Source organism: Prochlorococcus marinus str. MIT 0918 (genome assembly GCF_027359415.1).
In the GTDB taxonomy this organism is placed as follows: Bacteria; Cyanobacteriota; Cyanobacteriia; order PCC-6307; family Cyanobiaceae; genus Prochlorococcus_E; species Prochlorococcus_E marinus_C.
This window is the reverse complement of record NZ_CP114780.1, coordinates 968063-1025733: the sequence shown is the minus strand read 5'-3', so window position 1 is coordinate 1025733 and position 57671 is coordinate 968063. Positions and strand designations below refer to the sequence as shown.

51 protein-coding genes and 1 tRNA gene are annotated in these 57671 nt (G+C 37.7%); 30 read left to right on the top strand and 22 right to left on the bottom strand.

Annotated features, from left to right (window positions below; genetic code table 11):
• Nucleotides 1–31: 31 nt before the first annotated feature.
• From fusA to O5636_RS05650, 5 genes are all read left to right on the top strand, one after another.
• Entirely contained in the window at nucleotides 32–2107 is a 2076-nt protein-coding gene (gene fusA, locus O5636_RS05670) for an elongation factor G (protein ID WP_269621851.1), read from the top strand.
• Nucleotides 2108–2153: 46 nt separating this feature from the next.
• Nucleotides 2154–3353 (top strand): elongation factor Tu, encoded by a 1200-nt coding sequence (gene tuf, locus O5636_RS05665; RefSeq protein ID WP_269621850.1) that lies wholly within the window; start codon nucleotides 2154–2156, stop codon nucleotides 3351–3353.
• Between the two features lie 142 nt (nucleotides 3354–3495).
• A complete protein-coding gene (gene rpsJ, locus O5636_RS05660) occupies nucleotides 3496–3816 on the top strand; it encodes a 30S ribosomal protein S10 (protein ID WP_036900594.1) in 321 nt (106 codons plus the stop codon).
• Nucleotides 3817–3881: 65 nt separating this feature from the next.
• Nucleotides 3882–4544: an LON peptidase substrate-binding domain-containing protein gene (locus O5636_RS05655; RefSeq protein ID WP_269621849.1), complete on the top strand. Its 663-nt coding sequence runs from the start codon at nucleotides 3882–3884 to the stop codon at nucleotides 4542–4544.
• Nucleotides 4544–5470, top strand: a complete 927-nt coding sequence (locus O5636_RS05650) for a methyltransferase domain-containing protein (protein ID WP_269621848.1) — start codon at nucleotides 4544–4546, stop codon at nucleotides 5468–5470. The genes O5636_RS05655 and O5636_RS05650 overlap by 1 nt, the downstream gene beginning before the upstream one ends.
• Here O5636_RS05650 and pheA read toward each other — a convergent pair.
• The gene (gene pheA / locus O5636_RS05645) at nucleotides 5454–6314 is read right to left on the bottom strand and encodes a prephenate dehydratase (RefSeq protein ID WP_269621847.1); all 861 of its coding nucleotides are present in this window, start codon (nucleotides 6312–6314) and stop codon (nucleotides 5454–5456) included. The two genes, O5636_RS05650 and pheA, sit on opposite strands and share 17 nt — an antisense overlap.
• A gap of 55 nt (nucleotides 6315–6369) precedes the next feature.
• On the opposite strand from pheA, the gene O5636_RS05640 reads away from it, so the two are divergent.
• Entirely contained in the window at nucleotides 6370–6885 is a 516-nt protein-coding gene (locus tag O5636_RS05640; protein ID WP_269623532.1) for a DUF1997 domain-containing protein, read from the top strand.
• Between the two features lie 18 nt (nucleotides 6886–6903).
• On the opposite strand, the gene O5636_RS05635 is transcribed toward O5636_RS05640, so the two are convergent.
• The 3 genes from O5636_RS05635 to O5636_RS05625 all read right to left on the bottom strand — a co-directional run bounded on the left by O5636_RS05635 (nucleotide 6904) and on the right by O5636_RS05625 (nucleotide 12202).
• On the bottom strand, nucleotides 6904–7482 hold the full coding sequence (locus O5636_RS05635; protein ID WP_269621846.1) for a ribonuclease HII: 579 nt from the start codon (nucleotides 7480–7482) through the stop codon (nucleotides 6904–6906).
• Nucleotide 7483: 1 nt separating this feature from the next.
• Entirely contained in the window at nucleotides 7484–9274 is a 1791-nt protein-coding gene (locus O5636_RS05630) for an Rne/Rng family ribonuclease (protein ID WP_269621844.1), read from the bottom strand.
• 249 nt (nucleotides 9275–9523) lie between these two features.
• Nucleotides 9524–12202 carry a TIGR03960 family B12-binding radical SAM protein gene (locus O5636_RS05625; protein ID WP_269621843.1) on the bottom strand — a complete coding sequence of 893 codons (2679 nt, stop codon included), beginning with the start codon at nucleotides 12200–12202 and terminating at the stop codon, nucleotides 9524–9526.
• Nucleotides 12203–12308: 106 nt separating this feature from the next.
• Here O5636_RS05625 and O5636_RS05620 point away from each other — a divergent pair, with 106 nt between their 5' ends.
• From O5636_RS05620 to O5636_RS05610, 3 genes are all read left to right on the top strand, one after another.
• Entirely contained in the window at nucleotides 12309–13535 is a 1227-nt protein-coding gene (locus O5636_RS05620; RefSeq protein ID WP_269623531.1) for an LL-diaminopimelate aminotransferase, read from the top strand.
• 52 nt (nucleotides 13536–13587) lie between these two features.
• On the top strand, nucleotides 13588–13899 hold the full coding sequence (gene clpS / locus O5636_RS05615; protein ID WP_269621842.1) for an ATP-dependent Clp protease adapter ClpS: 312 nt from the start codon (nucleotides 13588–13590) through the stop codon (nucleotides 13897–13899).
• Between the two features lie 68 nt (nucleotides 13900–13967).
• Nucleotides 13968–14810: a CPBP family intramembrane glutamic endopeptidase gene (locus O5636_RS05610; RefSeq protein ID WP_269621841.1), complete on the top strand. Its 843-nt coding sequence runs from the start codon at nucleotides 13968–13970 to the stop codon at nucleotides 14808–14810.
• On the opposite strand, the gene O5636_RS05605 is transcribed toward O5636_RS05610, so the two are convergent.
• Nucleotides 14732–16357 (bottom strand): photosystem II high light acclimation radical SAM protein, encoded by a 1626-nt coding sequence (locus tag O5636_RS05605; RefSeq protein ID WP_269621840.1) that lies wholly within the window; start codon nucleotides 16355–16357, stop codon nucleotides 14732–14734. The two genes, O5636_RS05610 and O5636_RS05605, sit on opposite strands and share 79 nt — an antisense overlap.
• A gap of 438 nt (nucleotides 16358–16795) precedes the next feature.
• Nucleotides 16796–16867: transfer RNA gene (locus O5636_RS05600), tRNA-Thr, on the bottom strand.
• Between the two features lie 52 nt (nucleotides 16868–16919).
• Between O5636_RS05600 and O5636_RS05595 the strand changes: the two genes are divergently transcribed.
• Entirely contained in the window at nucleotides 16920–17156 is a 237-nt protein-coding gene (locus tag O5636_RS05595) for a photosystem II assembly family protein (RefSeq protein ID WP_269621839.1), read from the top strand.
• A 102-nt stretch (nucleotides 17157–17258) separates the two neighbouring features.
• Here O5636_RS05595 and infB read toward each other — a convergent pair whose 3' ends face one another.
• The 4 genes from infB to O5636_RS05575 form a co-directional block, all read right to left on the bottom strand.
• Nucleotides 17259–20672, bottom strand: a complete 3414-nt coding sequence (gene infB, locus O5636_RS05590) for a translation initiation factor IF-2 (protein WP_269621838.1) — start codon at nucleotides 20670–20672, stop codon at nucleotides 17259–17261.
• Nucleotides 20673–20733: 61 nt separating this feature from the next.
• Nucleotides 20734–21012, bottom strand: a complete 279-nt coding sequence (locus O5636_RS05585; protein ID WP_269621837.1) for a YlxR family protein — start codon at nucleotides 21010–21012, stop codon at nucleotides 20734–20736.
• Nucleotides 21009–22442: a transcription termination factor NusA gene (gene nusA / locus O5636_RS05580; protein ID WP_269621836.1), complete on the bottom strand. Its 1434-nt coding sequence runs from the start codon at nucleotides 22440–22442 to the stop codon at nucleotides 21009–21011. The genes O5636_RS05585 and nusA overlap by 4 nt, the downstream gene beginning before the upstream one ends.
• Nucleotides 22443–22496: 54 nt before the next feature.
• Complete coding sequence (locus O5636_RS05575) at nucleotides 22497–22964, bottom strand: ribosome assembly cofactor RimP (protein WP_269621835.1); 468 nt, start codon at nucleotides 22962–22964, stop codon at nucleotides 22497–22499.
• Between the two features lie 219 nt (nucleotides 22965–23183).
• Here O5636_RS05575 and O5636_RS05570 point away from each other — a divergent pair, with 219 nt between their 5' ends.
• Together O5636_RS05570 and rpiA are read left to right on the top strand one after the other, a co-directional pair.
• Nucleotides 23184–24299: a trypsin-like peptidase domain-containing protein gene (locus O5636_RS05570; RefSeq protein ID WP_269621834.1), complete on the top strand. Its 1116-nt coding sequence runs from the start codon at nucleotides 23184–23186 to the stop codon at nucleotides 24297–24299.
• 32 nt (nucleotides 24300–24331) lie between these two features.
• The gene (gene rpiA / locus O5636_RS05565; RefSeq protein ID WP_269621833.1) at nucleotides 24332–25045 is read left to right on the top strand and encodes a ribose-5-phosphate isomerase RpiA; all 714 of its coding nucleotides are present in this window, start codon (nucleotides 24332–24334) and stop codon (nucleotides 25043–25045) included.
• On the opposite strand, the gene hisD is transcribed toward rpiA, so the two are convergent.
• Nucleotides 25023–26345, bottom strand: coding sequence for a histidinol dehydrogenase (hisD, locus tag O5636_RS05560; protein ID WP_269621832.1), 1323 nt, complete (start codon nucleotides 26343–26345; stop codon nucleotides 25023–25025). The two genes, rpiA and hisD, sit on opposite strands and share 23 nt — an antisense overlap.
• A gap of 134 nt (nucleotides 26346–26479) precedes the next feature.
• On the opposite strand from hisD, the gene rpsT reads away from it, so the two are divergent.
• The 14 genes from rpsT (at nucleotide 26480) to O5636_RS05490 (ending at nucleotide 43660) form a co-directional block, all read left to right on the top strand.
• Nucleotides 26480–26779, top strand: coding sequence for a 30S ribosomal protein S20 (gene rpsT, locus O5636_RS05555; protein ID WP_269621831.1), 300 nt, complete (start codon nucleotides 26480–26482; stop codon nucleotides 26777–26779).
• Between the two features lie 48 nt (nucleotides 26780–26827).
• Complete coding sequence (locus tag O5636_RS05550) at nucleotides 26828–27616, top strand: TatD family hydrolase (RefSeq protein WP_269621830.1); 789 nt, start codon at nucleotides 26828–26830, stop codon at nucleotides 27614–27616.
• Nucleotides 27617–27893: 277 nt separating this feature from the next.
• A complete protein-coding gene (gene rpoB, locus O5636_RS05545) occupies nucleotides 27894–31184 on the top strand; it encodes a DNA-directed RNA polymerase subunit beta (protein ID WP_269621829.1) in 3291 nt (1096 codons plus the stop codon).
• Nucleotides 31185–31235: 51 nt separating this feature from the next.
• On the top strand, nucleotides 31236–33140 hold the full coding sequence (locus tag O5636_RS05540; protein WP_269621828.1) for a DNA-directed RNA polymerase subunit gamma: 1905 nt from the start codon (nucleotides 31236–31238) through the stop codon (nucleotides 33138–33140).
• Between the two features lie 44 nt (nucleotides 33141–33184).
• Entirely contained in the window at nucleotides 33185–37291 is a 4107-nt protein-coding gene (locus tag O5636_RS05535) for a DNA-directed RNA polymerase subunit beta' (protein ID WP_269621827.1), read from the top strand.
• 40 nt (nucleotides 37292–37331) lie between these two features.
• On the top strand, nucleotides 37332–37484 hold the full coding sequence (locus O5636_RS05530) for a high light inducible protein (protein WP_269621826.1): 153 nt from the start codon (nucleotides 37332–37334) through the stop codon (nucleotides 37482–37484).
• A gap of 5 nt (nucleotides 37485–37489) precedes the next feature.
• Entirely contained in the window at nucleotides 37490–38542 is a 1053-nt protein-coding gene (rlmN, locus tag O5636_RS05525; RefSeq protein ID WP_420063756.1) for a 23S rRNA (adenine(2503)-C(2))-methyltransferase RlmN, read from the top strand.
• A 50-nt stretch (nucleotides 38543–38592) separates the two neighbouring features.
• Entirely contained in the window at nucleotides 38593–40356 is a 1764-nt protein-coding gene (locus tag O5636_RS05520) for a sodium:solute symporter family protein (protein ID WP_269621824.1), read from the top strand.
• Nucleotides 40357–40407: 51 nt separating this feature from the next.
• Complete coding sequence (locus O5636_RS05515) at nucleotides 40408–40533, top strand: hypothetical protein (RefSeq protein ID WP_269621823.1); 126 nt, start codon at nucleotides 40408–40410, stop codon at nucleotides 40531–40533.
• A gap of 33 nt (nucleotides 40534–40566) precedes the next feature.
• Nucleotides 40567–41376 carry a HEAT repeat domain-containing protein gene (locus tag O5636_RS05510; RefSeq protein WP_269621822.1) on the top strand — a complete coding sequence of 270 codons (810 nt, stop codon included), beginning with the start codon at nucleotides 40567–40569 and terminating at the stop codon, nucleotides 41374–41376.
• 88 nt (nucleotides 41377–41464) lie between these two features.
• Complete coding sequence (locus O5636_RS05505; protein WP_269621821.1) at nucleotides 41465–41674, top strand: DUF2997 domain-containing protein; 210 nt, start codon at nucleotides 41465–41467, stop codon at nucleotides 41672–41674.
• Nucleotides 41674–42066: a DUF1257 domain-containing protein gene (locus tag O5636_RS05500; RefSeq protein WP_269621820.1), complete on the top strand. Its 393-nt coding sequence runs from the start codon at nucleotides 41674–41676 to the stop codon at nucleotides 42064–42066. Before O5636_RS05505 ends, O5636_RS05500 begins: the two co-directional genes overlap by 1 nt.
• Before the next feature lie 12 nt (nucleotides 42067–42078).
• Nucleotides 42079–42438, top strand: a complete 360-nt coding sequence (locus O5636_RS05495; protein ID WP_269621819.1) for a ferredoxin — start codon at nucleotides 42079–42081, stop codon at nucleotides 42436–42438.
• Between the two features lie 7 nt (nucleotides 42439–42445).
• Nucleotides 42446–43660 carry an aldo/keto reductase gene (locus O5636_RS05490; protein ID WP_269621818.1) on the top strand — a complete coding sequence of 405 codons (1215 nt, stop codon included), beginning with the start codon at nucleotides 42446–42448 and terminating at the stop codon, nucleotides 43658–43660.
• Here the strand turns inward: O5636_RS05490 and rsmG are convergent.
• Nucleotides 43639–44400, bottom strand: a complete 762-nt coding sequence (rsmG, locus tag O5636_RS05485) for a 16S rRNA (guanine(527)-N(7))-methyltransferase RsmG (RefSeq protein ID WP_269621817.1) — start codon at nucleotides 44398–44400, stop codon at nucleotides 43639–43641. The two genes, O5636_RS05490 and rsmG, sit on opposite strands and share 22 nt — an antisense overlap.
• Before the next feature lie 69 nt (nucleotides 44401–44469).
• Here rsmG and O5636_RS05480 point away from each other — a divergent pair, with 69 nt between their 5' ends.
• A complete protein-coding gene (locus O5636_RS05480) occupies nucleotides 44470–44970 on the top strand; it encodes a J domain-containing protein (protein WP_269621816.1) in 501 nt (166 codons plus the stop codon).
• Nucleotides 44948–45214 (top strand): DUF3143 domain-containing protein, encoded by a 267-nt coding sequence (locus tag O5636_RS05475; protein ID WP_269621815.1) that lies wholly within the window; start codon nucleotides 44948–44950, stop codon nucleotides 45212–45214. Before O5636_RS05480 ends, O5636_RS05475 begins: the two co-directional genes overlap by 23 nt.
• A 4-nt stretch (nucleotides 45215–45218) precedes the next feature.
• On the opposite strand, the gene bioA is transcribed toward O5636_RS05475, so the two are convergent.
• The 5 genes from bioA to O5636_RS05450 all read right to left on the bottom strand — a co-directional run bounded on the left by bioA (nucleotide 45219) and on the right by O5636_RS05450 (nucleotide 49970).
• Entirely contained in the window at nucleotides 45219–46529 is a 1311-nt protein-coding gene (gene bioA, locus O5636_RS05470) for an adenosylmethionine--8-amino-7-oxononanoate transaminase (RefSeq protein WP_269621814.1), read from the bottom strand.
• A gap of 168 nt (nucleotides 46530–46697) precedes the next feature.
• Complete coding sequence (bioD, locus tag O5636_RS05465; RefSeq protein WP_269621813.1) at nucleotides 46698–47363, bottom strand: dethiobiotin synthase; 666 nt, start codon at nucleotides 47361–47363, stop codon at nucleotides 46698–46700.
• Nucleotides 47360–48115 carry a methyltransferase gene (locus tag O5636_RS05460; protein WP_269621812.1) on the bottom strand — a complete coding sequence of 252 codons (756 nt, stop codon included), beginning with the start codon at nucleotides 48113–48115 and terminating at the stop codon, nucleotides 47360–47362. Before O5636_RS05460 ends, bioD begins: the two co-directional genes overlap by 4 nt.
• On the bottom strand, nucleotides 48115–48828 hold the full coding sequence (locus O5636_RS05455; protein WP_269621811.1) for an alpha/beta hydrolase: 714 nt from the start codon (nucleotides 48826–48828) through the stop codon (nucleotides 48115–48117). Before O5636_RS05455 ends, O5636_RS05460 begins: the two co-directional genes overlap by 1 nt.
• Complete coding sequence (locus O5636_RS05450; RefSeq protein WP_269621810.1) at nucleotides 48825–49970, bottom strand: aminotransferase class I/II-fold pyridoxal phosphate-dependent enzyme; 1146 nt, start codon at nucleotides 49968–49970, stop codon at nucleotides 48825–48827. The genes O5636_RS05455 and O5636_RS05450 overlap by 4 nt, the downstream gene beginning before the upstream one ends.
• Nucleotides 49971–50131: 161 nt before the next feature.
• Here O5636_RS05450 and O5636_RS05445 point away from each other — a divergent pair, with 161 nt between their 5' ends.
• Nucleotides 50132–52882: a DEAD/DEAH box helicase gene (locus tag O5636_RS05445; protein WP_269621809.1), complete on the top strand. Its 2751-nt coding sequence runs from the start codon at nucleotides 50132–50134 to the stop codon at nucleotides 52880–52882.
• A 22-nt stretch (nucleotides 52883–52904) separates the two neighbouring features.
• Here the strand turns inward: O5636_RS05445 and O5636_RS05440 are convergent, their stop codons facing one another.
• From O5636_RS05440 to O5636_RS05430, 3 genes are all read right to left on the bottom strand, one after another.
• On the bottom strand, nucleotides 52905–54302 hold the full coding sequence (locus O5636_RS05440; RefSeq protein ID WP_269621808.1) for a class II fumarate hydratase: 1398 nt from the start codon (nucleotides 54300–54302) through the stop codon (nucleotides 52905–52907).
• Nucleotides 54303–54366: 64 nt separating this feature from the next.
• The gene (purB, locus tag O5636_RS05435) at nucleotides 54367–55662 is read right to left on the bottom strand and encodes an adenylosuccinate lyase (RefSeq protein WP_269621807.1); all 1296 of its coding nucleotides are present in this window, start codon (nucleotides 55660–55662) and stop codon (nucleotides 54367–54369) included.
• A 40-nt stretch (nucleotides 55663–55702) separates the two neighbouring features.
• Nucleotides 55703–55963, bottom strand: coding sequence for a hypothetical protein (locus O5636_RS05430; RefSeq protein WP_269621806.1), 261 nt, complete (start codon nucleotides 55961–55963; stop codon nucleotides 55703–55705).
• A gap of 97 nt (nucleotides 55964–56060) precedes the next feature.
• On the opposite strand from O5636_RS05430, the gene O5636_RS05425 reads away from it, so the two are divergent.
• Entirely contained in the window at nucleotides 56061–56873 is an 813-nt protein-coding gene (locus O5636_RS05425) for a TlyA family RNA methyltransferase (protein ID WP_269621805.1), read from the top strand.
• Here O5636_RS05425 and O5636_RS05420 read toward each other — a convergent pair.
• Nucleotides 56862–57200, bottom strand: a complete 339-nt coding sequence (locus O5636_RS05420; protein WP_269621804.1) for a P-II family nitrogen regulator — start codon at nucleotides 57198–57200, stop codon at nucleotides 56862–56864. The genes O5636_RS05425 and O5636_RS05420 overlap by 12 nt on opposite strands.
• A 41-nt stretch (nucleotides 57201–57241) precedes the next feature.
• Nucleotides 57242–57469 (bottom strand): hypothetical protein, encoded by a 228-nt coding sequence (locus tag O5636_RS05415; RefSeq protein WP_269621803.1) that lies wholly within the window; start codon nucleotides 57467–57469, stop codon nucleotides 57242–57244.
• Nucleotides 57470–57671: the final 202 nt, after the last annotated feature.

The window sequence follows — 57671 nt, the reverse complement described above, 5'->3', positions numbered from 1 at the left end:
GCTTTTACCATCAGCACCTGGAGAAATAGCTGTGGCTCGTGCCTTCCCCCTTGAACGAATAAGAAATATTGGTATTGCAGCGCATATAGACGCTGGAAAAACCACTACAACTGAGCGAATTCTCTTTTACTCAGGAGTTGTTCACAAGATTGGAGAAGTTCATGACGGTGCAGCTGTTACAGATTGGATGGCCCAAGAAAGAGAACGGGGTATAACAATTACTGCTGCAGCGATTTCCACTAGTTGGCAAGATCACAGGATTAACATCATTGATACTCCAGGTCACGTTGACTTCACTATTGAAGTTGAAAGATCAATGAGAGTTCTTGATGGAGTAATAGCTGTTTTTTGTGCGGTTGGTGGGGTTCAGCCTCAATCTGAAACTGTATGGAGGCAAGCAGATCGATATTCAGTTCCTAGAATGGTTTTTGTTAATAAAATGGATAGAACTGGGGCAGATTTTTTAAAAGTTTATGGACAAATTAAAGATCGTTTGAAAGCTAATGCTGCTCCCATTCAGCTTCCAATCGGATCAGAAGGAGACTTAAGTGGAATTATTGATCTAGTAAGTAATAAGGCCTATGTCTATAAAAATGATCTTGGCACTGATATCGAAGAGACAACAATACCTTCGGATATGGCAGATCAGGCAGAAGAATGGAGATCAAAGTTAATGGAGACTGTTGCGGAAACAGATGAAGCATTGATAGAAGCTTTTCTTGAAAATGGAGAATTATCTACAGAGCAGTTAAAAAAAGGTATTCGTGAAGGTGTATTGAAACACGGTCTTGTGCCAATGCTATGTGGCTCTGCTTTTAAAAATAAAGGAGTCCAATTGCTTTTGGATTCAGTAATTGATTATTTGCCTGCACCTATTGATGTTCCTCCTATACAAGGGCTTTTGCCTAATGGAAAGGAGGATGTAAGAGCTTCTGAGGATAATGCTCCATTTAGTGCACTTGCTTTTAAGGTCATGGCAGACCCTTATGGGAAATTAACTTTTGTTCGTTTGTATTCTGGAGTGCTAGAAAAAGGTAGTTATGTTCTAAATTCTACGAAAGATGCCAAAGAGCGTATTTCTAGATTAGTTGTATTGAAGGCAGATGATCGTGAGGAGGTTGATCAACTTCGTGCTGGAGATTTAGGCGCTGTTCTTGGATTAAAAAACACCACTACTGGAGACACTTTATGCGGCACAGATGATCCAATAGTTCTTGAGACTTTGTTTGTTCCTGAGCCAGTTATTTCTGTTGCTGTTGAGCCAAAAACAAAAGGCGATATGGAGAAATTGTCAAAAGCTTTAATTGCTTTGGCAGAGGAAGATCCCACATTTAGGGTTAGCACTGATCAAGAAACAAATCAGACTGTTATAGCTGGGATGGGAGAATTACATCTGGAAATTCTTGTAGATAGAATGCTTCGTGAGTTTAAGGTTGAGGCTAATATTGGTGCTCCACAGGTTTCTTATAGGGAGACAATAAGATCTAGCTCTAAAGGAGAAGGTAAATATGCACGTCAGACTGGAGGTAAAGGCCAGTATGGTCATGTTGTGATTGAGATGGAACCAGGAGAACCAGGTTCAGGGTTTGAATTTGTTAATAAAATTGTTGGAGGAGTTGTTCCCAAGGAATATATTGGCCCAGCATCTAATGGAATGAAAGAAACGTGTGAATCAGGGGTATTGGCAGGATATCCATTGATTGATGTAAAAGTCACAATGGTAGATGGTTCTTTCCATGATGTTGACTCTTCCGAAATGGCTTTTAAAATTGCTGGTTCAATGGCCTTCAAAGACGGAGTAAAAAAATGCAACCCTGTTTTGCTTGAGCCAATGATGAAAGTAGAAGTCGAAGCTCCAGAGGATTTTCTAGGGTCTATTATTGGGGATCTGTCCTCACGAAGAGGACAGGTTGAAGGACAATCCATTGATGATGGAGTTTCTAAAGTTCAGTCAAAGGTTCCTTTAGCTGAAATGTTCGGTTACGCCACTCAACTTCGATCTATGACTCAAGGACGAGGTATATTCTCAATGGAGTTCAGCCAATATGAGGAAGTCCCTCGTAATGTTGCTGAAGCAATTATCTCTAAGAATCAGGGCAATTCCTGATATCTTCTACACCAATCGTCTATTATTAACCTGATTCTTTAAACAAATGGCTAGAGAGAAGTTCGAAAGAAACAAGCCGCACGTCAACATTGGGACCATTGGTCACGTTGACCATGGGAAGACCACTTTGACTGCAGCTATCACTAATGTGTTAGCTAAAAAAGGTCAGGCGGAAGCACAAGATTATGGTGATATTGATGGTGCTCCAGAAGAGAGGGAGCGCGGTATCACGATTAATACTGCTCATGTTGAGTATGAGACAGAAGGCAGGCATTACGCTCATGTTGATTGTCCTGGTCATGCTGATTATGTAAAAAACATGATCACTGGGGCTGCTCAGATGGATGGGGCGATTTTGGTTTGTGCTGCCACAGATGGTCCAATGGCTCAAACAAAAGAGCATATCCTTTTAGCTAAGCAAGTTGGTGTACCAGCACTTGTTGTTGCTCTTAATAAATGCGACATGGTTGATGATCCTGAGATTATCGAGCTTGTTGAAATGGAAATCCGAGAGCTTTTAGATAGTTATGATTTCCCTGGTGATGAAATCCCAATTGTTCAGGTCTCTGGTTTAAAAGCTCTTGAGGGTGATGCTGAATGGGAAGGCAAAGTAGAAGAACTAATGAAAGCGGTTGATGCTTCTATACCTGAGCCTGAGCGTGATGTAGACAAAGCATTTTTGATGGCAGTTGAAGATGTTTTCTCTATTACAGGCCGAGGTACAGTAGCTACAGGGCGTATTGAAAGAGGAAAGGTAACTAAAGGGGAGGAGGTTGAAATTGTTGGTATTAAAGACACCAGAATGACTACTGTTACTGGTATTGAAATGTTCAGAAAATTTTTGGATGAAGGTTTAGCGGGAGATAATGTTGGTTTATTGCTTAGAGGAATAGAAAAAGAGGATATTGAGCGTGGAATGGTTCTTGTTAAAAAAGGATCGATTACGCCTCATACACAATTTGAAGGTGAAGTGTATGTCCTTAAGAAAGAGGAGGGAGGCAGACATACTCCTTTCTTTGCAGGCTATCGTCCTCAGTTTTATATCCGAACAACAGATGTAACAGGTCAAATTACAGCTTTTACTGCTGATGATGGTACCAGTGTAGAAATGGTTATGCCAGGAGATCGAATAAAAATGACTGGTGAATTGATTTGTCCTGTTGCGATTGAGCAGGGCATGAGATTTGCCATTAGAGAGGGTGGACGGACTATTGGAGCTGGAGTTGTTTCAAAGATTATTAAATAAATTTTGAATGATGGCTGGATTTCGATCTGGCCATCAGGTAAATTAGTTTATTAGGCTTTAATTTGATTTAGAGCTAAGTTTTTGAACCTAGAAAATCTATTTCATTCCCTCAATAAAGAGGAAACTATCAGGAGTACATCTCATGTCAACAGCTATAGCCCAGCAGAAGATAAGAATACGCTTGAAAGCTTTTGATAGGCGAATGCTAGATCTTTCTTGTGAAAAAATCATTGAGACAGCTGATAACACAGCAGCTACAGCTATAGGGCCAATTCCTCTTCCAACAAAAAGAAAAATTTATTGCGTATTAAGGTCTCCTCATGTTGATAAGGACTCAAGAGAACATTTCGAGACTCGTACACATAGACGCATAATTGATATTTATAATCCATCTGCTAAGACAATTGATGCATTAATGAAACTTGATTTGCCAAGTGGTGTTGATATCGAAGTTAAGCTTTGATGTTTAAAATCTCTCATTAGACAAAACATTTAAGTAATATCTATATATGTTCTTTGGAAGAGCCCGTGACAGATATATCAGTCAGGGAGTTGCCACTTTTCCCTCTTCCTGATGTCGTTTTGTTCCCTCAGGAGGTTCTTCCACTTCACATCTTTGAGTCTAGATATCGAATGATGCTCAAGAGTGTTTTGGAGACGGATAGTTTATTTGGAATAGTTCGCCTGAATCCAGCAACTAAAACGATCGCTGATGTAGGCTGCTCCGCTCAAATTATTAAACATCAGACTTCAGCAGATGGCCGTAGTAATATTGTTTCTCTTGGTCAACAGCGTTTTCGAATATTAGAGATTATTAGGGAAGCGCCTTTCTATACCGCAATGGTTAGCTGGATAGATGATGAAAACGTTGCAGATCAAGATGAGTTGCTAAGACTGTCAAGCTCTGTATTGCTTGCATTAAAAGATGTAGTTTCTTTGACAGGGAAGTTAACAGATTCAGAAAGGAGTTTACCTGAGGAACTTCCTGATCTCCCTAGAGAATTATCATTTTGGATTGCTTCACACTTGGGCGGTCCAGTAGCCGAGGAACAACAAAAATTATTGGAGATATTAGATACTCAATCACGTTTAGAACGTGAATATGAGATGCTAGATACTACTCGTAAGCAGCTAGCAGCTAGGACTGCCTTAAAGGAAACTCTTTCTAACGCTGATCAAAAGAATAATTAATGATTACTAATCTTTTTATAATTCTATTTATTGTTGGGTCGTTAATAATTTCATTAATATTGTTGAATGATAGGAAATATGTTTCATCTAGAAGTGTTTCCTCTGCATATGATTCATGGACTAATGATCGCTTATTAGAGAATTTGTGGGGTGAACACATACATCTTGGTTATTATCCAAATTATTCAAAAAAGGTTGATTTTAGACAAGCAAAAATTGACTTTGTACATCAATTAATTAATTGGAGTGGATTAGATAAGCTCCCTAGGGGTTCTCGAGTAATTGATGTAGGTTGTGGTATTGGTGGTAGTTCAAGAATATTAGCTAAAGATTATGGTTTTGATGTTTTAGGTATAACTATTAGCTCTAAGCAAGTTGAAAGAGCGAAGCAATTAACTTCAAAAGAACTTACTTGTGATTTTCAAGTTATGGATGCTATAGATTTAAAATTTAAAAATGGAAGTTTTGATGGAGTCTGGAGTGTAGAAGCAGGTCCTCATATTCTTCATAAGCAGTTATACGCTGATGAAATGCTTAGGATTTTAAGACCAGGTGGTGTTTTGGCTGTAGCAGATTGGAATAAAAAAGGAGATGATAAAAAGACTAATTTTATAGAGAAAATTGTTATGAAACAGCTCTTAAATCAGTGGTCTCATCCAGAGTTCTCAACGATTGAAAGTTTCAGGGCTAATTTATTAAATAGTTCATTTTCATCGAGTAAAGTATATACAGAAGATTGGACAGATTTTACTATTGATTCATGGCATGATTCAATTTACGAAGGGATGCGAAGGCCAGACGTTATGTTCAAACTAGGTCCTCAATCTTTTATAAAGGGACTTAGAGAAATTCCAACTATTCTTTTGATGAGATGGGCTTTTGGTAGCGGATTGATGCAGTTTGGTGTATTTAAAACCCGCGGGTAAGTTCATCTATATTCATTTCATTGTTTAGATAAGATCCAAAATAAACTATATGTTCACATAAAGGTTCTAATACTGTTTTAAGAATATCTTTTACATTGATAGTGTTTTTCTTTAATTCAATATCAATAAAGAAAATATATTCACCTAATTCTCTTTTTGAGGGTCTTGATTCTATCCGACTCATGTTAAGACCTAAATCCGCTATGCCGGTTAATGCTTTTAATAAAGAACCAGGAGTATTTGAATGTAATGAAAATGCAAAACTTGCTATGTCACCTTTTTGCATATGTTCTTCATTGTTGAGTAATACAAATCTAGTGCAATTGCCAGCCACATCATTAATGGGATAAGCAATGGATCTAAGCCCTTCAATTTCAATAGCATGCTTCGAAGCAATAGCAGCCCGAAAATTGCTACCTTGAACCATTCTTACAGCTTCTGAAGTGGAACTTGTTGGTAATTGAAGTGCATTAGGTACGTTTTTATTGAGCCATTGAGTACATTGAGCTAGTGCTTGTGGATGTGATAAAACTTCTGAAATCTCATTTATGCTGCCACTACTGATTAATGCATGACGAATAGGTATTACCAGTGCTCTTTTGATAAATAAATTTGGATAAGCCCATAAGGCATCTAACGTAGATGTAACTCCTCCTTCTACAGAGTTTTCTATGGGTACTACAGCAGCTTCGCAATGTTTAGTAGCAAGATGTTCAATCACTGACCTAAGCCCCATACGAGGTATAAACATAGGCTCTGACAGGTTTTCTAGCTTTGCCAAAGCACAAGCTGCTTGTTCGGCATAGGTCCCTTTTGGTCCGAGATAGGCCACTTGAGTTGGCATTAGTGAAAAAAAGAGTGCAAGTGTCGATAGGATCGTGTCGCGTCAGTTGCCAATTATGTCTCTGGCTTTTAATGCTCGACAGAAAATTGATTTGCCTGTCAAAGAAAATTTTCAGCGACTTCCTGATTATCTCTTACAACAAGAAAGAGTTGTTGGAGCAATGCTTGATTCTAAAAAGCTTGATTATTTAGGTGAAGGTAATTTTCGTTATAGAGTAACCAGTTTTAAGGTTTTTCAATTAGAGGTTAACCCAGTTGTATCCATTGCGGTTAAAAACAGTGAAGGGAATAAACTACAAATGCATGCTACTGATAGTGAGCTGGATGGATTGGGATTGGTAGATGACTTTGAATTAATGCTTGATGCGACTCTGATTGCAACTGAAACAGGTTTAAATGGTGAGGCTTTCCTTGGAGTGAGTGTAAGTCAACCCCCTTTGTTGAGACTGATACCTCCAAAAATTCTTGAATCCACAGGTCAATCAATTTTAAATGGTATTTTACTAGGCATTAAAGCTCGTGTAGGTAAGCAATTAATTAGTGATTTTGAAGATTGGTGTAAATATGAATAAAAGGAGACACTTCATAATCTATGAAATTATTTTTGATAAAAAAGTTTTTCTATGAAGCTTTGTTGGGCCGGATTTAATTAATGCATTTCGATGAAAGGCTGTGCCATAACCAACGTGTTTTTCTAAACCATAACCTGGGTAAATACTTGCTAATTGTTTGATAATTGCATCCCTGGCTTCTTTAGCCAAAACACTTGATGCAGCTATAGAGGCTTCCTTATCTTCTCCTTTGATTAATGTTTGCTGAGGACCTAACCAGCCTTGTAAGGGTAATTTCCCATCAATAAGAAGTAGATCTGGTTTCGGAGATAGAGAAGAGATCGCTCGCAACATAGCTTTTTCTGTGGCCGCACGAATGCCAATTAAATCTATTTCTCTTGCTGAGGCTTCACCAATAGCCCAGCTTTGAGATGCACGTTTAATTAATGGAACTAGAGCAGCTCTTTTTTTAGCGGATAATTTTTTGCTGTCTTTGAGACCTGCTGTAATCAAATCTGTTTCTGCGTTCTTTTCTAAAATGACTGCTCCTGCATAAACTGGCCCAAACAAGGCTCCTCTCCCTACTTCGTCTAAACCTGCGACTATTGGTTCATTCATTTTAACTAGAAGCAGATGAACGTCTTCTACGGCGCCTAGGGTCTTCTATCTCCTCAGGTGCTTGTTGATCTGATTCTGTTGAATCAATTTGATTAACTTCTAAATTATTTTCTTTTTTATTAGATATCTCTTGAATAGCTTCGACTTGATTATCAATCAATTCTGTTTCTATAGATAAATCTTGAATGCTTTCTTTAGCTTTCTTTCTCGTATTGGTTGTAATTACCTCTGTTACTTCTTCTTGTTTTAAAAGGTCATCATTCTCTTCATTTTTTCTAATTACATGTACTAATAGATTGTCATTGGTTGTTTCTTTGTCTAGCAGTAAAGTTGGACTTAATCCTAAATAGCTATATACATACTCTTCTTCAGCATCCATTTTGATAGAAACTTTTTCTATTTCTTGCGATGCATTTGCTTCTTCAATGTTTAATTCTTGGCTTAATACTTTTGTTTTAGACTCTCCTTTTTCTCCTGGAATATTATTGATTTGATTATTTGAGTTGATTTCATTTTCTTTCGATATATTATCGGCATTGGTATTATTCAAAACTGAAGAGTGCATTTCTTTTTTCTCAGGCATTTTGGCAATATGACCCAGCCCTGAACAGTGGCTACATTCTTTGCTGAATAATTCATAAATATTTTGTCCTTGTCTTTTTCGAGTTAGCTCGACTAAGCCTAGTTCAGTTAATTGAGCAATTTGAGGCCTTGAAGAGTCATCTTTTATTGCGGATGTAAAATATTCTAAAAGTTGTAATTGATCTCTTCGTGATTCCATATCAATAAAATCAATTACAATTACACCGCCAATATTTCTAAGCTTTAATTGTCTGGCTATCTCTACAGCTGCTTCACAGTTTGTCCATAGAACTGTTTCTCTAGAGTTAGATGATCGAGTAAAAGATCCTGAATTTACATCTATAACAGTCAATGCTTCTGTAGGTTCAATTATGATATAACCACCTGAGAGAAGATCTACTCTTGGCTTGAGAGCATTTAATATTGCCGTGTCAATTTTAAAGTGTTCAATTAAATTGTTAGGTTCGTTATGACATTCAACTATCACATTTGAGTAATCCTGCGCAAGAAATCTTTTAACTCTTTCTTGCCCTGCATTTGAATCAACAATAACTTTAGACAATTCAGAATTTATGTGATCTCGAAGAACTCTATGAATAAAATCTTCATCTCTATTTAAGAGTGTCGGGGGATTAGCGCGTTCGGATGCTTGTTGTATTAATTCCCATTTTTTTAGAAGATTTTCAAGATCTTCTATTATTAACTCTTCTGCTATTTGCTTAGCTTCAGAACGAATTGTTAATCCTGTGCCAGGAGGTTTAATTAAGACTCCTAAGGCTCTCAGTCGATTCCTTTCATTTTCTGTATTAATTAGTCGAGAAATATTTACGCCTTGTCCATTTGGTTGGAGCACTAAGTATCTACCTGGCAATGAAATATTTCCTGTTAGCCGAGGGCCTTTGTTCCCTGTTGGCTCCTTCATTACTTGAACTAAGACTTTTTGACGAGGCTCTAGTAATTCGGTAATGCTAGAAGCATTTTTCTGTAGCTTTAAAGGACCTAGATCTGTTACATGAATAAATCCATTTTTTTCACTTGCTCCAATGTTTACAAAGGCAGCATCTATCCCTGGAAGTACATTCTCGATTGTGCCTAAATAGACATCTCCAATTTGGTAACGACCTTGTGCAACGATTAATTTGTCTACTCGGTCATCGGTGAACAAGGCGGCTATTCGCTCTTGCTCTGCGATGATAATTTTTTGGGGCATATAGAAAAAAAGAGAGTTCTGTGCTCAGTGTTTAAAAATAATTTGCAGGAAATCTGCTTATGAGTTGGATAATCGTTAAGATCTAGGCTTTTGGAAGGATTAAAAAAAGAGAGCTAGCTCTTATTAAGAATTGATTGATGAAGTGCCGGATACAACTTCCCGGATTTTTTGAGTTGAAACTGATCGCTCTTCCAAAATAACCTCAGGGTGATTGAGCTCTACTTAGCCTTTGACCAACCCAAAGTTATTTTAGCACTTTTTTAAGATAAGTTCATTTCTTTGTATGTCTGTAATGCTCAAAGTAGCTTCTAAAGAATTTGTTAGCCAATACTTTACATGTATTGGCTTTATGCTCTGACCTAATGGCGAGATTGAGGATTCAAGTTCTATTGAAATAGATTTTTGATTAGATGTTTTTTTATCATTAATTATTGCATCTTTCAATTTTAAGCTGTTTAACTGAGGCTTAAAATCCCTTTCCCGTCGATGCCCTTTTTTATTAGTATCAATCCAAATTAGCTCTTGTGAATTGAGTATGTTTTGTATTGCTTGATTCCATTTATTTAAATTCATTTCTTCATTGGAATTAGTAGTAATTACAAAGCTCCATTTTGCTTTTGATAAATTTTGGGAAAGACTAGTTTTATTAATTAAAATTGTCTCTGCTTTTAGTAAATTTATCCCTTTAGGTAATAATCGCTGCAATTGATTTCTTATAATTTTAGGATCAACTTCTTCATAGAAATCAACATCCATCCATTCTCCGAATCCTTCTACACCAAGTGGTAATGCAAGTGCAATTTGCAATCTTGGAAGAGGATGAAACCCACCTGAATAACTAATCGGCAATTCACTTCTTCTGAATGTTCTTTCTAATAAACGTATTAGATCTAAATGACTTATTAAATGCATAGGATTTGTTTTTGCAAATTTAATTCTTATTCGGCATTTTCTATCTATATGTGGGGACTGAGTGTCTTCTCTGACTGGTATTTCTTGAGGTTGTATTACATTGTTGTGACCTAATTCAGGACCGCATACGCCACAATTACTACATTTATCAAAGGAACAATCTGGAACAGTATCAGCCGCAAGAGCATTTTGGAGGTCTTTTATTAGCCATTGCTTATTTATTCCTGTATCTATGTGGTCCCAAGGAAGTGGTTTTGAGCAGAAAGCGATTAATTCATCTTCAGTCAGTTTTCTAACCGATTCCCAAGTGCCTAGTTCTATATCTCTGAGTTTATTTTGAAGGCCTGCTTTAGAGATCGCAATAGACCATGCTTTATAAGCACGGTCTTGGGATTCGAACCAAGCATCCATCCCTGCCCCACTTTTCCAAGCTGTTTCAATAACAGGTGCCAGTCGCCTATCTCCTCGTCCAAGGAAATTTTCGATAGTTGAAATCCTGACATCTGTAAAATTAATTTTGATATGCTTAAGATTCAGATTTTGAAATTCTAGTTTTAGAAGTTCTTGACGTCTTTGTAATTCAAGACTAGAAACACTATGCCATTGAAATGGTGTATGTGGTTTAGGAGTGAAATTACTGATTGTTAGATTAAGATATAACCTTCCAAAGTCTTTGCACTCGTCCTGTAGCCAATGACAGGTTGCAGCAATGTCTTTTATATCTTCATCTGTTTCTCCTGGTAATCCGATCATAAAATATAGCTTTACTTTTTTGTATTTATGCTCCATTGCTTTGCGTATGCCATTAAGCAGGTCAGCATTTGTGAGGCCTTTATTAATAATATCTCTTAACCGTTGACTTCCTGCTTCAGGTGCAAAAGTAAGTCCTGCTTTGCGGCTACCACCAAGGATATGAGCAATATTGTCATCAAATCTATCTATCCGTTGACTAGGCAATTGTAAAGTGATGTTTTTGTCTCCAAGCTTATTTCTAAGTTCAACACCAACTTGTGGGAGGGATAAATAATCACTACAGCTAAGTGATAGCAAAGAGAAATCGCTATAACCAGTTTTTTTCATCCCTGTTTCAACTGCGGTGACAATTTCTTCTGGAGCAACATCTCTTGCTGGACGCGTAAGCATACCAGGCTGGCAAAAACGGCATCCGCGAGTACAACCCCTTCTAATTTCAATTGTTAGTCGATCATGGACTGTTTCAACGTATGGGACAAGCCCCATCGAATATTGGGGCATTGGATTGGCAACTCGTCTAATAATTTGCTTTGGGGATGACTTGTCTAATGGCTCAATCGAAGAGTAATCAGGATTTGCTTGGTATAGAGAAGGGACATATACACCTGGTATTTCAGAGAGGTAAAGAAGTGCTTCAGTTCTCTTCAGTGCTAATCTTTTGGATTCTTGTATGATCAATCCTATTTCTGGGAGTAGTTCTTCTCCGTCTCCCAGAGCAAGAAAATCAAAAAAGTAGGCATAGGGTTCGGGATTACTTGTTGCTGTTGGCCCCCCTGCAAAAATCAATGGAGAGGAATGTGGATCGTTTAATTTAAGGTTTTCTCGATTTTTTGCGTAAATATCAATTTCGGCTAAATCAAGCATCTCTAAAATATTTGTTGCACCTAATTCGTAACTGAGACTAAATCCAATCAGGTCGAAGTTCTTTAAAGGTTGTCTAGATTCCACACCAAATAAACCTACTGACTGTTCTCGTAGACGTTTTGCTAGATCAGGTCCTGGGAGATATGCCCTGTCACAAAGTTGATTTGGAATTTTATTGAGAATTGAATATAAAATTATATGTCCAAGATTACTTGCACCTACTTCATATAATTCTGGATAACTCAGTACCCAATGGACTTCATTTTTATGCCAGTCTTGGTTTTGAGTACCAAGCTCTTTGCCCATGTATTGAGCTGGCTGATGAATCTCATCATTGATTAATTGCTCAAAGTCAATTGGATTAAATAATTTTTTAGTTTCTGCGGCTGACTTGCTCACAGTTAATACAAGAGAAACAAATGCGTTCTTTTACATCGTATGCAATTTCTGTGCACATAGGTACCTTTTTCAAGGCAGTATGGAAAAGGATTGTATTGATTCTCTCGTGGTTAAAGTCAACAGTAATTACCTGAAGCTTAAGGCTGGTTATCTCTTTCCTGAAATTTCTAGGAGAGTGAACGTTTTTTGTGAGGCTAACTCTAAAGCAGATTTGATAAGACTTGGTATTGGTGATGTGACTGAACCTTTGCCTGAGGCTTGTTGCAGGGCAATGAAATTAGCTATTGAAGATATGGAAAGCCATAAAGGCTTTCATGGCTATGGTCCAGAGCAAGGCTATTTATGGCTTAGAGAAACCATTGCTAAAAATGATTTTCAATCTAGAGGTTGTGATGTTTCTCCTGAAGAAATTTTCATTTCAGATGGTTCAAAATGTGATAGCAGCAATATTTTGGATATCCTAGGTCAAGGTAACCACATAGCAGTTACCGATCCTGTATATCCAGTTTATGTAGATAGTAATGTGATGGCTGGTCGAACTGGATCTGCTGACTCTTTAGGTCAATATGAAGGATTGTCTTATATACCATTGAACGCAGAAAATAATTTTGAAGCAGAAATACCTAAGAAGGCTGTAGATTTAATTTATTTATGCTTTCCTAATAATCCCACTGGTTCTGTTGCTAGTAAGGATCAATTGTCTAAATGGGTTGATTATGCAAATGAGCATGATGCGTTAATTCTTTTTGATGCTGCTTATGAAGCTTTTATTCAAGATTCATTTATCCCTCATTCGATATTTGAGATTGATGGTGCTCGAAATTGTGCGATTGAATTTCGGTCGTTTTCTAAGAATGCAGGTTTTACGGGAACACGCTGTGCCTTTACTGTGATACCTAAGACTCTCAAAGGGAAAACTGCTAATGGAGACATTGTTGATTTATGGTCTTTATGGAATAGGCGTCAAAGCACTAAATTCAATGGAGTGAGTTATATCGTTCAACGAGGTGCCGAAGCTGTCTATTCAAGTGAGGGAAGAGCTCAAATAAAGGAGCTTGTTAGTTTTTATATGAAAAATGCTGAAATTATTCGAGATAATTTATCTGGTTCTGGGTACACAGTCTATGGAGGGAAACATGCTCCGTATGTTTGGATCAAAACCCCAACGAACATAGATTCTTGGCAATTTTTTGACTTTTTACTTAATAAAGCAAATATTGTTGGGACGCCTGGGAGTGGGTTTGGTGCTGCTGGAGAGGGCTATTTTCGTCTTTCTGCTTTTAATAGTAGAAAGAATGTAGAAGAAGCGATGAGAAGAATCTCAAGTCTTTGACTTTGTAAAAATACAAATAGACCCTAAAGTTGTCATAATTACCACTTTTTTAATGGTGGAGAAGGTAAATGTTAGCCCTAGTGGGGCACCAGTTATTGAGAAGCAGGCTGAAAGAGTGAGGCAGACATCTCCTCGATATAAGGTTTTGCTTCACAATGATCCTGTTAATTCAATGGATTATGTGGTCAACACTTTGCGTCAGGTTGTCCCACAATTAAGTGAGCAAGATGCCACTGCAGTAATGCTTGAAACGCACAATACTGGAATAGGTTTGGTTATTACTTGTGATCTTGAGCCTGCAGAATTTTATTCTGAATCTCTTAAGGCGAAGGGTTTAACAAGCACTATTGAACCAGAAACCTGATTAATAATATACCTACTGCTATTTGGAATAATTGGTTGCTTCAGAGGTACAGCTGGATACCAACAATCTTGTTTTTCCCTATTTTATATTTAGCTGGATGGCTAATAGCTAAATTTTTAGCCGTATTTTTTTATGACCTCGATTTAGAAGATATTTCTCTATTAGGTACAATTTTCAGTTTTATTTTTTTTCTTTTATCTTTGCCAAGTTGGGTCAGATTAAGATGGAAACAAAAAGAGAGTTGTTATGTTTTAGGCTTAAGTTTTTTAGATAGACAATCTTTTTTTAGAGCTTTTTTTAGAGGGTTTGGTTGGGCTTTGGGTTTAATCGGTATTGTTTTGATACCACTTTTGTTTAGCCCTTGGGGGAGCTGGGTAGGGCAATTAAATTCAGCTGATTTAGTAAATGCTGTTTTCTTAGGCCTTGGTGTTGGTTTTGCAGAAGAACTGATTTTCCGTGGTTGGCTATGGAGTGAATTAAATCTTTTCTTTAATCCTCAAACAGCTGTTTTGGTTCAGGCTGGAATTTTTAGCTTTGCTCATTTTCTTGCTCTTCTGAAATCAGGATTGGCTTTTTTAGAGTTATTTGCTCTTTTGTTTGGATTATTTTTGTTAGGCTTAGTTCTTGCTTTGAGAAGGCGCTTGGATAGAGGGGTTTTGAGTGGCTGTATTGGTTTGCATGGTGGCTTGGTATCAATATGGTTTTTAATTAATAATAGTTTGGTAGATCTTGCTCCAAATACACCTAGCTGGTTGATAGGGCCTGGGGATTATTCCCCTAACCCGATTGGTGGAATTTTTGGAATTGTTGGGTTATCTTGTGTTCTAATTTGTTATCGCACTGCTTTTGCCATTGCTGGACGACCCTCTAGCGGAGAACGTAATGCTTCATCCAAAGATGCAATTCCATAGTCTCTTTCTAAAAGATCCATAACTGTTCTGCCAAAGTTGTTAGGAGCGATATCAAAAGCTTCTAGGCAAATTCTTCCAAAGGTTTTACCCATTGGCTCAGGATTCCATAAAAGTTTTCGAGCTGTCCATGGCATCATACTCATAGGATTGTATCCAGGTTTGATTAGACCTTTGTCAAAACCATATTGTTCTAAATGCGTATGCGGTTGTAGTCCTATGAAAAATATTGCAGGTTCAACTTTGTTGGATCCAAAAATTTTTTCTAGTTCTCGATGATATGCAATTGTTTGACGAATAGTATCTACTCTTTCATCGATCACATTAAATGAGTAATTTACTGATACGTGATCTTTAAACCCTGCATTGGCAAGTAATCGACAATTGTCCAAAACTGTCCTTAAGTTATATCCCATCCGCATTTTTCTCACTAACTCTTGAGAACCGGAAGTTATCCCAATTTCGAAATAACTCATTCCAGTTAGGACCATTAATTCTGCTAATTCTGCATCTAGATTATCTGCTCGAATATAAGCAGCCCATTTCAAATCACTCATTTTCTCTTTATGTATTGCTTTTAGTAGTGATTTAGCATCTTCGATATATTTTCGAGCAGGAATAAACTGTGCGTCTGTAAACCAAAAATTGCGAATTCCTAAATTATATAGCTGTTTAATCTCATTAATAACTTCTTCAATTGGATTAACTCTAACTTGTTTACCTTCTACAACTGTATATACACAATAACAACAGTTGTGAGGACAGCCTCGTTTAGTTTGAACGCCTATGTAAAAATCACCTCCTTCCAGATACCAATTTAGTTGAGGCCATATAGATGCTATATATGAATAATTGCAAGCTGTTTTAGGAGCACTATTAGGTTGTTCATGAATTAATCCAGGTCTAGGTGATTCACCAATTACAAAACACCTTTCGTTATCAATTGCTTCTTCTTTAAGAATTTTCTCTAATAAAGGTTCACCTTCTCCAATAGATATAATTGTTCCTTTTGGAAGTGTTTTCCCTAATTGTTCATAAAAAACACTTACTGCACCTCCACCTATTAAGGCACGGGCATCTTTATTATGAATTTTTGCTTGTTTGAGTCCTTTCTTGATTAAACCTTCATTTCTCCATAGCTCTCCATAGTGACTCTTCATTAAATTGAACCCGCCAAGAGCTCCTCTTAATCTTTTGAGCGGATTACGTGCATAAAAAGCTTCAAATGAATATTGAAGAGGGTTGCCTCCTCTCCCATCAACAGGTGCATAGATTTGGATATCCCTCCAGGAAAAGACTAGTAATGTTGGCTTAAAATTTTTGATGTTGGATATTAAAACTCTTTCCACATCAATCACAGGAAGAGCAGCTAGATCAAGAATCTTTTGAGATAAAGACGGAAAACATTTGTGTAAGTGATCCGCAAGATATATAGGGCCTATAGGAAATATTGGATTACAGGGAAGTCTAATTATTAAGACTTTTGCAGTGTCTAAAAGAGGAGACTTTTGCCTGGAGTTGTTTTTTTTATTGGATTGCGTTTGGCTCATTCTAAGATCTTACAATTTCCCCCATGATTATGTTTGTCTTGATTACAAGCTTTACTATTTCTAAAAAACGACCTTGCTTTCTAGAGATTCTTGAATAGTTTATATATAAGAATGACATTTTTGTCAATATTTTCTGACTGCTGGGCTTGTTTCTTCTTTTTCATCAAATTTGAATAACTCTTTTTATTTTATCTAGTCCCTTAAGAGAATTTATATAAGTTTTAGAAGTTAAAACACTATAATTTACGATACTTATCAGTAGAAATATATCTTTTGAGTATCAAAGAAAAAAGTTAATTACCTCTTATTTTAATGGTTTTATTTGTACAATCTTGTGCTTATATTTATTGATTTTTCAGTAGTAAACCTTATGTCACTTTATAAAGCGTATAATTATATATTCAACTTCAATGTTTTATTATTAATAAATCCATTCAATGCCGGTGAATGGATTTGAACCATCGACCTACTGTTTACGAAACAGTTGCTCTGCCCCTGAGCTACACCGGCATAAAACTTATTTTAGCTTCTGATTCTTTTTATTCTTACTTCCAGCGAAACCTTGAACTTAGATCCTAATTTAAAGAAAAAACTCTTACAAGAGTCAAGAAACCCTTTTAGAGGTATACGTCGGCTCACTTGGATTTTATTAATGACTTCAGCTGGCTTAGGTCTTTTGATTATGACGGTGAGAGTTGTTTCTGGTGATCATGTTTTAAGAAATGATTTTGGCATTCAGATTATTGCGTTTTTAGTTTTTGCTACTCTGACTGTTTTTGATCGTTCTAAAGTCGATTAAATAATCTAAGGATTAGACTTTCTTCTGTGAGATGACGGCTTTTTTGTTGTATTACATTGGAATTGACTATTAATTAACTCTTAGACGTATTGTGAAATTTCTTTAGGTTGTTAATGATCGACGTTTGGTTACGAGCTTATAACCTTCGATAATGTCTCCTTCTTTCCAGTTGGCAAATCTATCACACCCAATTCCACATTCATAACCACTAGAAACATCTTTAACTGTATCTTTATTGCGCCTTAGAGAATCAAGATCTCCTTCGAATACTGTTTGTTGTGCTCTTTTGACACGAACACGACAATTTCTTTGTAATTTTCCGTTAGTAATATAACAACCTGCAACAGCGCTTTTGCCGATACTAAAGATAGCGCGGACTTCGGCTTCACCAATTTTCTCTTCTACCAAATCTGGTTCTAACAAGCCTTCCATAGCTAATTGAATATCTTCAAGTAGTTTGTAAATCACCTCATATTCTCTTACATCTACACTATTGGCATCCGCAGCTCTTTTTGCTCCAGAAGCCATGGAGGTATTAAATCCAACAATTACAGCACCTGAAGCTGCAGCTAGATCTACATCAGTTTCGGTGATTTCTCCAGGAGCTGATAACAGTACTCTTACAAGGACTTCATCTTTAGGTAATTGTTCAAGAGTCCCTAGAATTGCTTCGACACTTCCTTGTACATCAGCTTTCAGTATAAGATTGAGCTCTTTAAGATCACCTTCATTTGCCTGGCCTGAAATTGAGGATAGAGATACTCTCCTTGAAGCCATTTGCTGAGCAAGTCTTGTAGCTCTAGCACTAGATGCTCTATCCCCTACAACAGCTCTTGCAGATTTCTCGTCTGGATAGACTTCAAATTCATCTCCTGCTGTAGGAACTTCATTAAAACCAAGTGCTTCCACTGGACAAGAAGGACCAGCTGATTTCAGTCTCTTGCCATTTTCGTCAACCATGGCGCGTACTTTCCCTAGTACTGGACCAGCTGCTACTACATCTCCAGATTGAAGAGTACCATTTTGAACTAGCAAGGTGGCAACAGGGCCTTTGGCTTTATCTAAATGTGCTTCTATAACTGTTCCTTTTGCTAAACGATCTGGATTTGCTTGTAAGTCTTCAACTTCAGTAACTAGAAGAATCATTTCTAAAAGCTTATCGATATTCTCACCTTTTATTGCACTAACAGGAACCATAACAACATCACCACCCCATTCTTCAGCTACAAGCTCTTGTTCAGATAATTCCTGCTTAACCCGATCTGGTGAAGCGCCTTCTTTATCTGTTTTGTTGATTGCAACTACTATTGGAACTTTAGCTGCACGTGCATGGCTAATTGCTTCTAAGGTTTGAGGCCTGACGCCATCATCCGCAGCAACTACGAGAACAGCTACATCAGTAACTTTCGTTCCTCTCGCTCGCATTGCTGTAAAGGCTTCATGTCCTGGAGTATCGAGGAAAGTGAGTGTTCTTAGACGTTTATCATGCTCTACATCAACTTGGTATGCACCAATATGTTGCGTAATACCTCCTGCTTCACCAGCAGCAACTCTAGCTTTGCGAATAGCATCTAGCAAACTTGTTTTACCATGATCAACATGACCCATTACTGTTACGACAGGAGGCCTTTTTATTAAGTGCTTGATATCTGTATCTTCTATCATTTCGACAGTTTTCTTAGCAGCTTCTTCGATATCGTCTTGTAGAACCGGTACTCCAAACTCTTCTGCAACAGTTTCTATGGTTTGAAGGTCAAGTGATTGAGTTACTGTTGCAGTTATTCCTTTAAAGAAGAGAGATTTGATGATTTCGGAACTCTCTACACTAAGTTTATCAGCCAATTCTTGAACAGTAATATTGTCTTCAGGAACAACAATCATCTCAGGCCTGATTTGCTTTGCTTCACGAGCAGCCCGTAGTTCCATTGCTCTTCGACGTTGTCTTTGCCGAGTTGATTCTTTTTTGCGCTTGCGCAGAGCAGCTGAAGGTTTGGTTGTAGTCTTTTTATTCGCTTTCGGTTTAGCAGGACGAGCAAGGCTGGCTGAAAGTAATACAGCTTGTTGTTCTCCAGCAAAACCACTGGTCTCTGCAGTTAGAGCATCATCATTTTCACCAATAATATGAACCTTTTGGCGTTGTTTTTGAGGTGATTTATTTCGCAGGGCTTCAAGTTTGGCAGCATCATCCCAGTCCGATTTGCGCCTCCGTGATGAGCCTGGCACACCAGCCCGTGCTGGAGGCCTCTTAGGGCTGGCCGATGGAGTAGGCCTGTTAGAGGGTGGTTTCGCAGTGGGAGTGCTATCGTCTCGTTTCGGCCCTTTAGGCCCTACAGGTTGCTTTGTTGGAGGAGCGTTCCTTCCACCTGTTGGCTTTTGCAATTGCATAAGTTCGCCAGGAGCAACAGGTTTACGCATTCCTGGAGGCATTCCCGGTCCAGTACGCATAGGAGGACGACCAGCTGCATCAGAACGTCTACCTCCCCCTGGACGGGACATGTAATTATTTCTATTTGATTGTCCTGGACGGAAGTTGCCATCTCTTTGATTTTTATTATTGCTAGGCTTGTTTGTTCTTCTTATAGGTGCCCCTACTAGTTCAACACGGTTCGGTCTAGTTGGCCCCTGGGCATTGTTTTTTCTGTTAGAAGGACGATTTGAGTCCTTGTTTTGATTGTTATTGTTGGCGTATTGCGTATCTGGACGTTGCCTTTGTGAGGGGTTTTTATGTTGTCCATAGTTGGACTTTGGTTTAGGTGATATAGATTTTTGCTGGTTTTGAGATTGTAAATTTGGACGCGGCGGAGAGGCTAGTGGTCTTTGAGCTGTAGGTTTGGGAGGTGATAATTTTTTCTCTGAGATATTTGGTGATGGTTTTGGAGGCTTATTAATTAATTCTGGTTTCTTGTCAATTGGTTGAGGTTGTGGCTTGCCAATGATATTCGGCTTGTTTTTAGTTGGCTTATTTTGGAGATTTGTATTGCTCAGAGGCTGTCTAGTTGTTGCTACTGGTGCTTTCCTTGGAGGAGAGGGGTTTTGAGGTTGTTTGGGAGCTTTTATAGATGGTTTATTTGATCTAGAATCTTCGAAAGATGATTTTGGAGCTGTATTACTAGCAGGTTTCAAATGAGATGCTGTCTCTTTGTTAGTACTAGAGTTACCTAAAGAAGAAGGACGTGTTGGAGACTTTGCAATACTCTTTTGAGATTGAGATGCATTGCTTTTGTCTTTTGGCTTTGCCTCTTGGGGGGATTCTCTTTTTTGAGTAGAGGAAGTTATTCCTTTCTTAACAGACAGAATTTCCTTATTTGACGTTTGTTTTGAAGGAGCTAGTGATGAAGGTGAACCTTTTTTATTTTTTAGTAAATTCTTGATTTTTTGTGCATCTATATCACTTATTGAACTGCTATGGCTTTTTGCGGAAATTGAAAGTTTTTTTGCAGCATCAAGCACATCCTTATTTTCAAGGTTTAAATCCTTGGAAAGTTCGTAAATTCTGATTTTGCCGCTGCTTGTCATTAAATTTTTAGTGGTTGCGGTCAATTTGTTTTAAAGATCCTAATGATGTTGGATCTTTGTTTTATCTTGCCTTAGTAATTGAATCATTGCAGTGATTCAATCTATCTTGAAGGACTTCTATAACGCTAACGTCTACCTGACATCTCAGGGCTTTTTGTAAACGTTTTCGATGCCATGCTTCTTTTAGGCAGTTCTCTTGAGGGCATAGGTAGGCAGATCTACCCATCCCTTTATCTAGAACAACACCATCCTGATAGTCTCTGACTACTCTCCAAAGCTCTTTTCGGTCTATAAGCTTCCGGCAAGTAACACAGCGACGCAGGATCTGTTTATGTTTCACCGTGTTCTATCCTCGTGAGTTTCAATCTTAGACTCATCTGCATCTGAAATGGTTTCTTTCTTTTGATCTTCAATGTCATTTTGATTTGAGTCTGTTAAATCATTATTTTCAGATTCAGAAACTTCGTCTTCGTATTCGTCTTCAGGAAGAGGGTATAGTTCTCTTAAACGAGCATCCTCCTCAGCTCTTGCAGCTTGTTCAGCTGCCAACCGATCTTCTGCTTCTTTTTGTAGAGATTCTTCCTCTTCTCTTTGTGCTATTAATTCTGCAACCACAGCGTCTTCAGCAGCTTGGTCGTATTCTTGAGAGTTTTTGATGTCAATTTTCCAACCTGTTAACCGTGCAGCTAATCTTACATTTTGCCCTTCTCTACCAATTGCAAGGCTTAATTGATCTGGTGGTACAAGAACATGAGCATGTTGCCCTTCAGGGTCTACAAGCCTGACTAGTTCAACTCTTGCAGGGCTAAGAGAATTGCATATGTATTGAATTGGGTCAGCAGACCAACGAATGACATCTATTTTTTCACCTCTAAGCTCATTAACTACTTGCTGGATCCTTGAGCCTCTTGCTCCTATACATGCTCCTACAGGGTCCACTTCTCTCTCAATACTATCTACGGCAACTTTTGTTCGTGGTCCTACAGACCTAGTAGGAGGGTTAGCTTCTCTTGCAACTGCAACAATTCTGACAGAACCTTCTTGAATCTCAGGAACCTCATTTTCAAATAAATATACTACTAAACCTGCATTTGCTCTGCTTACAAATAATTGAGGGCCTCGTCTTGGAACTTCACTAACTTCCTTCAGAAATACTTTAAAAGTTGCATTAGCTCGATAATTATCATTTGGAAGTTGGTCTCTTCTTGGTAGCTCTGCTTCTACTTCTGGTCTACCTAGACCAGAACTTACAGCCATAATGACTGATTGACGTTCAAAACGTATGACTCGAGCAGTTAAAACAGGGTCTTCGAGATCAGCAAATTCTTCTTGAATCATTCTTCTTTGCTGATCACGTAATTTTTGAGCAAGCACCTGCTTAGTTGTAGATGCAGCCATTCTTCCAAACTCTTCTTTCTCTGGGGTTACATCAAGAACTACTGTGTCTCCGATCTGTGCATCTTCGGCTACTTGCATGACTTCGGAAAGAGCTATTTGATGGTCTTCACTCTCAACTTCTTCAACAATGATTTTACTTGCTAGGACTCTGTAACCTTCTTCATCAAGATCTAATCCAATATCAAAATTGCTGAAATACTCTTCTTCAAAAGGATTTTCATTAATACCTAAATATAGTGTCCTCCGATATCTCTCATACCCTTTAAGCAAAGCTTCTCTAAGAGCAGTTTCGATGACTTGGGGAGGGAGCTTTTTCTCCTCACTTATGTCTTCGATTAGATTATTGAGTCCAGGGAGGAGAACTAATGCCATCGATGATGGAAGGTTTGATTTTGAATGTTTGAGTTAGAATTTAAGTAGTTAAAACTATCCTGTAGGACTAGCTAGACGTACTTGGATAACATTCTCTCTAGGTATCTTACTCACCTTACCTTTGTTATTGATAAGTAGGTGATCTTTTGACCTTGTGTGGAGCAATCCACTTTGAATGACTTCAATATTTTCTTTGTTCTTTGTAGAAACTTCAATAGGAAAACCTTTGAATGTTTCGAATTCTTTGTCAGTCTTCAAAATGTCACTAAGACCAGGACTGCTAATTTCCAAAATATAAGATGCTTTAAAAAGATTGGAGTTTTCAATGGCGGTTTCCATTGGAAAACTAAATCCTGAACAATCATCTAAAGAAACATCTGTGCCATCTTTTTGACGAATTTGCACTTGAATTGTCATAGGATTGGTATTAGCAAGTACATGTAACCCAACTATCTGATAACCCTCTTTAGAAGCTGTTTGACCAGCTAAATGCTCTAAATCTCTGACGAGTTGGTTAGACAAGAGGCAGGGATGATTGGGTTGTGAGCCCAACAGTTTGCGATTTAACCTGCCTCCTCAAAGGGAGGTAACCGTCAGGTAAGCAAATTCTACTGGATTACCTTTTAATTTTCTATCTTTTGAAAAGTTTTTTCTGGCTTGTATTTTTTCAAGGTGCTTCCCTAACCATTTATTTTATTGCCAGCAGTAGAATTCAAGGGCATTGGTTTAAATCAGATTTGTATGAGACTTTCAGGATATTTTGCTTTTTTTACTGCATTCATTTTTTTCATTGCCTGGGTTAACCCTAGCTATGGTGAATTAACAGGTGATAAAGAATACTCTCATAGTTTTGTAGCTGACGCTGTTCAGCATGTAGCACCTTCTGTTGTTCGTATAGATACCGAAAGAACTATTGAACATGAAGCTTATGACCCGACTCTGATAGATCCTCTTTTAAGAGATTTACTAGGGGAGCCATCTCTTGGTCCTGAGAGAGAAAGGGGACAGGGATCAGGGATTCTTATTGATAAAAATGGTCTTATTTTGACTAATGCTCATGTTGTGGAGAGAGTTGATGATGTAAGTGTCACTCTTGCAAATGGCGATAAGACTAATGGATCAGTAATTGGAAAGGATTTAGTAACAGATTTAGCACTTGTTCGCGTAGAAGATTCACAAGCCTTAGAGGCGGCTCCTCTTGGCGATTCTGAAAAATTGAAAGTAGGAGATTGGGCAATAGCTTTAGGTACTCCTTATGGCTTAGAACGTACGGTTACACTTGGCATTGTTAGTAGTCTGCATAGAAATATCAACAGCCTTGGCTTTTCTGATAAAAGATTGGATTTGATTCAAACTGATGCTGCTATCAACCCTGGTAATTCAGGAGGACCTTTAGTTAATTATCTTGGTGAAGTAATTGGTATTAATACTTTAGTTAGATCAGGACCGGGAGCAGGCTTGGGTTTTGCAATTCCAATTAACCTTGCTAAAAGGGTTTCCAATCAACTATTAGAAACTGGTGTAGTTATCCATCCTTACTTAGGAGTTCAACTTGTCCCATTAAATGCACAAATTGCAAAAGAACATAATCTTGATCCAAATTCTTTAGTTCAATTGCCTGAAAGATCTGGGGCTTTAGTCCAGTCAATTCTTATAGATAGTCCTGCAGAAAAAGCAGGTTTAAGAAGAGGCGATTTAATTATTGGAGTTGATGATAAAGATGTTGCTGATCCTCAAGCTTTATTAGAGAAAGTTGAAGATTCTCAAATTGATATTCCTTTGCATTTAAAGCTTTTGAGAAATGATCGCGAGATAAAACTTTCTATAAAGCCTGAAGCATTACCAGGAATAAACTAGAACTATTATTATTACCAAGTTAAGATTTTTTGATGACAGATTTACAAACACAAATGAAAAAGGCTGTTGCAGAAGCAGCTGTGACACAAATTAAAGATGGAATGGTGCTTGGACTTGGTTCAGGATCTACTGCGGCGCTAATGATTGAGGCTTTGGGTTTAAAGCTTAAAGAGGGGGTGTTAAAAGATATTGTTGGAGTAACGACTTCTTTTCAAGGTGAGGTTCTTGCTTCACAGTTGGGCATCCCTTTAGTTGCATTTTCGGCGGTTTCAAAAATTGATTTAGCTATTGATGGTGCTGATGAAGTTGATCCATCTTTTCAGCTAATTAAAGGGGGTGGAGCTTGTCATGTTCAAGAAAAGCTTGTTGCATCAATTGCTGAGGAGTTTGTTGTTGTTGTGGATTCAACTAAACTTGTTAAGAAATTGAATTTAGATTTCAAGCTCCCTGTTGAAGTTTTACCATCTACTTGGCAATTAGTTCAAAATAGACTTAAAGAATTAGATGGAATAGCGGCTCTTCGAATGGCTGAAAAAAAAGCTGGTCCTATTGTTACTGATCAAGGTAATTTAGTTCTTGATGTTAGGTTTCAAGATGGAATTAATAATCCTGAGTTAATAGAAAAAGAAATTAATAATATTCCTGGAGTGTTAGAAAATGGTTTGTTTATAAATCTTGCAGATCAAGTTTTAGTTGGTGAAATTATTGAAGGATCTACCTCGGTTAATCATTTAAAGAAGAATTAGAGTTCCTAATTTTTATAGACTCTGAATGACTATGTAGACCTTCGCTATTAGCTAGTTCAATAATTGCCTTGCCAGTTTCTTTTAAGGCTTCCTCAGAGAAATCTATAATAGATGAGCATTTCATAAAAGTTTCAACGCTTAACGCACTGCTAAATCTTGCTGTTCCTGAAGTCGGCAAAGTGTGGTTAGGTCCTGCTAGATAATCACCAGCAGCTTCAGGACTCCATTTGCCTATAAAAATTGCCCCAGCATTTTTAATTTTTGAGGTAAATTTAAAAGGATTTTCTATTAATAATTCTAGATGCTCTGGTGCAAAATAATTACTTAACTCTGCACAAGTTCTTATGTCTTTGCATAGAACAATTAAACCCCATTTATTAAGAGATTCACGACAAATCTCTTCACGCGGATGATTCTTTAGTTGATTATTTATTTCTTTAGTGATGTTTTTTGCGAGTTGTATTTCGGTAGTTAATAAAATTGCTGAGGCTAAAGGATCATGCTCAGCCTGCGCAAGTAAATCAGCAGCAACCTGCTTTAGGTTTGCAGTATGGTCGGCAATAATTAATACTTCACTTGGTCCTGCAAGAGAGTCAATGCCCACTTGACCATATACAGATTTTTTTGCCAACGTTACATATAGATTTCCAGGACCACTAATGACATCCACTTTTGGGACGGATTCAGTTCCATATGCAAGTGCAGCGATTGCTTGTGCTCCTCCTATACGGAAAATTTTTGTAATGCCAGCAATATATGCTGCAGCTAGAACTGTTGAATTGATTTTCCCATGAGTACCGGCTGGAGTGGTCATTATTATTTCTTCTACTCCTGCTACAGCTGCAGGAATTGCATTCATTAGTACGGTGCTTGGGTAAGCAGCTCTTCCTCCCGGGACATAAATCCCTGCTTTTTGAACAGCCCCCCAGCGTCTTCCAAGTTTTTCTCCATATGTACCTTCTATTAGAAAATCCTTTGGGATTTGAAGCTTATGAAATTGTTCGATTCTTTGCTTAGCTAGTTTTAATGCCTCTTGTAGTTCTTTTGGAGTTTTTTCCCAAGCTTCAATGAGTTGATTTGGTAATACTTCTAATGGTTCCGGGATAAAACCATCAAATTGTTTGGTGTATTTAAATAATGCATTGTCTCCAGATGCTTGAACTTCCTTGATAATCTCTTTGACAATAGAAAAAGCCTTCTCTTGACTATCTAATGAAGTCCTAGCAGAAATCAGATCGAGCCTTTTAAGAACTTCCTCTGAATCCTTTATGCAATCAATTATTTTCCCACTTTCTGCCAAGTTTCTCTTAAGAACTCTTGTTCTAAATTAGATCCTTACCTATTTAACTGTCTGATATGTTGCAGAACATCTTTTCGTTTGGTTAGGTTGTTGAGGTAGAATTTATCTACAATGACTATTTATTCTCAGGGTCAGTGGCCAATAACAATTCAGCTAAGAAACGCATACAGATTGCTGAGCGCAATCGGATCCAAAATAGATCTTATAAATCATCTCTAAGAACTCTAATGAAAAGATGCTTTACAGCATGTGGAGAATATACAGATAAACCTAGCGATGAAGCTAGAGAGAATGTTCGTCAAACAATGAATGATGCTTTTAGCAAAATTGATAAGGCGGTAAAAAAAGGAGTCCTTCATAGAAATAATGGAGCAAATCAAAAATCTCGACTTTCTTCTGCTGTGAAAAAAGTTGTTGAATCTATTTCCAAATAAATGAAATCTGTAGGTTGAAATCTCTAGTTACACAGGAAATATTGAACTATGTATAAACACGATTTGATAGATAGCCATTGTCATGTTGTTTTCCCAAATTTTAAAGATGATTTAGATGAGGTTGCTTCAAGATGGAGAGAAGTAGGAGTTAAAGCTCTACTGCATGCTTGTGTCAAACCGTCTGAAATACCTGATATTAAATCTCTTGCAGATAGATTTCCAGAGATTAGATATTCAGTAGGGTTGCATCCTCTTGATACAAAATCCTGGATTGAAAATGACACCATTGAGACTTTAAGAAATTCAGCGCTAGATGATAAACGAGTCGTAGCTATAGGCGAATTAGGATTAGATCTTTTTCGAGATTCCAATTTAGAAGAGCAATTGGCTATTCTTATTCCCCAATTGGATTTGGCATATGAATTGGATTTGCCTGTAATTATTCATTGCCGAGATGCTGCCTCACCTATGTTTGACTTATTGAATGAACGTAGAGAATCTGGCCGTGCGGCTAAAGGTGTAATGCATTGTTGGGGAGGTACCTTAGCGGAAATGGAAGGTTTTTTAGATTTAGGCTTTTATATAAGTTTTAGCGGTACTGTTACTTTTTCAAGTGCTAAATCAATTCATGCTTGTGCTGTGAAAGTACCAGAGAACCGTTTTCTTATTGAAACAGATTCTCCTTTTTTAGCACCTGTTCCAAAAAGAGGGAAGAGGAATGAGCCCTCTTATGTTCAGTCAGTGGCCCATAAAATTGCAGAACTAAGAGAGCAAAACTTTGCCTCAGTAGCCTTTAGTAGTACTGCTAATGCAAGAAGATTGTTTGATTTACCATAAATTACAGAATATTGTGGATAAAAAAATCATATAAGTGTACTATTAAATATTGTCTTGGGCTTGGCGTAGTTCAAATGCGTCATTATCTGGAGAATCTAATTTCTCTAAAAGAGTTTTTGCTGACGCCTTACTTTTTGGTGCGAGTTCATTGAGCTTCTAGTGTTTGTTCCTTTCAAAATAAGAGAGGAGCAATTTCTTTATTTGATCATTGACTCTTTGCATTAGTAACGATCACTCCCAAGATAAGATCCTTCCTTTACAAGCAGTAGGTTCTCGAATGAGTAGAAGCGCCATTCAGGTAGCTAAGACCGCTACATATTTACCCGATTTGGTAGAGGTACAACGGGCAAGCTTCAAATGGTTTTTAGAAAAAGGCTTAATTGAGGAACTTGAGAATTTTTCTCCAATTACTGACTACACTGGAAAGCTAGAACTTCATTTTATAGGTGATGATTATAGGTTAAAGCGCCCTAGGCATGATGTTGAAGAGGCGAAAAGGAGAGATGCTACATTTGCCTCTCAGATGTATGTGACATGTAGATTAGTTAATAAGGAAACTGGAGAAATAAAAGAACAAGAAGTTTTTATAGGCGAGCTTCCTTTGATGACCGAAAGAGGGACATTTATTATTAATGGCGCTGAAAGAGTAATTGTTAATCAAATTGTTAGAAGTCCTGGGGTTTATTTTAAAGATGAGCAAGATAAAAACGGTAGGAGAACTTATAATGCGAGTGTTATTCCTAATCGAGGTGCATGGTTAAAATTTGAAACAGATAAAAATGATCTTCTGCATGTACGAGTAGATAAAACTAGAAAAATAAATGCACATGTTCTCATGAGAGCCATGGGGCTTTCAGATAATGACGTAATAGATAAATTAAGACATCCTGAATATTATCAAAAGTCTATTCAGGCGGCAGATGATGAAGGGATTAGTTCAGAAGATCAAGCATTATTAGAACTATATAAGAAATTAAGACCTGGGGAACCTCCTTCTGTGAGTGGAGGTCAGCAACTTTTACAAAGTAGATTTTTTGATCCTAAAAGATATGATTTAGGTAGGGTAGGAAGATATAAAATAAACAAAAAGCTACGCTTAACTATTCCAGATTCGTTAAGAACATTAACCCATGAAGATGTTCTTTCTACAATTGATTATTTAATCAACTTAGAACTGGATGTTGGTGGAGCTACCTTAGATGATATTGATCATTTAGGTAATCGTAGAGTTAGATCAGTTGGGGAATTACTTCAGAATCAAGTTCGAGTTGGACTTAATCGATTAGAAAGAATAATTAAAGAAAGGATGACTGTTGGTGAAACTGATTCCCTAACTCCAGCTCAATTAGTCAACCCTAAGCCTCTTGTTGCTGCCATTAAGGAATTTTTTGGTTCAAGTCAATTGAGTCAGTTTATGGACCAAACTAATCCATTGGCTGAGTTAACTCATAAAAGACGTATATCTGCCTTAGGCCCTGGAGGTTTAACTAGAGAGAGAGCAGGCTTTGCTGTTCGTGATATTCATCCTTCTCATTATGGTCGTTTATGTCCTATAGAAACTCCTGAAGGACCTAATGCAGGTTTGATCAATTCTCTAGCTACTCATGCAAGAGTTAATTCATATGGTTTTATTGAGACTCCTTTTTGGAAAGTTGAAGAAGGCAAAGTAATTAAAGAAGGAGATCCGATTTATCTTTCTGCAGATTTAGAAGATGAATGCAGAGTTGCACCTGGTGATGTTGCCACAGATAAAGATGGCATGATAATTGCTGATTTAATCCCGGTAAGATATCGACAAGATTTTGAGAAGGTTCCTCCTGAACAAGTTGATTATGTTCAACTGTCTCCTGTCCAAGTTATTTCAGTTGCTACATCTTTAATACCATTTGTTGAACATGACGATGCCAATAGAGCACTCATGGGTTCAAACATGCAACGTCAGGCAGTTCCACTTTTACGGCCAGAGCGACCCCTGGTAGGAACTGGTTTAGAAACCCAAGTTGCTAGGGATTCTGGAATGGTTCCTATCTCTCAGGTAAATGGAACGGTAACTTTTGTAGATGCTAATTCCATTGTTGTTACTGATGAAGAAGGGGGGGAGCATTTGCATGATTTACAGAAGTATCAAAGATCTAATCAAGACACCTGTTTAAATCAAAGGCCAATAGTAAATAACGGTGACAAGGTTATTATTGGCCAAGTATTGGCAGATGGCTCTGCTTGCGAAGGTGGGGAAATTGCATTAGGACAAAATGTTTTAATCGCATATATGCCTTGGGAAGGTTATAACTATGAAGATGCGATTTTAGTTAGTGAGAGATTAGTTAAAGATGATCTGTATACTTCAGTACATATAGAAAAATATGAGATAGAAGCTCGTCAGACAAAATTAGGACCTGAAGAAATTACACGTGAAATTCCAAATATTGCTGAAGAGAGTTTAGGGAATCTCGATGAAATGGGAATTATTCGAGTAGGAGCTTTTGTAGAGAGTGGAGATATTCTTGTCGGGAAAGTTACTCCTAAAGGTGAATCTGATCAACCCCCTGAAGAAAAACTATTGAGAGCTATTTTTGGTGAAAAGGCTAGAGATGTAAGAGATAATTCTCTTAGAGTACCTAGTACAGAAAGAGGACGTGTTGTTGACGTAAGAATATATACCAGAGAACAAGGAGATGAACTCCCCCCTGGTGCAAATATGGTTGTTAGAGTCTATGTAGCCCAACGAAGAAAGATTCAGGTTGGCGATAAGATGGCTGGCAGGCATGGCAATAAAGGAATAATTAGTAGGATTTTGCCAAGAGAAGACATGCCTTATTTGCCTGATGGTACCCCAGTAGACATAGTTCTAAATCCACTTGGTGTACCTAGCAGGATGAACGTAGGTCAAGTGTTTGAATTGTTAATGGGTTGGGCCGCAGCTCATTTGGATTGCAGAGTTAAAGTAGTCCCCTTTGATGAAATGTATGGAGCAGAAAAATCTTACGAAACAGTGCAGCTATATCTAAAAGAAGCTGCTAAATTGCCTGGGAAAGAATGGGTATTTAACCCTGATTATCCAGGTAAGCTTTTATTGCGTGACGGCCGGACTGGAGAAGCATTTGACCAACCAGTGGCAGTTGGGTATTCCCATTTCCTTAAATTAGTCCACCTTGTTGATGACAAAATTCATGCAAGATCTACTGGACCTTACTCTCTTGTCACCCAACAACCTTTAGGAGGTAAAGCTCAACAAGGTGGCCAGCGTTTAGGAGAGATGGAGGTATGGGCCTTAGAGGCATACGGGGCAGCATATACATTGCAAGAACTTCTCACAGTTAAGTCAGATGATATGCAAGGTAGAAATGAAGCACTAAATGCGATAGTGAAAGGTAAACCAATTCCTAGGCCAGGGACTCCTGAATCCTTTAAGGTGTTAATGCGAGAGTTGCAATCATTAGGATTGGATATTGGTGTATATACAGATGAAGGAAAAGAAGTTGATTTAATGCAAGATGTTAATCCTAGAAGGAGTACTCCAAGTAGACCAACATATGAATCATTAGGTTCTGATTATCAAGAGGATTAACCTTTTTTATCAACTGTTTTTAGCATTTTTAATTAACACTATTTTCTTGTCATGACTAACAGCAATTTAAGAACTGAGAATCATTTTGATTACGTCAAAATCACCTTGGCTTCTCCTGAAAGAGTAATGTCATGGGGACAACGTACACTCCCTAATGGTCAAGTAGTTGGTGAAGTTACTAAGCCAGAAACTATTAATTACAGAACTTTAAAGCCAGAAATGGATGGCCTTTTCTGTGAAAAGATCTTTGGACCTTCAAAAGATTGGGAGTGCCACTGTGGAAAATATAAGAGAGTTCGTCATAGGGGAATTGTTTGTGAGCGTTGTGGCGTCGAAGTTACAGAGAGCAGAGTGCGTCGACATCGCATGGGATTTATTAATTTAGCTGCACCAGTTTCTCATGTTTGGTATTTAAAGGGGATTCCTAGTTATGTAGCAATATTGCTTGATATGCCATTGAGAGATGTAGAGCAAATAGTTTATTTCAACTGTTATGTAGTCTTAGATGTTGGAGATCATAAAGACCTTAAATATAAACAACTTCTTACAGAAGACGAGTGGCTTGAAATTGAAGATGAAATTTATGCAGAAGATTCCACGATTGAAAATGAACCTGTTGTTGGAATAGGTGCAGAAGCTTTAAAACAACTTTTAGAAGATTTAGATTTAAAAGAAATTGCTGAAGAACTAAGAGTGGAAATTAGTTCTAGCAAAGGACAGAAGCGTGCAAAACTTATTAAAAGACTACGAGTAATTGATAACTTTATTGCAACTAATGCTAGGCCTGAATGGATGGTTTTAGATGCAATACCTGTAATTCCGCCTGATCTTCGACCTATGGTCCAGTTAGATGGCGGAAGATTTGCTACTTCTGATTTAAATGACCTATATAGAAGGGTTATAAATAGAAATAACCGTTTAGCACGACTTCAAGAAATATTAGCTCCTGAAATTATAGTTCGTAATGAAAAAAGAATGCTTCAGGAAGCAGTTGATGCCCTCATAGATAATGGGAGACGAGGTAGAACTGTAGTTGGGGCAAACAACCGGGCTTTAAAATCATTAAGTGACATTATCGAAGGGAAGCAAGGAAGATTTCGTCAGAATTTGCTAGGTAAACGTGTTGATTATTCTGGACGGTCCGTAATAGTAGTCGGTCCAAAATTAAAAATGCATCAATGTGGTTTACCTAAGGAAATGGCAATAGAACTTTTTCAGCCTTTTGTAATTCATAGATTAATTCGTCAAAACATAGTAAATAATATTAAAGCTGCTAAAAAGTTGATTCAGAGAGCTGATGATGAAGTTATGCAAGTTTTACAAGAGGTCATAGAAGGCCATCCAATTTTGTTAAATAGAGCTCCTACTTTGCACCGTCTTGGCATTCAAGCTTTTGAACCAAAACTTGTTACTGGTCGAGCAATTCAATTACATCCTTTAGTTTGTCCAGCATTTAATGCGGATTTTGATGGGGATCAAATGGCTGTTCATGTTCCTTTAGCTATTGAAGCTCAAACAGAAGCTCGAATGTTAATGCTTGCGAGTAACAATATTCTTTCTCCAGCAACAGGCGAGCCAATTGTTACACCATCTCAAGATATGGTTTTGGGTTCTTATTACTTAACAGCTCTTCAGCCAGGGGCTGCCAAACCTGATTTTGGCGACCAATCAAAAACTTTTGCTGGCCTTGAAGATGTTATTAAAGCTTTTGAAGATAAAAGAATCAATTTACATGATTGGTTATGGGTTCGATTTAATGGTCAAGTTGAGAATAATGATGAGCTTGATGCTCCTTTAGATATAAAGACGCTTGAAGATGGTACTAAAATTGAACAATGGAATTTCCGCAGAGATCGCTTGGATGAAGATGGCGCGTTAATTAGTCGCTATATCCTTACAACTGTCGGCCGTGTGGTTATGAATCACACTATTATTGATGCTGTCACTTCAGCCTGAACCTTTATTTCATTACTTTCCCCCATTCTGATTAGGCTTTATCAATGACTTCCACTTCTCCAAAATCTCGCAAATCATCAGGCAAAGGTAGAAAAGGCTCTAGAAAGAAAGCCGCCAAAAAATTAAACTTAATTGAGCCTCTGTCAAAGACACCTCCATCGTTTAGAAATTGTGTAGTAGATAAAAAAAGTCTTAAAGAATTAGTTGCTTGGGCATATAAGAATCATGGTACTGCAGCTACTTCAGTGATGGCTGATAATTTAAAAGATTTGGGGTTTAAATATGCTACTCAAGCAGCAGTTTCGATTTCTGTAGATGACTTAAAAGTTCCAGAAGCCAAACAAGATTTATTGGGACAAGCTGAAGAACAAATTACGGCTACTGAAGAATGTTACCGACTTGGGGAAATTACAGAAGTTGAGCGTCATACGAAAGTCATAGATACATGGACGGAAACCAATGAGCGCTTAGTGGATGCAGTTAAAAAGAATTTTAATCAGAATGATCCACTCAACTCTGTATGGATGATGGCTAATTCTGGGGCGCGAGGGAATATGTCTCAGGTTCGTCAATTAGTAGGAATGAGAGGTTTAATGGCTAACCCTCAAGGTGAGATTATTGACCTGCCTATTCGAACCAATTTCCGAGAAGGACTTACAGTTACTGAATATGTAATTTCATCTTATGGTGCACGTAAAGGTTTGGTTGATACTGCCTTGAGAACTGCAGACTCTGGCTATTTAACCCGTCGCTTAGTTGATGTAGCTCAGGATGTAATCGTTAGAGAAGAAGATTGTGGCACTACTAGGTCAATATCAGTTAAAGCTGAAGATGGTCGTTTTGGGAATCGACTTGTTGGACGTTTGGTGGCTCAAGATATTCTTGATTCTGAGGAAAATATAATCGCTAAGAAAGATACAGCAATTGACCCAGAGTTAACTAAGAAAATTGAATTGGCGAAAATTCATGACGTAAGAGTTAGATCACCTCTAACCTGTGAGGCGACTCGCTCAGTATGTCGTAAGTGTTATGGATGGGCCCTAGCTCATAATCATTTGGTTGACTTAGGAGAAGCAGTTGGGATTATTGCTGCTCAATCAATTGGCGAACCAGGTACGCAGCTGACAATGAGAACTTTCCATACGGGTGGAGTTTCTACTGCAGAAACAGGAGTTGTTCGTTCTAATATTAAAGGGAAAGTAGAGTATGGAGCTAAAGCACGTGTACGTGGTTATAGAACTCCGCATGGTGTAGAAGCTCGTCAGTCAGAAGTCGATTTTGTTTTAACTATTAAACCTGAAGGTTCTGGGAAAGCCCAGAAAATAGAGATTTCTACTGGTTCTTTGATTTTTGTAGATGATGGGCAGGAAATTGCCTCTGATGTAACTGTTGCTCAAATAGCTGCAGGCGCAGTTAAAAAGAGTGTTGAAAAAGCTACTAAGGATGTTATTTGTGATTTGGCTGGTCAAGTACGTTATGAAACAGCTATTCAGCCTAAAGAAGTTACAGATAGGCAAGGTAATATCACTCTTAAAGCACAGCGGTTAGGGAGACTTTGGGTTTTTGCTGGAGATGTTTATAATCTTCCACCTAATGCACAACCAGTTGTCACAACTAATTCACAAGTAAAAGAAGGTCAAGTTTTAGCTGAAGCAAGTCAAGCTAGTGAGTTCGGTGGTGAGGTTCGTCTTCGTGATTCCATCGGTGACTCTAGAGAGGTTCAAATAGTTACTACCTCAATGACTTTGAAAGATTTTAAATTGCTTGAAGAGTCAACTCATTCTGGAGAAATTTGGAATTTGGAAGCCAAAGATGGCACTCAATATAGGCTAAATTCGATTCCGGGAAGTAAGATTGGTAATGGTGAGATAATTGCTGAACTATCTGACGATAGATTTAGGACAAAAACAGGTGGGTTAGTTAAATATGCCCCTGGACTTGCTATTAAGAAGGCAAGATCAGCTAAAAATGGTTTTGAAGTCAGTAATGGTGGAACTTTGCTATGGGTTCCTCAAGAAACTCATGAAATTAATAAAGATATCTCTTTGTTAATGATTAAAGATAGGCAGTGGATAGAAGCTGGTACTGAAGTAGTTAAGGATATCTTTAGTCAAACAGCCGGTATAGTTACAGTTACACAAAAGAACGACATCCTTAGAGAAATTATTGTTAGAAGCGGAGAATTTCATCTTTGTAAGGACTCTAAAGCTTTAGAAAGATTTGATTTTGAAGGACAGATGGTAAACCCAGGTGAAACCATTGCAAAAGGATTAAAGGCCGAATCTATGGTGTATGTTCAGACTGTAGACACTCCGGAAGGGAAGGGGCTTTTATTCAGACCTGTTGAAGAATATACAATTCCTGACGAGGCACAATTGCCTGAATTAAATCATGTTAAGCAATTAAAAGGACCTTCTCTAGGCTTAAAAGCTACACAAAGACTCGGGTTTAAAGATGGTGAGTTAATTAAATCTGTAGAAGGAGTTGAATTACTTAAAACACAGTTGATTCTTGAGACATTTGAAACAACACCTCAAATGACTGTAGATGTAGAAGCAGTCTTAGATAAAGCATCTAAGACAATTCAAAGACTTCGATTAATAATATTAGAAAGTATTCTTGTTCGACGAGATACAATGTCTGATTCTAGTCATGGATCTACTCATACAGAACTCCAAATCCAAAATGAGCAGATTGTAACAGCTGGAGAAATTGTTTCTACAACTCAGATACTTTGTAAAGAAAAAGGAATTGTTCAATTACCTGATCTGGTAGACGATGAGCCTATAAGAAGATTAATTGTTGAAAGGGCAGAAGATACACTGACGGTTGCTTGTGATGGCACGCCACTTGTAAAAACCGGAGAAAGAGTTATAGATGGTGATATGTTATCTAAAGAAAACCCTGCCACCTGTTGTGGAGAAGTTGAAGCGGTTAATGCTAATAAAATTACTTTGCGATTAGGCAGGCCTTATATGGTTTCCCCAGATTCTGTATTGCATGTCAGAGATGGAGATTTAGTACAAAGAGGAGATGGATTGGCTTTATTGGTATTTGAAAGGCAGAAGACGGGTGATATTGTCCAAGGACTTCCAAGAATTGAAGAATTATTAGAGGCAAGAAGACCAAGAGATTCAGCTACCTTATGCAAGAAGAGAGGAGTCGTAGAGATAGTTCAAGGAGATGACGATGATTCAGTTGTCGTAAAAGTAATTGAGAGTGAAGATTCTTGTGAAGAATATCCAGTTCTTGTTGGTAAAAATGTCATGGTTAGTGATGCACAACAAGTTAGTGCAGGAGAATTATTAACAGATGGACCAGTAAACCCTCATGAGTTATTGGAATGTTTCTTTGGAGATTCACGGGATCACAAGCCCTTAATGGAGGCTGCTCAGGAATCAATCGCAAAACTCCAGCATCGTTTAGTGACCGAGGTACAGAATGTTTATAAATCGCAGGGTGTTTCTATTGATGATAAGCATATTGAAGTTATTGTGAGACAAATGACTAGTAAAGTTCGTATTGAAGATGCTGGTGATACCACTCTTCTGCCTGGTGAATTGATTGAGATTAGACAGGTTGAGGATACTAATCAGGCTATTTCAATTACAGGTGGTGCTCCAGCAGAGTTCACTCCTGTTTTACTGGGAATTACAAAGGCATCTTTGAATACAGATAGCTTTATTTCGGCAGCTTCATTCCAAGAAACAACTAGAGTTCTTACTGAAGCAGCAATAGAAGGCAAGTCTGACTGGTTAAGAGGTTTAAAGGAGAATGTCATCATTGGACGATTGATTCCTGCTGGCACAGGATTTAGTGGCTTTGTAGAGGAATTACGTGCTGAAGCAGGTCCACACCCAGACATTTTGGCTGAAGATCCTGCAGGATATCGACGTATTCAAAATCTCAGACCTGACTATACCGTTGAGATGCCGGCCTCTCCAGCAGCAGCAAATTTAACTGCTGTTTTAGACGATCCAAGTGATGAAGATCTTGAAGCTACTAGAAGTCGGCATGGTATTGATGCTTCAACAAGTAATTTCGCAGCTTTTGCGCGACCAACTGGAGATGATCAAACCAAAGAAGATCAGATGCCTGACCCTGCGGCATTAGAAGGTCTTCAAGAAGAAGGGTTGCTCGCTGATGAGTAATCTTATAGTCTTAATTGCCCTTGCCCACTGAGGAAATTCTATGCTTGAACCAAAGATTAGTCCAAAAAGGAATTTACCTAGGTATGGATTTCATAATCATATAGAGAATTTAAATGGCCGATGGGCAATGCTTGGTTTCATTGCATTGCTAATTTTGGAATTTAAATTAGGACATGGTGTCCTTGTTAGATAATTTTTTTGATATTGGAAAGTAAAAAGCTTTCGTTGCTTGGCTTAAACCTTAGCCAATTAGAGCAATTGGCTATAAACAATGGGCAATCTTCTTTTAGAGGGCGTCAGATTTATCAGTGGTTATATAAGAGAGGTGTTAGAAATCTTGAAGATATCACTGTTTTACCTAAGAGTTGGAAAAACTCCTTAATTGAAAAAGGATTCAGAATCGGATCTCTTAAAGAAATTCAGCGTTTGTTAGCTGATGATCAAACTGTGAAATTATTACTACAAACAGAAGATGATCAAATCATTGAGACAGTTGGAATCCCTACAAAAAATCGTTTAACTATTTGCGTCTCCAGTCAAATTGGTTGCCCCATGAGTTGTCGATTTTGTGCCACAGGGAAAGGTGGCTTTGAACGTTCTTTATATATTAATGAAATTGTTGATCAGTTTTTTGCAATAAAACAAATCTTTGATAGAGCTCCTTCTCATGTTGTTTTCATGGGTATGGGGGAACCTCTTTTAAATATTGATGCTGTCCTTAATTCTATTCGTTGTTTGAATCAGGATATAGGGATTGGACAACGTCGAATTACAGTTAGTACTGTTGGAGTTGCTAATACTTTACCTCGGCTTGCAGAGTTGGCTCGGCATTATTTAGGCACTGTTCAATTCACATTAGCATTAAGCTTACATGCTCCAAATCAAGAATTGCGTCAAGCATTGATACCATCAGCAAATAACTACCCTATAGCGGCATTATTAGAAGATTGTAGACACTATTTAGAAATAACAGGGAGACGAGTTAGTTTTGAATACATACTTTTAGGACATTTGAATGATCATATTGAACATGCAGAAGAGTTGGCAGTGTTATTAAGTGGGTTACAGAGCCATGTTAATTTAATTGCCTATAATCCAATTCATGGGGAAAAATTTGAGAGACCTAGTTCCAATAGGATAAGAAAATTTATGAGTCGATTACAAGAACGAGGAATTGCGGTGAGTCTACGTACAAGCAGAGGCTTAGATAAAAATGCAGCATGTGGACAACTTAGAAGTATGCATGAGTAATTAAGGCTGAAAGACGTTTAAATTGAAGTATTAGTCTTTATTAATTAAAAATGACATTAATAGATTGGATGATTCTCAGTATTTATTTAATTCTTTCAGTGAGTGTTGGTGTTGCTTTGTCACGGAGAAATCAAAATGAAGCAGATTATTTTGTTGCTGGCAGAAGTTTAACGGGATGGCTGGCTGGAGCTTCAATGGCAGCAACAACCTTTTCAATAGATACACCTCTATATGTAGCAGGTTTGATTGGGACAAGAGGACTCGCTGGGAATTGGGAGTGGTGGAGTTTTGGTTTAGCACATGTTGCTATGACAGTAATCTTTGCACCTATGTGGCGGCGGAGTGGGGTTTTGACTGATGCTGCGTTTACAGAATTGCGATATGGCGGTGTTGCCGCTGCATGGTTAAGAGGAACAAAGGCATTTTTATTGGCAGTACCTATTAATTGTATTGGGATTGGATATGCATTTTTAGCGATGAGAAAGGTTGCAGAAGCTTTGGGGATGGTTGATGGTCATTATTTGATTGGATTTGTAACTGATACTCTACTGCTCCTTATTGCAGTTGGTTTATTCATGCTTGTATATACAGCTATAGGTGGACTATGGGCTGTCGTACTCAATGATTGTGTTCAGTTACTGTTGGCTTTAATTGGTGCGTGTACGCTTGCATTTGCTGTGGTGCATGCATCTGGCGGTATGTCAGCCATGTTGTCTCAAATACAAGAGTTAGAGAGACCTGAATTGCTCTCAGTTTTCCCATGGACTTGGGATGAAAATGGTTTTCAATGGATAGGTCAGGCTGGGATTAGTATTGCAACGTTTACAGCATTCCTTTCTCTTCAATGGTGGAGTTTCCGTAGAAGTGATGGGGGTGGAGAGTTTATACAGAGATTGCTTGCAACTAAGAATGAAAACCAATCCGAATTGGCAGGGTGGGTTTTCCTTGTTGTGAATTATCTTTTACGTAGTTGGTTATGGATTGTTGTTGGACTTGCTGCGCTTGTTTTGCTCCCAAATCAGCAGGACTGGGAGTTGAGTTACCCTACTCTTGCAGTTCAATACCTTCCCCCAGTAGTACTTGGAATTGTAGTTGTCTCATTGGTGGCGGCATTCATGAGTACCGTGAGCACTTCTTTAAATTGGGGAGCCAGTTACCTCACACACGATCTGTATAAAAGATTCTTGCGCCCTAAAGCGAGTAATAAAGAGTTGATTTTTGTTGGACAAATAACTTGTGTCATTCTTTTGATAATTGGAATTATCACTGCTTTAATAAGTGACAGTATTGGCTCAATATTTCGTCTTGTAATTGCAATAGGCACTGGCCCTGGAGTTGTTCTTGTTTTGCGATGGTTTTGGTGGCGTGTGAATGCGATAGCGGAATTAACTGCAATGATATGTGGGTTTTTCATTGGATTTGTAACCTCAGTAGTTCCGCTTCTGAGAGTGGAAGATTATGGGCTTAAACTTCTGATTACAACATTGTTAACTGCAATTATTTGGTTAGTTGCTTTGCGATTAAGTCCTCCAGAATCTGATGAAGTATTGGAAAAATTTGTTCGTTTGGTAAGACCACCTGGACCAGGATGGGAGCGTTTAAGAAAGCGCTTTGGAATTATTCCAGTTGATTCTTTGCAGAGTTTACTAATTCGTTTTGTCTTGAGTGTTGGAATTTTGTATGGGTTTCTTTTTGCCTGTGGAGGTTTTTTGCTTCATCAAGAACGAGGAGGTTGGATAGGGTTGGTTTGTGGAGTTTGTTGTATTTATGCAATAAGAGGGAACTTTGTAAAAAGAGCGTTTTCATTGCATTAAGGTTTAATTTTCTAGAATTTCAACCACAATGAATCAAAAGGATTAATTCTCTTGAGTTTTTTACGCACAACTATTTTCCCTTTACTCATAGTTCTCCTCTTTGGGATTGCTTTGTTAGCTGTAACTGCTCGCATTTGGCTTCCAGGGGACATGATGGCTCCTGCGCCAATTGGTTGAATGAGAGTTGCTCCCTGTGGTTAATATCTATATATGAAAGAAGAAAGCTTTAATTCAACTGATGAAGGGCTCAAGAGCCTTGCAATTGATCCGAATGTCCTTGCAGAGGAGTTAGCCGCTGAACTACAGGGAGATCCCCTAGATGAAATTGATATTGAAAGATTTGATGCAGATAAAACAAAAATTTTAAATGAATGCCAATTAGGGTTGTCTTGGCTTCAGAAAGGTCATGAAGAACGCTTGCAGGGCCTTAGAGTTTTTTGTGAGCATAGATATCCCAGAGCATTGGACCTCTTAATACCCTTATTATCTGAGCCTTGCCCTGTAGAAAGAATGAGTGCTGTTTATGCTTTAGGTAGAAATCCTTCTCTCTTGGCAGTTGAAAAACTTCTGCAACTGTTAAAGACAGATAGTAATGCTTATGTAAGGAAAGCAGCCGCTTGGAGCTTAGGTAATTATTCCGATTCGCCTGTAATGAATCCACTGATTAAGGCTTTGCATAATGATGTAGCAGCTGTCAGATTATGGGCCGCTAGCTCCCTTGCTGAAGTTGGTTCTAGTTCTATTGAAAAGGCTGAAAGGGTTGTTGCTGAGCTACTGATTAGTTTGCGAATTGATCAAGAGCCATTAGTTCGTAGTAATTGTATTTGGTCACTGGGTCGTTTATATGATCTTTTACCCGAGCCTTTCAAATTGGAATTAAATGAGGGGTTTTTCCTTGTTTTATTAAATGATTTAGAACCATCAGTGCGTTATGAAGCTCGCACAGTTGTGGAGCAAATTCAACATCCAGATGTTGTTCTGAGATTAAAAAAACTTGTAGAAGATGGAATTTTGCCTTGATTGAGCAATTCCGAATGTGTCTATGTATCAATTGAAGTTACTATTTTGCCTGGTTTTATATATCATTTATTTCATTTAACTCCCTCAGATGCCTCAACGCGTATTGAGATTTAAGATTCGTCAAGACGGTGTCGTTGAGGAAACTGTCGAGGGAATTGTTGGTCAAGCTTGTTATCAGCTGACTGAAAAGCTCGAATCTGCCCTAGGCAATGTTGAGCAGACAGAATTGACTTCTGAGGCCTATATATGCCCAGAAGAGCAATCACAGTTCATTCAAGAACAAATTAAACTCCACTAATGTCCCATTTCTCCACTGTCAAAACACAATTGCGAAAGAAAGAACCATTGATGCAGGCTTTGGTTCACCTTGGTTATGTTCCTCAAGAAGGAAAGAATACAGTCAGAGGATTTCGTGGGCAAACAGTTAAGGCAGAATTGGCTGTAAAGATGCCTGAAGGAGGGGATATAGGTTTTAGATGGAATGAAAACCAAAAAGCTTATGAATTGGTAACTGATCTAGACTTATGGAAACAACAAATTCCATTTGATCGTTTCTTATCAAAACTAACTCAGCAATATGCTTTAAGTACTGTCCTTGCTGCTACTGCAGAAGAAGGTTTTGAAGTTGCAGAGAGAAAAAATAATATTGACGGTTCTATTGAATTAGTTGTAACACGTTGGGATTCTTGATTGATTAGTTTTTTGGAGAATGATCCCTCAGTAGCTTTTCAGGCAAAAGCTCAAGCTCAAAATAAACGTAATGGTAAAGAACCAGTTCTTGGGGGAGAACTTCGATCAAAGGCAGTATGGGTTGATGAATCTTTATGTATTGGTTGCACTTATTGCAGTTGTGTTGCCACTAATACATTTTCAATGGAGCCAATTAATGGCAGAGCAAGAGCAATTAGGCAGGATGGAGATAGTTCGAATTTAATTCAAGAGGCTATTGATACTTGCCCAGTTAATTGTATTGATTGGGTTAGGTTTGAAGATTTAGATGATTTACGTTTACAGCTGGAAAAAAAGTCGATCAGACCACTTGGCTTGCCACCATTGAGGTGAAAGCAATATGCAGCCATCTATACAAACGCTCCCTACTCGGCGTTTTGGACGTACTGAAATTCATGTCCCTGTTTTATCGCTAGGAGGGATGCGATTTCAGCATAGTTGGAAAGACTTAGAGGGCGATAAAGTCTCAATAGAAAACCAGAGAAATATTGAAAATATTCTTAAATTTGCTGCGCAAAATGGATTTGATCATATTGAGACAGCTAGACATTATGGCACTTCTGAAATGCAACTTGGTTGGGGTATGAAGAAAGTGCCTCAAGTCAATAGAATAATTCAAACAAAAATACCACCTTCAAGGGATCCGAACCATTTTGAGAAAGAGCTTGAAACTAGCTTCTCAAAATTACAATCTTCCAAAATTGATCTTCTTTCTATACATGGTTTAAACCTTCCAGAGCATTTAGAGCAGACTTTAAAGCCAGATGGGTGTTTATCTGTTTTACGCAGGTGGCAAAATAATGGTCTTATTGGCCATATTGGGTTTTCAACCCATGGCCCTACTGAATTAATTGTTCAAGCTATTGAGACAGGTGAATTTGATTATGTAAACCTTCATTGGTATTTTATTTTTCAGGATAATGAACCTGCTTTAACGGCTGCTTCTAAATTTGATTTAGGAGTTTTTATTATAAGTCCTACTGACAAGGGAGGGCATTTGCATACTCCTTCAGAAAAACTTTTGGAGTTATGTGCACCACTTCATCCCATTGTCTTTAATGATTTATTTTGTTTAAGTGATCCAAGAGTTCACACAATTAGTGTTGGTGCATCAAAGGTTGAAGATTTTTGCTTACATCTAGATTCAATTAGCTTATTAGATAAGTCTCATTTTATATTGCCAAATATATATAAACGTCTTATGTCCACCGCCAATGAAGAATTAGGTAAAGAATGGATGACTACTTGGAAGCATGGCCTCCCATCTTGGGAGCATATTCCTGGAGACATAAATGTTCGAACTCTAATGTGGCTTTATATATTGTATAAGTGTTGGGGAATGGAAGGTTATGTCAAATCTCGATATGGTTTGCTAGGGAATGGGAGTCATTGGTTTCCGGGGTCTAATGCTGATGATTTAGATTCTCAAGTTAGTGAGGATGAGCTGAGAAGCGTTTTAAAAGCTAGTCCTTGGGTTGATGAAATTATTTTAAGGCTTAGGGAATTGAGAGAAAAATTTAAGGGAGAAATCTCTCAGAGGTTGGTAGTCGATTGATTATTTAAAGGTTGTTTAAGAGGAATGCCTATAGACCTGGGAAATTTTTTTGGACATTCATGTGTTGAGCCAAGCCGTATTGAATGCCTTTTACCTTGATGCTCAGGTAACAAAAAATATTCACTTGACAAAATCTTTCCTTTTAGAATTGCAAGTGCTTCTATCAATTCTTTTTTTTCAGACTCTTGCCATTGTCCTTTATATAGAATTGCTTGACCTGATGGCTTTAGAAGTGGAATTAAATACTCTGCCAATACAGCCCCTTGAGCCACAGCTCTTGCGATAGCAAGATCAAAGTTGCCTCTAAACTGAGAACTTTGACCTGTTACTTCTATCCTTTCTGTACGAATGCTCACTCTAGATTTCAGGCCAAGATCTTTTGTAATTTCCTTTACAGCATGTGTTTTTTTATAAATTGAATCTACTAATGTGATTGATGAGTTAGGAAGTGCAATAGCTATAGCAAGACCTGGTAGCCCACACCCTGTACCAACATCAATTATTTGTAGCTGTTTATCGTGATTTTTAAGCTCATTTTTTATAGGCCAAAGACTGTCTATTATTTGTGAAATCCAAAAATCATTATCTTCAATGAGCCTCGTTAAATTTATATTCTTGTTCCATTCTCTTAGGAGATTCTGCAGCTTGGTAAATTGTTCAAATTGTTGTTTTGTAGGATGCCAGTCAAGACAATTCCAGATGTTATGAGTTGGTGTCCAAAACTTGGGTGAAATGGTCATGTAGAAGCAATTTTTGTGAAATTAGCTTGTATAATTTTCTGAACCTTTTGATTTGTGAGATTTGATAGTTTGACTGTACCTAACACTTATTATGAATTATTGGGAGTTTCTCATAACTCTGATTTACAGACTCTTAAAAAAGCGTTTCATCGTTTAAGTAAGTCTTTGCATCCAGATACTACTGTTTTGCCTGTTGATGAAGCTGCAAAGAAATTTTATATCCTGTGTGAGGCATATGAATTGTTATCCGACCCTATTAGAAGAAAGGCTTATGATAAAACTTTGAGAATGGACCGTTTGAGCGATGATAGTCCTTCTAAAGATATAGCTGTAGATATTTCAAGGGAAAGTGTTACAAGCATTGGACATAGAAGGCCATTGTCAGGAGGAGAATTATTTTCGTTGTTACTTCTAGGTATTGCGATTAGTATTAGTTTGTTGTTGGGTATTGGATTTGCGTTCTTAGATGGTAAACAATTGCAAGTAAGTCCAAGTTGGCTTAATTCTACTAATACTTTGATTCAACCTTCTTCCCCAACAATTCAAGATGTCGATTTTGCCTCCCGCTAAAACACCTTTGAATCAACATTCATTAGGAGCGCTTGAATTCTGGCTACGTAGTTTGGGTGCTGAAAGAACAAGTGAGAATCCTTGTCTTTGGAAGTGGATAATGCCTCAAGGGGCTGCTGAGATAATGATTAAACAAGATGAACTAATGATTAATTGGGTGGAGGGTGAGACAAAAAGTCAGTTTAGTTTTCCCTATGGATTATCACGTCAAGATGTTGAAGCAGCCTTACAACATGGCCCTTAAATATTTAGAAACAGTCAAGACTTTTTTTGATAACATGATAACAATGTTCTAATTGAGAATCTTCAATACAAAGAGGAGGTAAAAGATAAATTACATTCCCTAATGGCCTGATGAATACATTATGTTGTAATGCATAGGCTTTGATGTTTTTACCGGCTACATTTAGGTAGCCATTACTCTCATCTGTCTTCAATTCAAAGGCTGCGATTGTACCGGTTAGTCTGACTTTTGTTACCTTTGGATGCTTTGAAATATCTTTTAAGAAGGGTAGATGTCGATGTTCAAAATTGAGGTAAGAATTTGGGTTGGCTTCTAGAAGGTCTAGGCTTGCATTTGCAGCGGCACAACCAAGAGGATTAGCTGTAAAACTGTGACCATGCCAAAAAGTTTTTTTGGGATCATCTCCCAAAAAGTTTTCAAATATTTTTTTACTTGCCATTGTTACACCCATGGGGAGGAACCCTCCTGTTAGTCCTTTTGAAAAAGCCATAATATCGGGGAAAATCTCTGCACGCTGAGAAGCAAATAAAGACCCACTCCTTCCAAACCCAACCATCACCTCATCAGCGATAAGCAGTGCATTTGATTGACGAACAACTTGCTGAACTTTTTGCAAAAATTCAGGCCTCACCATTTTCATGCCTCCAGCGCCTTGAATTAGTGGTTCGATGATAACTGCAGCAGTTGGTACCTCCAGAAGGGTTTCTAGATGGTCAAGTGCCTTTTTTTCTCTGTTTTCAACCTCATAGTCGCCCCACCATGTTGATGGCCAAGGAACTCTACATACTGGGAAAAGAAGTTTGTTAAATGGCTCATTAAATAGGTTGCGTTCTCCAACTGCCATGGCTCCAAATGTGTCGCCATGGTATGCTCCTTCGAATGCAATAATTTGATGCCGAGATTCTCCCTGGTTATGCCACCATTGAATAGCAAGCTTTAAAGCTACTTCTACTGCAGTTGATCCATTATCAGAAAAGAATACTCTTTGTAGTCCACTAGCCTGACTTAGTCTTTCTGCAAGAAGCTTTGCTTGAGGATGAGTGAAATCAGCGAAGATTATTTGTTCGAGTGTCTGTGCTTGCTCATAGATGGCCTTTGCGATATATGGATCTGAATGTCCATGTAAAGTAACCCACCAACTACTGATAGCATCAATTAAGGTTGTACCATCTTCTTTGAAAAGAAGAGCCCCTTTAGCATGTCTGATTGTTTGAGGTGCTATTGCTGAAGTGATTTGAGTGAATGGGGGCCAGAGATTGTCGTGCCACTTCCCTGTATATGAGGCATCCATTTGTGTGTTGTTTTGCTTGATCATTTGCTAAAAGAATAATGCCATTAATGGGTTAGCTTGCACGAGAACTAATAGAGTATTCACTATGCCTTTGTTTCTGTACCATAATTTGTTTAAAATCACTAAATTATTTTTATGAAAGCTATATTGAAAGTCTAATGAAATGAGACATATATGCTTAAAATTATAGATTTAAAGTTTTGAAAGATTAGAGACAAGAAGTTTTTTAAATGTTTCATCTAGATTTTGGTTGATCCATTGATCGGCAAGCGTTTCTCTACAAAGTTTGGTTAGTATTGGTAACTGAGCAATAACTGGTACTCCTCCCATTTGCTCTAATGTTTTTGGGTTGTCTTTGTGAAGTTCACCATTCAGGATTAGTCCTAAAATTGGGATGTTTCTTTTCTTTAATGCTTCAATGGTTAAAAGTGTGTGATTGAGTGTGCCTAAACCACTTCTTGCAACAAGAATAACTGGGAGCATCCAATTCTTTAATAAATCAATTTGAAGATATTTTCTAGTTAATGGAACCATTACCCCACCAGCCATTTCTATTATCAAAGTTTTTTTTACTGAAGGTAATATAATATTTTTATGTTTAATTATTGTATTCTCTTGTTCTGCTGCCCAATGAGGTGATACTGCCGCCTTAAACCTATATTTTTCAGGGATTAATCTATCTTTTGTAAGATTTAAGAGTGTGCGTACTGTATTTGTATCACCACCATTTTCTAAACCACTTTGAATAGGCTTCCAATACATTGCATCTAAACCTTGCACTAGAAGACTACTGACTACAGTCTTCCCAATATCTGTATCTGTTCCACAAACTATTAGACGAAAACATGGAGATTTCATTTTCTTGCCAAAAGGATTTGTATTGACCAGGATAATTTGAAACAATTACGCTTGCTTGAAAGCGACCATGATGCTTCAAGTTTTCGCCATTCCCTAATTGTAAGCATTTGGTGTGGACTTGCTTGAGCACCAACTTGTACTAAGGGTTTTAATAAGGAAGTGATTCGTGGCTTTTCTTGATAATAAATTTCTACGGTATGAAATTTGATATGTTTTTTTGGAATTGCTTTAAGCAAAGAATTTTGACATGGAAATGTAATAGCAGTGCAAGTCACGTTTGCGCGTTTCGCAGCGTTATGCCACTCAGGGAAACTTCCTTTGACAGGTAATGCTAATGCTAACCAACCCCCTGGAGCTAAAGCGGCGAACCATTCTTTTAATCTTTTTTCTGGATGGTTTAACCAATGTAGTGTAAAACTTGAGGCAAGTAATTTAGGAGGTTCTTTCCATTTTGGTAAACCATCATTGAGATTAAAAAGCTGCGTAGATTTATTATGAGAATGTTGTTGAAGCATGCGTTTTGAACCATCAACTCTTAACACACGTTGATTAGGGTTGTTTTTTTCGATTGCATCTGCAAGTAGACCTGTTCCAGAACCTAAGTCAACCCAGAGTCCTGGTTCTATAATTTGCTTTGAACAATACTTTGCAAGTTTGTCAGAAAAAAATATTTGCAAACTGGCTCCTTGATTGTAGGAATGGGAAGCTCTATCAAAGTTTTTTAAAATAAGTTTTGGCCAATTTGCAGTCATTAATTTGCTTTCAACCAGTTATTTATTCTGTCGACCAAGTCAATACAAAGGATGTTATGTCCTTCATCTTTTATAATCCAATTCAGAGGTGACTGATTAAGGTGGTTTGATAAATCATCTAAAAGTTCAGATCTGGCAACAGAGCTCAATATATGATCGTTGCCTCCATTAATTACTAGCACTCGTCCAGTTTTTGGGAAGGCAGGTGGCAAGCCTTTGGTATTAATTAATAACTCTAAGTCCTGACTTAGCATTTTCCGACCTTTTGGTGAGAGACTATTTTTCAAGAGTTCTGGTAGCCAATAGTTTTCTTTATAGGGTTGATTTGCTTTTTGAATGAATTTTAAAAGCATAGCTCTTTCAGTTGCTTTATTTAAATGTTTTTGCATTCCATTCAGAGCGGTTTTTATTGATCTACTTTCTCTACCTTTAGGGATAAAGCGACTAAAACTATTTAATAAAACAATGTGAGAGGCTTCTTTCAGGACTTTGCTTGATATTAGATGTATTCCTAGTGAGTGGCAAAAAATAACCTTTTTGGTTAGATGATTTTCTTGAGCATTCACCATCCAAAACGGCTCTGAAGGCGTGAGATGGCCATACCCTCTTTCAGAATTTCTCCATTGCCAACCATTTAACTTAAAGTGATCTTCCCAATTTTCCCAAAAGGTACTGTCACCGCACCACCCATGCATAGCAATAATTTGATTCATTGCCTTTGCCCGAGATGAAAAAGTAATTTATTCAAAGTATCTTCACTTAAAGTTCTATTCACTACAATTCTGAGGCGTGCACTTCCTTCTGGGACAGTAGGAGGCCTTATTGCGACGGTTAATAATCCCTTTGATTCTAGTTCAAGTTGCTTATCCAGCGAGGCCTGATCACTTCCAAAAATAATTGGAATTATGGGTCCATTTCCTTCAGGAATTTCCCAGCCCTGTTTGAAAAGTTTTAATCTTAAAGATTTTGATTTCCTTTGAAGATTTGTAATCCAATCTGGATTTTCTTGAATAAGGTTTAATGCTTCTAGCGCAGCTCCTGCTAAAGGAGGTGCAAGGGCTGTGGTGTAACGAAAAGCACCACTTTTTTGGATTAAGTTTTCGCCCAGTAGTTGATTTGTTGCTAGAAAAGCTCCTCCACTACCAAAGGCTTTACCAAAAGTTCCACTTATCATTGTTATTGGAGCTGATATCTCATGAGATAGTCCTTTGCCTTTATTACCGATTACTCCAAGAGCATGAGCTTCATCTACTAAAAGCATAACTTGATATTTTTGACACAAGACCGCCATCTTTTTCAGATTAGGGCTAGTGCCTTCCATGCTGAAGAGACTTTCAGTAATGACTAAAGGAGGTTGACTTTGTTCTTGTTTTAAACAGTTTTGGATTAATCTTTCTAGATCTTCAAGGTTGTTATGGGCAAATCTTTTTAACTTTGCACCACTTGCTTTTACACCTGTTAATAGTGAATTATGAATCAATCTGTCTGTTATTACAGTTGTTTTTCGATTTGCCAAAAGACTTACTGCAGCTAAATTGGCTTGAAATCCACTAGGGAAAAGAAATACTTTTTCAAAGCCCAGCCATTTACTCAACTCTTCTTCTAGTTTTTTATGTATTGGGCGACTGCCTGTTATGAATCGGGATCCTGCAGCACCTACTCCTTCTTCAATCATTGTTCTTCTGGCTGCTTCAATAAGCCTTGGATTTTGACTTAGCCCTAAATAATCATTGCTAGCTAGATCAATCAATGAGAGTCTTTTTTTGTTCTCAAGAGGGCCAATAAGTTCTCCTAGACTGGCCCCTGGAGTCCAGGTCCTCATTTTTCTTAATCTTGAATTAGGGGGATTATTCATGAAACTAGTATCTTTAAGACATTAACGAAGAAAGTTGATTGCTTGATATTTTGCATTGGTCTGCCTTTCTTGAGATGAAATTATTCAATTAGGATATTGAATTGACTTATTAGGATTAAGTTAGATGAGTTGGTGAGGTGAGTAAAACAACTTCTAATCTGATGCATGAGAGTTTGGACCCAAGCAGTATTTTCTCATTTCCATTGGATGATTTTCAAATAGAAGCTATTGATGCTTTAAATCAGGGACATTCTGTAGTTGTGAGTGCCCCTACTGGATCTGGGAAAACATTGATTGGTGAGTATGCTATTTATCGTGCAATTGCTCATGGGCAAAAAGTTTTATATACCACTCCCTTAAAGGCTTTATCAAATCAAAAACTTCGAGATTTCCGCAGTCAATTTGGCTATGAAAATGTTGGACTTATGACTGGTGATTTGAGTGTGAATCGAGGTGCTTCTGTAACTGTTATGACCACAGAGATTTTCCGAAACATGCTTTATGCAGAAGCAGATGAACGTGATGATCCACTTGTTGATGTAGAAACAGTTGTCTTGGACGAATGCCACTATATGAATGATTCTCAAAGAGGGACAGTATGGGAAGAATCGATAATTCATTGTCCTTCATCTGTTCAATTAATTGCACTTTCTGCAACCGTTGCAAATGCAGGGCAATTAACTGATTGGATTCAGCAAGTTCATGGGCCTACAGAATTGATTTTCAGTGATTTCAGACCTGTCCCATTAAGTTTTTCTTTCTGTAGTGCTAAAGGACTTCACCCTTTGTTAAATGATGCGCGAACAGGTCTGCATCCAAATTGCAAAATCTGGAGACCACCAAAAGGAAAAAGACGTAAAGGGAAAGTATCTAAACCATTGCAGCCAGAAGCTCCTTCGATCTGTTTTCTTATTTCTAAAATGGTCGAACAGAATATGCTTCCTGCTATTTGTTTTATTTTTAGTCGCCGTGGATGCGACAAGGCTGTTAGGGATTTGTATGGTACGTGTGACTTGGTTTCTCGACTAGATAAAAATAAAATTGAAGAACGATTAAATGCATATGTTCAAGATAACCCAGAGGGAGTTCGCAAAGGTCCGCATGTTGAGGCCTTGAAGAAAGGTATTGCGGCTCATCATGCAGGTGTATTGCCTGCTTGGAAGGAGCTAATCGAAGAGTTGTTTCAACAAGGTTTAGTGAAAGTTGTATTCGCTACAGAGACTTTGGCTGCGGGAATCAATATGCCAGCTCGGAGTACTGTGATCTCTTCTTTATCTAAGAGAACGGAAAATGGTCATAGGCAACTTATGGGGAGTGAATTTTTACAGATGGCTGGCAGAGCTGGACGAAGAGGCTTGGATTCTCAGGGACATGTTGTAACTGTTCAAACTCGTTTTGAAGGTGTTCGTGAAGCAGGTCAATTAGCGACGAGTCCTGCCAATCCATTAATCAGTCAATTTAGTCCAAGCTATGGAATGGTTCTAAACCTTTTACAGCGTTATGACCTTGAGAAATCTAGAGAGTTAGTCCTTAGGAGTTTTGGTTGTTATTTAGCTAGTTTGGATTTGTTTGATGATGAAGAGATTGTTGATAAATTAAAAAATCAATTGGGGGCACTTCAAAATCTATCTAGGGATATACCATGGGATGATTTTGAGGATTATGAAAAACGTAAAGGCAGATTAAAGGAAGAAAGAAGATTGCTACGTATTCTTCAGAAGCAGGCCGCAGAAACTCTTGCTAATGAGCTTACTTTGGCTGTGGAGTTTGCCAGTGTTGGAACACTGATTAGTTTAAAGACCTCTTCACTAAATGAACGTGTTGTTCCTGCAGTAATCGTCGACAAGGTCGAGGGGAACACTCCTTTCCCATTGTTATTATGTCTAACTGATGAAAATGTTTGGGTTTTAATCCCTTGTAAATCTGTAGTTAGTTTACATGCAGAGTTAGCTTGCTTAGATATTCACATGGTTACTCCTCCTTCGCTTAAGCACCTAGGCGAAAAAAATTATGGTGATGAAAATAGTCGGGAATTAGCTAGGGCAATTTCTAATATGGCTAAGATTTATGATATGCGCACACCTCAATATGATCTCGCTAGTGAAGTTATTTCCCAATTAAATTTTGTTAAAACGCTAGAAGAACAATTGGTGTCATTGCCTGCACATGATTGGGGGGATCGTAAAAAATTAAAGAAACATCGCAGAAAGATTGAAGAACTAGAACTTGAAATACAGGATCGAGAAAGATTGATTCATCATCGTGCTAATCGTCATTGGGAGACTTTCTTAGCTTTGTTAGAGATTTTGGAACATTTTGGATGCCTTGAAGAATTTGAAGCAACAGAAATTGGTAGTACCGTTTCAGCTTTGCGAGGAGACAATGAGCTTTGGTTAGGACTCGTTCTGATGAGTGGGCACCTTGATGAATTACAACCAGCCCAATTAGCAGCTGTTTTACAAGCTGTTAATACAGAAGTAAATCGACCTGATCTGTGGTCTGGGTTTCCTCCTTCCTCTGAATCTTTAGAAGCTCTAAATGATCTCTCAGGGATTCGACGTGAATTATTACGAACCCAAGAACAATATCATTTAAATATTCCAATATGGTCTGAAATAGAATTTATGGGTTTAGTTGAAAAATGGGCAGCTGGCGCAACTTGGGATGAATTAATTGCAAACACCTCTCTTGATGAAGGAGATGTTGTGCGGATATTACGCCGAACAATTGACCTTCTTTCACAAATCCCTTATTGCATGGCAATTAGTAATCAGCTTAAGAACAATGCTTCTTTAGCTTTAAAAGCATTAAACCGCTTTCCAGTAAGAGAGTCTGAGGATCTTTTGTATCAAGTTGTAGGCAGTGATGGTAGTTTTAATCCGGCGACTCAAAGATTACCTAATAAAAAATGATGTTAGTATGATTACTTTGTAATTAGATATTTAATCCAGTCATCTTTTTAGGGTCAACAATTTGATCAAAGACATCTGCACCTACATAATCTAAGATAGTTGCGGCTTCCTTAAGGGTGAGGTTATTTGTGTGAGCATATTGAGCAATTTCAGAAGCTTTTTCATAACCGATTGTTGGAGCTAAACTAGTAACAAGCATTAAAGATTTCTGAAGATTATTGTTTATATTCTTAAGATTAGGTTCAAGACCTTCTAGCATAAATAATCTTGAGCTTTTACATGCGCTAGTAAGTAAATCAATGCTTTTTAGAAGATTAAAGCCGATTAGAGGTTTGTAGGCATTCATCTGTAAATGTCCGCCACTTCCAGCCATTGTCACACCATAGTCAAGTGCAATTACTTGAGTGCAAACCATTGCCATGGCTTCGCATTGTGTTGGATTGATTTTACCTGGCATTATTGAACTCCCAGGTTCATTGGCCGGTAATAATAATTCTCCTAAGCCAGCTCGTGGACCACATGATAAAAGTCGAAGATCATTAACTATTTTTAAGAGCGAAATAGCTAACATTTTGAGTTGAGACATTACCTGAACCAGACCATCATGACTTGCCATGATGGCAAATTTATTTTTTGCCGTAGTGAAAGGAAGATTAGTTGAAGTGGCAATTTCAAGTGCTATCTTTTTATCGAATTTAGAAGGAGCGTTTAGCCCTGTGCCTATTGCAGTGCCACCTAGGGGGAGTTGCAATAGTTCATCTATACTTTTCTTCAGTCGATTTCGAGCAGTAAGAAGCTGCTCTTTCCATGCTGATGCTTCTTGGCCAAGAGTAAGTGGGACTGCATCTTGAAGGTGAGTACGGCCAGTTTTTACAATTTGATCCCAATCATTTATCTTTTTTTCGAAAGTATTAATTACGAGATCAATCTCAGGTAAGAGAGTACAGCAAATTTCTTGGGATGTAGCTATTTGTATTGCTGCTGGAAAAACATCATTTGTTGATTGAGAGAGGTTGATATGATCATTGGGGTGTAAAGGTTGATGACTCCCTAAAGGATTGCTACTTTCTATTGATGCTAAATTACTAATCACCTCATTGATATTCATATTAGTTTGAGTGCCACTACCTGTTTGCCACACACTTAATGGAAATTGATCATCATGGAGACCTTTAAGAATTTTAGTGCAGGCATGAATGATTAGATCTTTGTGACTCTTCGATAATACTTCTAATTCACAGTTAACTATGGCTGCAGATTTCTTAATAATTACTAATGCATAGATAAGTTTTAAAGGAATTTTATCTTCTCCAATTGCAAAATTGATCAGGGATCTTTGTGTTTGAGCACCCCAGAGGGCACTAGATGGTACTTTTACTGTCCCAATGCTGTCATGTTCTTCTCGATATGATGTAGTCATTTAGGTTTCAATGGAATGCAGAAATGATTAGTTGTGAATGAAGGGATTGAAAAACTTCTTTGGGTTAAATTCCAAGCCGATTCCAAATAACATCTAAATTTGCTTGATGTAAATCAGTGCTAAAGCAATCATTTAATTGTCTAGTGGATAGAAAGTCAGTAATTATTTTGTCGGCATTAAGGTTAGCTTTGAAATCACCAGACTCTGTATTCCAAGCAGCATGTGCATGTTTTTGTACTAACTGATAAGCTTCTTCTCTTTGCATACCATTTTCTACAAGAGCTAAAAGGACTCGTTGACTAAAAACTACTCCTCCATAAATATTCATATTGTTAATCATATTATTTTTGTAAACACCTAGATCTTTTATTACTTCACTCATTTCTCTCAACATAAAGTGAAGTGTGATAGAGGTATCAGGTAACATCATTCTTTCGATTGAACTATGACTTATATCTCTTTCATGCCATAAAGCAACATTTTCTAGCGAAGCAACTACATAACTACGTAGCACTCTTGCAAGTCCACTAATACGCTCACTGCGAATTGGATTTCGTTTGTGAGGCATAGCTGAACTACCTTTTTGTCCTTTGGCAAATCCTTCTTCTACTTCAAGAACATCAGTTCTTTGAAGGTTTCTTATTTCCGTTGCAAATCTATCTAATGAGGAGCCAATTAATGCAAGTATTTGAACATAATTTGCATGCCTATCTCTTGAAATGACTTGTGTGCTTGCGGTATCAGGAGTTAAACCAAGATGATTACATGCAATTCTTTCAATCTCGGGATCAGTATTTGCATAAGTTCCCATTGCACCACTGATTTGTCCAACAGAGATCTCTTTTGTTAATTGTTCAAGTCTTTCTTGATTCCTAATTGTTTCTGCTAACCATCCAGCAAGTTTAAATCCAAAAGTTATTGGTTCTCCATGAATAGCATGAGACCTGCCAATCATGATTGTGTTTTTGTGTTCCTTCGCTTTTAAAAGAATTGTTTGCTTTAGTATTTTGATCTCTTCGATTAATAACTTTAAAGCAGCTTTTAATTGCAAGGCGAGGCCAGTATCCAGTACATCACTGCTTGTCATTCCCAAATGAATAAACCGTCCTGAATCTCCAATATTTTCATTTAAATTGGTGAGAAAAGCAATCACGTCGTGACGTACTTCTGATTCAATTTCCAGTATTCGTTTGGGAGAGAATTTCGCTTTTTCACGAATCTCTTTCATTGCATTTTCAGGAATTTTCCCTAGCTGCATGTTTGCCTCACATGCAGCAATTTCAACATCTAGCCAACTTTGGAATTTGGCTTGCTCTGTCCAGATTTGTCCCATTTCTGGGAGTGTGTAACGTTCAATCAAAGGGTTGTGGAATTTTAATAGAACTCAGAAAAAGTCCATTTTAAGCTGATTTTAGCCGGTTATGCGCAACTTCCCAATGAATATATCTCCCCCAACTTTGCTGCCTGACTAAACAGCGACCACCTTTGCAAACAATAACTTGGAAAGGTGGTAAATCCTTTGGTTGATTATCTAATCTGACAAAACTTCCAGGATGAAGAAGTTCTAAAAGGTTTCGATGGTGATTTATTGGCACAATATTTGAGTGCCCTGTACTTTTTTTCCCATTTTGAAAGGATTGATGAGAATACTTTTCTGACACGTCCTTTAGAAATGTATGCATAGATCCTCTAGTAGATTTTTAAAATTCACTTACTTCTGCGGTTTTTTTTCGGTTTCCTGTTTGTTTTTATGACGATATGACAAAAAAGAATCGACTTGATGTTCACTTGCTGACCAAAGGTTTGGTTGAATCTCGAGAACAGGCTCAGAAACTTATAAGAGCTGGAAAAGTAAGGGATTGTTTTGGCAAAATTCTTGATAAGCCAGGTCTAGATGTGCCCAAAGATATTTCTCTTAAGGTTCAATTCGCTCCAAAGTTTGTTTCAAGAGGTGGTGAGAAATTAGACGCTGCTTTGGTTCAATTCCCTATCAAAACACTAGATAGGGTTTGCATTGATGCAGGGATCTCTACAGGTGGTTTTACAGATTGCCTTTTAAAAAGGGGAGCATCTCTTGTTTATGGAATTGATGTTGGTTATGGGCAAATAGCATGGTCATTAAGAAATGATTCACGAGTTGTTTTAAAAGAAAGAACAAATATTCGTAATTTGAAAGCTGATGAGTTATATGGGGATTTAGCTCCTAAAGCTTCATTAGCTGTTGCAGATCTTTCATTTATATCTTTACGACTTGTCTTGCCAGCCATTAAGGCTCTTCTTGATGAGAGAAATAAAGAGGCTCTGCTTTTAATTAAGCCACAGTTTGAAGTTGGGCGTGAAAGAGTTGGTAAGGGTGGAGTTGTAAGAGAAGTAAATGCACATATTGATGCTCTTAATACAATTATCGAATTTTCTAAATTGGAAGGATGGAAGGTGCAAGGAATTATGCCTTCACCTTTAAAAGGCCCTGCAGGTAATCATGAATATTTGCTTTGGCTGAAAATGGAAGGAGTGAATCAAACCACCAACTTGGCAAAACTCGTTAAAAATACTTTGTGCTTAGAGAGCTGAATTGTCTGTTTCTCCAGTTCGAATGCGAACTACTGATTCTACGGGGGATATAAATATTTTGCCATCTCCTATTTCTCCTGTTTTAGCAGCTTCTGCAATCGCCTTTAAAACACTATCAACACTCTCATCTGAGATAACGACTTCTATTTTCAGTTTCTGCAGAAACTCTACGGTGAATTCAGAGCCTCTATACCTTTCGACTTGCCCTTTTTGACGGCCAAAACCTCTTACTTCACTTACGGTCATACCAACTATGCCTAGATTAACCAAAGCTATTTTTACATCCTCAAGTTTAAAAGGCCTGATAATTGCTTCTATTTTTTTCATAAAAAAAATTGGTGATACTAAACAACTTTAATCTGTTCTGTTTAGGAATTGCTGAAATTTAAAGCTGATTGAACTGAATTAAGTATTAATCCTGCTTCAGTAGCATCTGCTGCAAGAGCTTTAGCGTTGTTTTTTGTTAGCTTTACTTGTTGAGAAGCAATTGCTTCCCATTGACTGTCTTCGAAATGTGTTTGAAGCCAAAGCATGCCATGAACACTATTTACTCTCAGATGGACCCATTCATTGAATTCTAGAAAGCAGATGTCCATGCAAAATGTTCCTTAACTTGACTCTATTAGCGGTTGTTATGAGAATAAAGTTTGTGCTTGATGATACATATTCAATTATTTCTTTAAAAAAACTCTTTTGAGTTGCGATGATTTTTTAGCTAAAACTAATTTTTTGGATATAACACTTGTAATTAAATAAGAAAGATTTATTTTTTATTTGTTAACTCTATGATTCTTTAGT

Excerpts from the sequence above, each read along its gene's own strand:
- tuf (WP_269621850.1), top strand. The coding sequence starts at position 2,154 with ATGGCTAGAGAGAAGTTCGAAAGAAACAAGCCGCACGTCAACATTGGG.
- rpsJ (WP_036900594.1), top strand. The coding sequence starts at position 3,496 with ATGTCAACAGCTATAGCCCAGCAGAAGATAAGAATACGCTTGAAAGCT.
- O5636_RS05650 (WP_269621848.1), top strand. The coding sequence starts at position 4,544 with ATGATTACTAATCTTTTTATAATTCTATTTATTGTTGGGTCGTTAATA.
- pheA (WP_269621847.1), bottom strand. The coding sequence starts at position 6,314 with ATGCCAACTCAAGTGGCCTATCTCGGACCAAAAGGGACCTATGCCGAA.
- O5636_RS05640 (WP_269623532.1), top strand. The coding sequence starts at position 6,370 with ATGTCTCTGGCTTTTAATGCTCGACAGAAAATTGATTTGCCTGTCAAA.
- O5636_RS05635 (WP_269621846.1), bottom strand. The coding sequence starts at position 7,482 with ATGAATGAACCAATAGTCGCAGGTTTAGACGAAGTAGGGAGAGGAGCC.
- O5636_RS05630 (WP_269621844.1), bottom strand. The coding sequence starts at position 9,274 with ATGCCCCAAAAAATTATCATCGCAGAGCAAGAGCGAATAGCCGCCTTG.
- clpS (WP_269621842.1), top strand. The coding sequence starts at position 13,588 with ATGGTGGAGAAGGTAAATGTTAGCCCTAGTGGGGCACCAGTTATTGAG.
- O5636_RS05605 (WP_269621840.1), bottom strand. The coding sequence starts at position 16,357 with ATGAGCCAAACGCAATCCAATAAAAAAAACAACTCCAGGCAAAAGTCT.
- infB (WP_269621838.1), bottom strand. The coding sequence starts at position 20,672 with ATGACAAGCAGCGGCAAAATCAGAATTTACGAACTTTCCAAGGATTTA.
- nusA (WP_269621836.1), bottom strand. The coding sequence starts at position 22,442 with ATGGCATTAGTTCTCCTCCCTGGACTCAATAATCTAATCGAAGACATA.
- O5636_RS05570 (WP_269621834.1), top strand. The coding sequence starts at position 23,184 with ATGAGACTTTCAGGATATTTTGCTTTTTTTACTGCATTCATTTTTTTC.
- rpiA (WP_269621833.1), top strand. The coding sequence starts at position 24,332 with ATGACAGATTTACAAACACAAATGAAAAAGGCTGTTGCAGAAGCAGCT.
- O5636_RS05550 (WP_269621830.1), top strand. The coding sequence starts at position 26,828 with ATGTATAAACACGATTTGATAGATAGCCATTGTCATGTTGTTTTCCCA.
- rpoB (WP_269621829.1), top strand. The coding sequence starts at position 27,894 with ATGAGTAGAAGCGCCATTCAGGTAGCTAAGACCGCTACATATTTACCC.
- O5636_RS05540 (WP_269621828.1), top strand. The coding sequence starts at position 31,236 with ATGACTAACAGCAATTTAAGAACTGAGAATCATTTTGATTACGTCAAA.
- O5636_RS05535 (WP_269621827.1), top strand. The coding sequence starts at position 33,185 with ATGACTTCCACTTCTCCAAAATCTCGCAAATCATCAGGCAAAGGTAGA.
- O5636_RS05530 (WP_269621826.1), top strand. The coding sequence starts at position 37,332 with ATGCTTGAACCAAAGATTAGTCCAAAAAGGAATTTACCTAGGTATGGA.
- O5636_RS05520 (WP_269621824.1), top strand. The coding sequence starts at position 38,593 with ATGACATTAATAGATTGGATGATTCTCAGTATTTATTTAATTCTTTCA.
- O5636_RS05510 (WP_269621822.1), top strand. The coding sequence starts at position 40,567 with ATGAAAGAAGAAAGCTTTAATTCAACTGATGAAGGGCTCAAGAGCCTT.
- O5636_RS05505 (WP_269621821.1), top strand. The coding sequence starts at position 41,465 with ATGCCTCAACGCGTATTGAGATTTAAGATTCGTCAAGACGGTGTCGTT.
- O5636_RS05500 (WP_269621820.1), top strand. The coding sequence starts at position 41,674 with ATGTCCCATTTCTCCACTGTCAAAACACAATTGCGAAAGAAAGAACCA.
- O5636_RS05490 (WP_269621818.1), top strand. The coding sequence starts at position 42,446 with ATGCAGCCATCTATACAAACGCTCCCTACTCGGCGTTTTGGACGTACT.
- rsmG (WP_269621817.1), bottom strand. The coding sequence starts at position 44,400 with ATGACCATTTCACCCAAGTTTTGGACACCAACTCATAACATCTGGAAT.
- O5636_RS05475 (WP_269621815.1), top strand. The coding sequence starts at position 44,948 with ATGTCGATTTTGCCTCCCGCTAAAACACCTTTGAATCAACATTCATTA.
- bioA (WP_269621814.1), bottom strand. The coding sequence starts at position 46,529 with ATGATCAAGCAAAACAACACACAAATGGATGCCTCATATACAGGGAAG.
- bioD (WP_269621813.1), bottom strand. The coding sequence starts at position 47,363 with ATGAAATCTCCATGTTTTCGTCTAATAGTTTGTGGAACAGATACAGAT.
- O5636_RS05460 (WP_269621812.1), bottom strand. The coding sequence starts at position 48,115 with ATGACTGCAAATTGGCCAAAACTTATTTTAAAAAACTTTGATAGAGCT.
- O5636_RS05455 (WP_269621811.1), bottom strand. The coding sequence starts at position 48,828 with ATGAATCAAATTATTGCTATGCATGGGTGGTGCGGTGACAGTACCTTT.
- O5636_RS05450 (WP_269621810.1), bottom strand. The coding sequence starts at position 49,970 with ATGAATAATCCCCCTAATTCAAGATTAAGAAAAATGAGGACCTGGACT.
- O5636_RS05445 (WP_269621809.1), top strand. The coding sequence starts at position 50,132 with ATGCATGAGAGTTTGGACCCAAGCAGTATTTTCTCATTTCCATTGGAT.
- O5636_RS05440 (WP_269621808.1), bottom strand. The coding sequence starts at position 54,302 with ATGACTACATCATATCGAGAAGAACATGACAGCATTGGGACAGTAAAA.
- O5636_RS05425 (WP_269621805.1), top strand. The coding sequence starts at position 56,061 with ATGACAAAAAAGAATCGACTTGATGTTCACTTGCTGACCAAAGGTTTG.
- O5636_RS05420 (WP_269621804.1), bottom strand. The coding sequence starts at position 57,200 with ATGAAAAAAATAGAAGCAATTATCAGGCCTTTTAAACTTGAGGATGTA.
- O5636_RS05415 (WP_269621803.1), bottom strand. The coding sequence starts at position 57,469 with ATGGACATCTGCTTTCTAGAATTCAATGAATGGGTCCATCTGAGAGTA.